Origin of the sequence: Salipiger sp. 1_MG-2023, from assembly GCF_030547555.1 — a bacterium.
GTDB lineage: Bacteria > Pseudomonadota > Alphaproteobacteria > Rhodobacterales > Rhodobacteraceae > Salipiger.
This window is the reverse complement of record NZ_JAUOQN010000038.1, coordinates 1-48,370: the sequence shown is the minus strand read 5'-3', so window position 1 is coordinate 48,370 and position 48,370 is coordinate 1. Positions and strand designations below refer to the sequence as shown.

General features: G+C 62.3%; 44 protein-coding genes and 1 tRNA gene. 25 read left to right on the top strand and 20 right to left on the bottom strand.

Annotation, left to right across the window (positions count from 1 at the left end):
* Positions 1–405 precede the first annotated feature (405 nt).
* From Q4543_RS16645 to Q4543_RS16580, 14 genes are all read left to right on the top strand, one after another.
* Entirely contained in the window at positions 406–1,569 is a 1,164-nt protein-coding gene (locus tag Q4543_RS16645) for a site-specific integrase (RefSeq protein ID WP_303440039.1), read from the top strand.
* Positions 1,570–1,591: 22 nt separating this feature from the next.
* A complete protein-coding gene (locus Q4543_RS16640) occupies positions 1,592–2,458 on the top strand; it encodes a hypothetical protein (protein ID WP_303440036.1) in 867 nt (288 codons plus the stop codon).
* A gap of 76 nt (positions 2,459–2,534) precedes the next feature.
* Positions 2,535–2,705, top strand: a complete 171-nt coding sequence (locus Q4543_RS16635) for an AlpA family transcriptional regulator (protein WP_303440034.1) — start codon at positions 2,535–2,537, stop codon at positions 2,703–2,705.
* Positions 2,706–2,818: 113 nt separating this feature from the next.
* Positions 2,819–3,127 (top strand): hypothetical protein, encoded by a 309-nt coding sequence (locus Q4543_RS16630; RefSeq protein ID WP_303440032.1) that lies wholly within the window; start codon positions 2,819–2,821, stop codon positions 3,125–3,127.
* Positions 3,128–3,418: 291 nt separating this feature from the next.
* Positions 3,419–3,856, top strand: coding sequence for a hypothetical protein (locus Q4543_RS16625; RefSeq protein WP_303440029.1), 438 nt, complete (start codon positions 3,419–3,421; stop codon positions 3,854–3,856).
* Between the two features lie 326 nt (positions 3,857–4,182).
* Positions 4,183–5,616 carry a S1C family serine protease gene (locus Q4543_RS16620; protein ID WP_303440026.1) on the top strand — a complete coding sequence of 478 codons (1,434 nt, stop codon included), beginning with the start codon at positions 4,183–4,185 and terminating at the stop codon, positions 5,614–5,616.
* A gap of 35 nt (positions 5,617–5,651) precedes the next feature.
* Positions 5,652–6,293 carry a hypothetical protein gene (locus Q4543_RS16615; RefSeq protein ID WP_303440023.1) on the top strand — a complete coding sequence of 214 codons (642 nt, stop codon included), beginning with the start codon at positions 5,652–5,654 and terminating at the stop codon, positions 6,291–6,293.
* A 237-nt stretch (positions 6,294–6,530) separates the two neighbouring features.
* The gene (locus Q4543_RS16610; protein ID WP_303440039.1) at positions 6,531–7,694 is read left to right on the top strand and encodes a site-specific integrase; all 1,164 of its coding nucleotides are present in this window, start codon (positions 6,531–6,533) and stop codon (positions 7,692–7,694) included.
* Positions 7,695–7,716: 22 nt separating this feature from the next.
* Positions 7,717–8,583, top strand: a complete 867-nt coding sequence (locus tag Q4543_RS16605; protein ID WP_303440036.1) for a hypothetical protein — start codon at positions 7,717–7,719, stop codon at positions 8,581–8,583.
* A 76-nt stretch (positions 8,584–8,659) separates the two neighbouring features.
* Positions 8,660–8,830 carry an AlpA family transcriptional regulator gene (locus Q4543_RS16600; RefSeq protein WP_303440034.1) on the top strand — a complete coding sequence of 57 codons (171 nt, stop codon included), beginning with the start codon at positions 8,660–8,662 and terminating at the stop codon, positions 8,828–8,830.
* A gap of 113 nt (positions 8,831–8,943) precedes the next feature.
* Positions 8,944–9,252 carry a hypothetical protein gene (locus tag Q4543_RS16595; RefSeq protein WP_303440032.1) on the top strand — a complete coding sequence of 103 codons (309 nt, stop codon included), beginning with the start codon at positions 8,944–8,946 and terminating at the stop codon, positions 9,250–9,252.
* 291 nt (positions 9,253–9,543) lie between these two features.
* Complete coding sequence (locus Q4543_RS16590) at positions 9,544–9,981, top strand: hypothetical protein (protein ID WP_303440029.1); 438 nt, start codon at positions 9,544–9,546, stop codon at positions 9,979–9,981.
* A 326-nt stretch (positions 9,982–10,307) separates the two neighbouring features.
* Positions 10,308–11,741 carry a S1C family serine protease gene (locus tag Q4543_RS16585; RefSeq protein ID WP_303440026.1) on the top strand — a complete coding sequence of 478 codons (1,434 nt, stop codon included), beginning with the start codon at positions 10,308–10,310 and terminating at the stop codon, positions 11,739–11,741.
* Positions 11,742–11,776: 35 nt separating this feature from the next.
* Complete coding sequence (locus tag Q4543_RS16580; RefSeq protein ID WP_303440023.1) at positions 11,777–12,418, top strand: hypothetical protein; 642 nt, start codon at positions 11,777–11,779, stop codon at positions 12,416–12,418.
* Between the two features lie 77 nt (positions 12,419–12,495).
* On the opposite strand, the gene Q4543_RS16575 is transcribed toward Q4543_RS16580, so the two are convergent.
* Positions 12,496–12,570, bottom strand: a tRNA-Phe gene (locus Q4543_RS16575).
* Positions 12,571–12,721: 151 nt separating this feature from the next.
* On the opposite strand from Q4543_RS16575, the gene mnmH reads away from it, so the two are divergent.
* Positions 12,722–13,780: a tRNA 2-selenouridine(34) synthase MnmH gene (mnmH, locus tag Q4543_RS16570; protein WP_303440022.1), complete on the top strand. Its 1,059-nt coding sequence runs from the start codon at positions 12,722–12,724 to the stop codon at positions 13,778–13,780.
* Here mnmH and selD read toward each other — a convergent pair.
* The 10 genes from selD to urtA all read right to left on the bottom strand — a co-directional run bounded on the left by selD (position 13,762) and on the right by urtA (position 27,460).
* Complete coding sequence (selD, locus tag Q4543_RS16565) at positions 13,762–15,912, bottom strand: selenide, water dikinase SelD (RefSeq protein ID WP_303440041.1); 2,151 nt, start codon at positions 15,910–15,912, stop codon at positions 13,762–13,764. The genes mnmH and selD overlap by 19 nt on opposite strands.
* A 139-nt stretch (positions 15,913–16,051) precedes the next feature.
* On the bottom strand, positions 16,052–17,077 hold the full coding sequence (locus tag Q4543_RS16560; RefSeq protein WP_303440020.1) for an ABC transporter ATP-binding protein: 1,026 nt from the start codon (positions 17,075–17,077) through the stop codon (positions 16,052–16,054).
* Positions 17,078–17,081: 4 nt separating this feature from the next.
* Entirely contained in the window at positions 17,082–18,281 is a 1,200-nt protein-coding gene (locus Q4543_RS16555) for a carbohydrate ABC transporter permease (protein WP_303440018.1), read from the bottom strand.
* A gap of 88 nt (positions 18,282–18,369) precedes the next feature.
* Positions 18,370–19,611, bottom strand: a complete 1,242-nt coding sequence (locus Q4543_RS16550) for a carbohydrate ABC transporter permease (RefSeq protein WP_303440016.1) — start codon at positions 19,609–19,611, stop codon at positions 18,370–18,372.
* A 53-nt stretch (positions 19,612–19,664) separates the two neighbouring features.
* A complete protein-coding gene (locus Q4543_RS16545; protein WP_303440013.1) occupies positions 19,665–21,014 on the bottom strand; it encodes an ABC transporter substrate-binding protein in 1,350 nt (449 codons plus the stop codon).
* A 256-nt stretch (positions 21,015–21,270) separates the two neighbouring features.
* Entirely contained in the window at positions 21,271–21,966 is a 696-nt protein-coding gene (gene urtE, locus Q4543_RS16540; protein WP_216003645.1) for an urea ABC transporter ATP-binding subunit UrtE, read from the bottom strand.
* A gap of 15 nt (positions 21,967–21,981) precedes the next feature.
* Positions 21,982–22,722, bottom strand: coding sequence for an urea ABC transporter ATP-binding protein UrtD (gene urtD / locus Q4543_RS16535; RefSeq protein WP_216003646.1), 741 nt, complete (start codon positions 22,720–22,722; stop codon positions 21,982–21,984).
* Positions 22,719–23,963, bottom strand: a complete 1,245-nt coding sequence (gene urtC / locus Q4543_RS16530) for an urea ABC transporter permease subunit UrtC (protein WP_216003647.1) — start codon at positions 23,961–23,963, stop codon at positions 22,719–22,721. The genes urtD and urtC overlap by 4 nt, the downstream gene beginning before the upstream one ends.
* A 184-nt stretch (positions 23,964–24,147) precedes the next feature.
* Positions 24,148–26,091 carry an urea ABC transporter permease subunit UrtB gene (gene urtB / locus Q4543_RS16525; RefSeq protein ID WP_303440007.1) on the bottom strand — a complete coding sequence of 648 codons (1,944 nt, stop codon included), beginning with the start codon at positions 26,089–26,091 and terminating at the stop codon, positions 24,148–24,150.
* A gap of 79 nt (positions 26,092–26,170) precedes the next feature.
* Positions 26,171–27,460, bottom strand: a complete 1,290-nt coding sequence (gene urtA / locus Q4543_RS16520; RefSeq protein ID WP_303440003.1) for an urea ABC transporter substrate-binding protein — start codon at positions 27,458–27,460, stop codon at positions 26,171–26,173.
* A gap of 462 nt (positions 27,461–27,922) precedes the next feature.
* Between urtA and Q4543_RS16515 the strand changes: the two genes are divergently transcribed.
* The 5 genes from Q4543_RS16515 to Q4543_RS16495 all read left to right on the top strand — a co-directional run bounded on the left by Q4543_RS16515 (position 27,923) and on the right by Q4543_RS16495 (position 34,091).
* A complete protein-coding gene (locus Q4543_RS16515; RefSeq protein WP_216003650.1) occupies positions 27,923–29,347 on the top strand; it encodes a circularly permuted type 2 ATP-grasp protein in 1,425 nt (474 codons plus the stop codon).
* Positions 29,348–29,365: 18 nt separating this feature from the next.
* A complete protein-coding gene (locus Q4543_RS16510; protein WP_216003651.1) occupies positions 29,366–30,319 on the top strand; it encodes an alpha-E domain-containing protein in 954 nt (317 codons plus the stop codon).
* Entirely contained in the window at positions 30,316–31,146 is an 831-nt protein-coding gene (locus tag Q4543_RS16505) for a transglutaminase family protein (protein ID WP_303439999.1), read from the top strand. Before Q4543_RS16510 ends, Q4543_RS16505 begins: the two co-directional genes overlap by 4 nt.
* Positions 31,147–31,232: 86 nt before the next feature.
* Positions 31,233–31,955, top strand: a complete 723-nt coding sequence (locus Q4543_RS16500) for a peptidase (RefSeq protein WP_303439996.1) — start codon at positions 31,233–31,235, stop codon at positions 31,953–31,955.
* A gap of 486 nt (positions 31,956–32,441) precedes the next feature.
* Positions 32,442–34,091 carry a thiamine pyrophosphate-dependent enzyme gene (locus Q4543_RS16495; RefSeq protein ID WP_303439993.1) on the top strand — a complete coding sequence of 550 codons (1,650 nt, stop codon included), beginning with the start codon at positions 32,442–32,444 and terminating at the stop codon, positions 34,089–34,091.
* 3 nt (positions 34,092–34,094) lie between these two features.
* On the opposite strand, the gene Q4543_RS16490 is transcribed toward Q4543_RS16495, so the two are convergent.
* Positions 34,095–34,715 carry a TetR/AcrR family transcriptional regulator gene (locus Q4543_RS16490; protein ID WP_303439990.1) on the bottom strand — a complete coding sequence of 207 codons (621 nt, stop codon included), beginning with the start codon at positions 34,713–34,715 and terminating at the stop codon, positions 34,095–34,097.
* Positions 34,716–34,839: 124 nt separating this feature from the next.
* Here Q4543_RS16490 and Q4543_RS16485 point away from each other — a divergent pair, with 124 nt between their 5' ends.
* On the top strand, positions 34,840–36,876 hold the full coding sequence (locus tag Q4543_RS16485) for an NADH:flavin oxidoreductase (protein ID WP_303439987.1): 2,037 nt from the start codon (positions 34,840–34,842) through the stop codon (positions 36,874–36,876).
* Between the two features lies 1 nt (position 36,877).
* Here Q4543_RS16485 and Q4543_RS16480 read toward each other — a convergent pair whose 3' ends face one another.
* From Q4543_RS16480 to Q4543_RS16455, 6 genes are all read right to left on the bottom strand, one after another.
* Positions 36,878–37,243 carry a hypothetical protein gene (locus Q4543_RS16480; protein WP_303439984.1) on the bottom strand — a complete coding sequence of 122 codons (366 nt, stop codon included), beginning with the start codon at positions 37,241–37,243 and terminating at the stop codon, positions 36,878–36,880.
* Between the two features lie 140 nt (positions 37,244–37,383).
* Entirely contained in the window at positions 37,384–38,655 is a 1,272-nt protein-coding gene (locus tag Q4543_RS16475; RefSeq protein ID WP_216003658.1) for a TRAP transporter large permease, read from the bottom strand.
* A 12-nt stretch (positions 38,656–38,667) separates the two neighbouring features.
* Entirely contained in the window at positions 38,668–39,162 is a 495-nt protein-coding gene (locus Q4543_RS16470) for a TRAP transporter small permease (protein WP_303439981.1), read from the bottom strand.
* Between the two features lie 80 nt (positions 39,163–39,242).
* A complete protein-coding gene (locus Q4543_RS16465; protein WP_303439979.1) occupies positions 39,243–40,217 on the bottom strand; it encodes a C4-dicarboxylate TRAP transporter substrate-binding protein in 975 nt (324 codons plus the stop codon).
* A gap of 15 nt (positions 40,218–40,232) precedes the next feature.
* A complete protein-coding gene (locus Q4543_RS16460) occupies positions 40,233–40,970 on the bottom strand; it encodes a FadR/GntR family transcriptional regulator (protein WP_303439977.1) in 738 nt (245 codons plus the stop codon).
* A gap of 105 nt (positions 40,971–41,075) precedes the next feature.
* Complete coding sequence (locus Q4543_RS16455; protein WP_303439974.1) at positions 41,076–41,960, bottom strand: GntR family transcriptional regulator; 885 nt, start codon at positions 41,958–41,960, stop codon at positions 41,076–41,078.
* Between the two features lie 107 nt (positions 41,961–42,067).
* On the opposite strand from Q4543_RS16455, the gene Q4543_RS16450 reads away from it, so the two are divergent.
* Genes Q4543_RS16450 through Q4543_RS16440 form a run of 3 tightly spaced genes read left to right on the top strand, consistent with a single transcriptional unit; the run spans position 42,068 to position 45,655 of the window.
* Positions 42,068–43,063 (top strand): zinc-binding alcohol dehydrogenase family protein, encoded by a 996-nt coding sequence (locus tag Q4543_RS16450; protein ID WP_303439971.1) that lies wholly within the window; start codon positions 42,068–42,070, stop codon positions 43,061–43,063.
* Complete coding sequence (locus Q4543_RS16445) at positions 43,060–44,157, top strand: mannitol dehydrogenase family protein (RefSeq protein WP_303439969.1); 1,098 nt, start codon at positions 43,060–43,062, stop codon at positions 44,155–44,157. Before Q4543_RS16450 ends, Q4543_RS16445 begins: the two co-directional genes overlap by 4 nt.
* A gap of 1 nt (position 44,158) precedes the next feature.
* On the top strand, positions 44,159–45,655 hold the full coding sequence (locus Q4543_RS16440; protein ID WP_303439966.1) for a UxaA family hydrolase: 1,497 nt from the start codon (positions 44,159–44,161) through the stop codon (positions 45,653–45,655).
* 149 nt (positions 45,656–45,804) lie between these two features.
* On the opposite strand, the gene Q4543_RS16435 is transcribed toward Q4543_RS16440, so the two are convergent.
* Positions 45,805–47,091, bottom strand: coding sequence for an NAD(P)/FAD-dependent oxidoreductase (locus tag Q4543_RS16435; RefSeq protein ID WP_303439963.1), 1,287 nt, complete (start codon positions 47,089–47,091; stop codon positions 45,805–45,807).
* 311 nt (positions 47,092–47,402) lie between these two features.
* On the opposite strand from Q4543_RS16435, the gene Q4543_RS16430 reads away from it, so the two are divergent.
* On the top strand, positions 47,403–47,738 hold the full coding sequence (locus Q4543_RS16430; RefSeq protein ID WP_303439960.1) for a hypothetical protein: 336 nt from the start codon (positions 47,403–47,405) through the stop codon (positions 47,736–47,738).
* 102 nt (positions 47,739–47,840) lie between these two features.
* Here the strand turns inward: Q4543_RS16430 and Q4543_RS16425 are convergent.
* On the bottom strand, positions 47,841–48,370 hold a 530-nt coding region (locus Q4543_RS16425), incomplete at its 5' end, for a transposase (RefSeq protein WP_303439958.1).

Sequence of the window (48,370 nt, the reverse complement as noted above, 5' to 3'; positions counted from 1 at the left end):
TCTTCATCGGAATCTCCTCGTTCATCCTGCCGAGAAAATTCTACTTCCGCATCCACTTAAGATCGGGGGGGATTACCATATCAGTGAGCGACATGGTATCCTCGTGACGGTAAGTCTCTTGCTGTCTCTACCGTCAGTTTTACCGCCAAGGGCTGAGACGCAGTGAGACGTGCTGAGACACATGGATACCAAGAAAGTTGATTTTACTCAATTTTCTAGTGCGAAAATGCGCTGTAAGTTAGTTGTGGTGCCCGGGGGCGGCACATAATGGCTGCGCCTTGATGCTCCATCCTGTACCGACTTCCAATAAAATAAAGGGAAATATTGGTGTTTCCCGTCCTGAGGTGTTCCACGACACCCCGCTACATACTATATGTTGAGGGTGGTTAGAAAGGTGGATAGAGAATGCCCCGCCCGCTTAACAAGCTCAGTGCTGCTGCGGTGAAGTCCGCGACCCCCGGCAAGTATTCCGATGGTGGGGGCCTTTGGTTTCACAAACGCGATGACGGCGGCGCGCAATGGTTCCTGCGGATCACGGCGCATGGAAGGCGGCGCGAGATGGGCTTGGGGCGCTATCCTGACGTGACGCTCAAGGATGCCCGTAAGTTGGCCGAGAGATGGCGGGCAGATGCAGTGCGCGGCTTAGACCCGATCAAGGAGCGTGAGCGAAAGCGGCGTGAACAGGCGCGCAATCTGCACTTGCTCAAGGATATCGCGCTGGATGCCTTCGAGAGCCGTAAGGCGGATCTAAAGGGCGACGGCAAGGCGGGGCGCTGGTTCTCGCCTCTGGAACTGCACGTCCTGCCAAAGCTCGGCAAGGTTCCGGTGGCCGATCTGGACCAGACCGATATCCGTGACACGCTTGCCCCGATCTGGCACGTCAAAGCGGATACCGCGCGCAAAGCGATGAACCGTCTCAGCATCTGTATGCGTCATGCGGCGGCGCTCGGGCTAGACGTGGATCTGCAAGCGACCGACAAGGCCCGCGCGCTTCTTGGGAAGCAACGCCACAAAGCGCAAAACATTCCGGCGCTGCCGTGGCAAGATGTGCCCGCCTTCTATCAAAGCCTGACCGATGGCAGCATCACGACGCTTGCGCTGCGGTTCCTGATCCTGACGGCTGTACGTTCCTATCCGGTGCGGTTTCTGAACGTTGACCAGATCGACGGTGATATCTGGACAGTGCCTGCAGAGGCAATGAAAGGCCGTAGGGATGCAACCACGGATTTTAGGGTGCCACTGTCGTCCGAGGCGTTGGCCGTAATCGAGCAGGCCCGCCCGTTCGCGCGTGAGGGCTTTCTTTTTCCGGGCGTTCGCAAAGGTGTCATTTCCGACATGACCATGAGCAAATTCATGGAGCGGCGCGGCATGGCTGAACGCCCGCACGGCTTCCGGTCCAGCTTTCGCGATTGGCTGGCCGAGGCCACGAACGCGCCACATGAAGTGGCCGAAACCTGCCTTGGGCACACGGTCGGCGGCGCGGTCGAACGGGCGTACCGGCGGACGGATTTCCTAGATCAACGAGCGACTTTGATGCAGCGATGGAGTCGCTTTCTGGTCTCAGCCTGACATAAATGCACGGAGACAAGCCTTGCCTTCCTTAACGCTCCTAGATGATACAGGCCAGCCACTTCCATATTCTGGTCTACACTTTCGCAGCCATCTTTATTATCACGACGACGAAGCTGCGAGGGGTCAGTTTTTCGAACTGGAGCGCTCAGAACTGGATCGCTTGTTTGCGAACCCGATGCAATACAAGCCTTCGATAGTCTGGAAAACGCACCACCGTAGCTTGAATGGACGAAAGGGCGAGCTATCCGCCGTCGGGCTTATCGCCGCTATTCTGTTCGAACTTTGGCACTTGAACGCCAGACTGACAACTCGACATGCTGCGGCTGAGGTTGCAAGTTTTCTTTTGCGTGAAACAGAACGATCTAGCCGTGTCGATCCGCGACGAAGAACCGGGAAGCATATCCTCCATGGTGATCATTCTGGGTCAGCCGGACAGCCACAGGGTTGGACGGTTAAGACCTCGGTGGAAGATTTGGAGAAGCTGTGGCGCAAACACTCTGCGGTAGTTCATCTGGCGGCAGCGGAACTCGGCACTGCTTATCTCATTGATCCTGGTGATCACCCTCTCGTAAGGCACCAGAGAGCAGCATGGATGCTTGCCCAATCTGCAGCGTGCTACGAGGATTTCTTGGTAAGCTGGCATCCTGAGCACTTCTCAGAACAAGTCGAAGTATCTTCCGGGCTTTTACCTGCAAATCGGGGGCATTGGGAAAGCGATCCTCTTACTGGTGTACTTGTTCGCGTTGACTATGCCCCTGACACGAACCCAAAACTTCGCGCGGTCATCGCGGCAGGTATTCAGAAGATTGTTCACCTGAATACTGATGGCGACGGTCGCCAACCTTTGAAGAAACGCAAACAGCCAAAATTCCGCAGAAAAAGTTAGGGACTTTTTCGTCCCGAATGGTGTCTCGTTTTGACCAAGCCCATTGTTGCTCCAGTGAACAGCAAGGAGCATCACCATGCGTTATCTTTCTTTCCGTGACCTTCAGGACAAACTCGCCGGACGTGGTCGTACCACGATCTATCGCGACGTTGAAAATGGTCGCCTGCCCAAGCCGGTGAAAATCGGCTCCCGCCTCTACTGGAACGAGGCGGACGTGGATGCCGCGATTGCGGACCTCGCCGGATAAGACCCGGCCCCACCTATGCATTGCGCATGGGCGTGTGGGGCTGGGAATGTTCTTTTCCGGGAACTCCCAATCCATACGCCCAGCGCCTTTCTCGTTCAAGGAAAGGATGCCTGATGGCACCTCAACATATTTGGGGCGCGGCCCCATTTACTGTCACTCTCAGGGACGGCAGCGCCTCCAGCCTTATCGTTAAGGGGCGCGACCGCTGGGCGCTCGAAGCCCTGATCGACGCTGGCGACGTCGGCTGCACGTCGTTCGACAATCCCGCCCCCAGGTGGAGTAGCTACGTCTTCAACCTGCGAGGCATGGGCGTGGATATCGAAACGCTGCCCGAAGCGCATAGCGGGCCGTTCAGCGGCCACCACGGGCGCTACGTTCTGCGCTGCCGGGTGCAGCGCATCGTTCGGGGGGATGCAGCATGAATTCGCATCCCGCCCACCGCCCCGATCCGCGCGACGCATGGGAGCGTCGACTGACCGCCAAACATGGCCTGCCGCCCGCCATTGCGCGCGTCTACGCTGATCTTCGAAACGGGAGACCCGACTGATGGCGAAACGCTATCATATCAGCCACAGGGGCGGCCTCTGGCATGTCTCGGCATTCTCTGCCCCCGAGAGGGGCAGAGAGACCGCACCGCTTGACCTAGGGTGTTGCAGGGACCGTCGCACGGCACTCCGTGTGTGGCTCGCCTGCCTTGCCTTGGAGGGACGTTCATGACCGCCAGCTACAAGGGGAAGAAACGCGGCTTTCCAAAGCACGTCCGCCTTCTGGAAACATTGCAGCAGACCGAGGCTTGGCGTTCACTCAAGCCCGGCCCTCGGGCGCTCTATGTCGAACTGCGGAGGCGCTACAATGGCGCGAACAATGGGCGGATCTTCATGAGCCACCGAGAGGCGGCAGACCTATTGAACGTCCATCGCAACACGGTGCCCGATTATTTCAGCGAACTAGAGCGGCGGCACCTGATCCGAGATATGGGCAAAGGGTACCTCGGGGCGGATGGTCACGGCATCGCAACGCGCTGGGCGCTGTGCGATGAACCGATGGGCGGGAAGGCTCCAGATCTGTCCTATCGGTCTTGGACGGAAAAACAAAACCCCGGCATTAAGGCTGTGCTTACCCGCCACAAAAATTGTGCATCCGGCTCCTAATTTCGCAGGGCGTGTGTAGTATCGCGTCGGAAGATGCACAGAAAATGGGCCATGCAGCGCAGATATGGATGCACGAATAATGTGCCATTCTATAGTATGCCATGCCATCGCGTGTCCCGCTGACAACTTCAAATGAGTGGGACACGGCGAGCAAGGGGTAGGATAGACATGCCCGTCTCCACCGACCTCTGCTCGAACAAGGGGGATTATCTTGCTCAATCGAACTTAAGAGGTGAATTTCCAATTAATTTCGGCAAAATACCACGGCGCGCGTCGCTACCTGCTTGAGCGCGTCGCCCCTTCGAACTCAGTTAGGCATACCGTCCATGATACGACTCCTCAGGCATCTGTTGCTCGCCACACTTGCACTCACGGCACCGGCACGTGTAGCCGCACAGAACTTCGAGACCCTATTCTGGAACTTTGATGCCACATCCCTGACCTGGGAAGATAAGCGGTTTCTCCAAGCCAGTCTTGCCTTCGAGGGGCAGTATGTTGGATTGCTGGATGGCGACTGGGGGCGTTTGAGTCAACAATCAATGAGCCGCTATTCTTCGAAAGAATTTGATGATGCGACTCAGAATTGGCACTTGGCGGCTCTGGCATTTTCGATGTTTGAGAGAATCGAGAATGAGGGCTGGTATGTGCGCTTTTTTGAGCCGCTCGGTCTGTCTTTCCTATATCCGCTTCGTGCGGTCGCCAATGATCCACCGACAGCAGCGTTGGTGAACTGGAGGCACACAAATAGTAGTCTCCGCTATTCTGTGGGACGTCAGACCCTCGCGACGGTCGAGAACCTTCACGAATATTCCATGCGTTGGCACGAATTCTCGGATGCCCCGTACACTGTTCGCAAGGAGAGACTTTTAGTGACTGGGGCGAAGAAACGCGACGGCTCCCAGCTGTACACACGCTCAGATTATATAAACGGCGGGTGGTCGACCATAATGTTATCTGCGAACAGGCAGGACAGCGCGTCATTGCAAGCTGTCGCATCAAGTATCGAACGCGGCGAGGCGGCTGATCTTCGGTTCACTCCTGGTGGGAACCTCGACCGTGTGATCGAGAAAACAGTCCTCTTCCTGACGGATGATGACTCCGAACCAGAGGCGCAGATAAGTAGCGCTGAGCCGTCAACCGGAACTTCAGGCAGTGCCGGGTCCGGTTTCTATGTTTCTAAAGCTGGCCACGTTCTGACGAATGCACACGTGGTGGATGGATGCGCGACTGTTAGAGTAGATGGGTTTGATGCGACTGTATTAGCTTCATCTGACGATTTCGATTTGGCAATTCTAGTTTCGCAACTTCCTTATGAGGCCGAGAAGGCAATCGCCGTTTTCTCTGCTGGCCCTGCCAAGTTAAACTCAGACGTCACCGTGGTAGGGTACCCCTACGCCGGGCTTCTAGGTGGGTTGAATGTCACTCGTGGTTCTGTTTCCTCGCTCAAGGGTCTAGCTGGGGATACGAAAACCGTGCAAATCACGGCTCCGGTTCAAGCAGGAAATTCCGGTGGTCCGCTAATTTCCGCAACCGGCGAGGTGGTCGGCGTAATCGTGTCAAAACTCGACTCTGAACTGTGGTCTGAGTTTACCGGAGACGTACCACAGAATGTTAATTTCGCTATCCGTGGCGAAATTGCTAAATTATTTCTCTCTCAGAACGGGGTAGACCCAGAACTGAGCCTTTCTGACGTGCGGTTAGATCCGGTCAGCATAGCGGAGCGAGCCTCAATGTTTACGGCATACATCGAGTGTGACTGATCGAAACAGAGTTAAGCGAAATCGGGGGCTTGAAGATGGGCGGCATCGGTAGCGGCAGGCACCACCATTTCTCAGCAAAAATCCTGACCTCAGACTTCCGTGCGCTGGACGTTCGGCTCTGGGCGCGAGAGGGCTTGATTTCGCCCGGAAATGCGTTCGGCTGGCAATGGAGCTGTAACGGCGAGCAAGTCGCCTCAATCCGCGTGAAGGTTGAGACCAGTCAATTGCGCCTGATCTATCGGACCAGAACAGACGGCGGTGATTGGTCTGAGATGGATTATTCTGTGCAATTGGATGCAACGCCCTGTCACTTGGGCGGCGAACGGCATTGGTTTCTGTGTCCAGCGCGCGACTGTGGTCGTCGCGTTGCGCTTCTCTATGGCGGCGCTGTGTTTGCCTGCCGAAGCTGCCATCGGCTTGCCTATCCGTCGCAACGTGAGGATGCATCTGACCGCTTGGCGCGGCGGGCAGGAAAAATCCGCGACCGGCTCCAGTGGGAACCGGGCATACTGAACGGCGAAGGCGGCAAACCGAAAGGGATGCACTGGCGAACATATCGAAAGCTTGTGCATCAGCAGCACCAGCTTTCACAGGCATCGGTCGCGGCAATGCTGGCACGGTTCGGGCGTGACCCGGTCACACAGGACATGCTGGCGCGCGAATTGATCGAATGGTGAAAGGTGGGCAAAAAGGTGGATAGATCCACAACCCATCTCAAAAATACCATATATATCAGGTTGTTAGCTTGACTAAATGGTGCCCGGGGGCGGCACATAATGGCTGCGCCTTGATGCTCCATCCTGTACCGACTTCCAATAAAATAAAGGGAAATATTGGTGTTTCCCGTCCTGAGGTGTTCCACGACACCCCGCTACATACTATATGTTGAGGGTGGTTAGAAAGGTGGATAGAGAATGCCCCGCCCGCTTAACAAGCTCAGTGCTGCTGCGGTGAAGTCCGCGACCCCCGGCAAGTATTCCGATGGTGGGGGCCTTTGGTTTCACAAACGCGATGACGGCGGCGCGCAATGGTTCCTGCGGATCACGGCGCATGGAAGGCGGCGCGAGATGGGCTTGGGGCGCTATCCTGACGTGACGCTCAAGGATGCCCGTAAGTTGGCCGAGAGATGGCGGGCAGATGCAGTGCGCGGCTTAGACCCGATCAAGGAGCGTGAGCGAAAGCGGCGTGAACAGGCGCGCAATCTGCACTTGCTCAAGGATATCGCGCTGGATGCCTTCGAGAGCCGTAAGGCGGATCTAAAGGGCGACGGCAAGGCGGGGCGCTGGTTCTCGCCTCTGGAACTGCACGTCCTGCCAAAGCTCGGCAAGGTTCCGGTGGCCGATCTGGACCAGACCGATATCCGTGACACGCTTGCCCCGATCTGGCACGTCAAAGCGGATACCGCGCGCAAAGCGATGAACCGTCTCAGCATCTGTATGCGTCATGCGGCGGCGCTCGGGCTAGACGTGGATCTGCAAGCGACCGACAAGGCCCGCGCGCTTCTTGGGAAGCAACGCCACAAAGCGCAAAACATTCCGGCGCTGCCGTGGCAAGATGTGCCCGCCTTCTATCAAAGCCTGACCGATGGCAGCATCACGACGCTTGCGCTGCGGTTCCTGATCCTGACGGCTGTACGTTCCTATCCGGTGCGGTTTCTGAACGTTGACCAGATCGACGGTGATATCTGGACAGTGCCTGCAGAGGCAATGAAAGGCCGTAGGGATGCAACCACGGATTTTAGGGTGCCACTGTCGTCCGAGGCGTTGGCCGTAATCGAGCAGGCCCGCCCGTTCGCGCGTGAGGGCTTTCTTTTTCCGGGCGTTCGCAAAGGTGTCATTTCCGACATGACCATGAGCAAATTCATGGAGCGGCGCGGCATGGCTGAACGCCCGCACGGCTTCCGGTCCAGCTTTCGCGATTGGCTGGCCGAGGCCACGAACGCGCCACATGAAGTGGCCGAAACCTGCCTTGGGCACACGGTCGGCGGCGCGGTCGAACGGGCGTACCGGCGGACGGATTTCCTAGATCAACGAGCGACTTTGATGCAGCGATGGAGTCGCTTTCTGGTCTCAGCCTGACATAAATGCACGGAGACAAGCCTTGCCTTCCTTAACGCTCCTAGATGATACAGGCCAGCCACTTCCATATTCTGGTCTACACTTTCGCAGCCATCTTTATTATCACGACGACGAAGCTGCGAGGGGTCAGTTTTTCGAACTGGAGCGCTCAGAACTGGATCGCTTGTTTGCGAACCCGATGCAATACAAGCCTTCGATAGTCTGGAAAACGCACCACCGTAGCTTGAATGGACGAAAGGGCGAGCTATCCGCCGTCGGGCTTATCGCCGCTATTCTGTTCGAACTTTGGCACTTGAACGCCAGACTGACAACTCGACATGCTGCGGCTGAGGTTGCAAGTTTTCTTTTGCGTGAAACAGAACGATCTAGCCGTGTCGATCCGCGACGAAGAACCGGGAAGCATATCCTCCATGGTGATCATTCTGGGTCAGCCGGACAGCCACAGGGTTGGACGGTTAAGACCTCGGTGGAAGATTTGGAGAAGCTGTGGCGCAAACACTCTGCGGTAGTTCATCTGGCGGCAGCGGAACTCGGCACTGCTTATCTCATTGATCCTGGTGATCACCCTCTCGTAAGGCACCAGAGAGCAGCATGGATGCTTGCCCAATCTGCAGCGTGCTACGAGGATTTCTTGGTAAGCTGGCATCCTGAGCACTTCTCAGAACAAGTCGAAGTATCTTCCGGGCTTTTACCTGCAAATCGGGGGCATTGGGAAAGCGATCCTCTTACTGGTGTACTTGTTCGCGTTGACTATGCCCCTGACACGAACCCAAAACTTCGCGCGGTCATCGCGGCAGGTATTCAGAAGATTGTTCACCTGAATACTGATGGCGACGGTCGCCAACCTTTGAAGAAACGCAAACAGCCAAAATTCCGCAGAAAAAGTTAGGGACTTTTTCGTCCCGAATGGTGTCTCGTTTTGACCAAGCCCATTGTTGCTCCAGTGAACAGCAAGGAGCATCACCATGCGTTATCTTTCTTTCCGTGACCTTCAGGACAAACTCGCCGGACGTGGTCGTACCACGATCTATCGCGACGTTGAAAATGGTCGCCTGCCCAAGCCGGTGAAAATCGGCTCCCGCCTCTACTGGAACGAGGCGGACGTGGATGCCGCGATTGCGGACCTCGCCGGATAAGACCCGGCCCCACCTATGCATTGCGCATGGGCGTGTGGGGCTGGGAATGTTCTTTTCCGGGAACTCCCAATCCATACGCCCAGCGCCTTTCTCGTTCAAGGAAAGGATGCCTGATGGCACCTCAACATATTTGGGGCGCGGCCCCATTTACTGTCACTCTCAGGGACGGCAGCGCCTCCAGCCTTATCGTTAAGGGGCGCGACCGCTGGGCGCTCGAAGCCCTGATCGACGCTGGCGACGTCGGCTGCACGTCGTTCGACAATCCCGCCCCCAGGTGGAGTAGCTACGTCTTCAACCTGCGAGGCATGGGCGTGGATATCGAAACGCTGCCCGAAGCGCATAGCGGGCCGTTCAGCGGCCACCACGGGCGCTACGTTCTGCGCTGCCGGGTGCAGCGCATCGTTCGGGGGGATGCAGCATGAATTCGCATCCCGCCCACCGCCCCGATCCGCGCGACGCATGGGAGCGTCGACTGACCGCCAAACATGGCCTGCCGCCCGCCATTGCGCGCGTCTACGCTGATCTTCGAAACGGGAGACCCGACTGATGGCGAAACGCTATCATATCAGCCACAGGGGCGGCCTCTGGCATGTCTCGGCATTCTCTGCCCCCGAGAGGGGCAGAGAGACCGCACCGCTTGACCTAGGGTGTTGCAGGGACCGTCGCACGGCACTCCGTGTGTGGCTCGCCTGCCTTGCCTTGGAGGGACGTTCATGACCGCCAGCTACAAGGGGAAGAAACGCGGCTTTCCAAAGCACGTCCGCCTTCTGGAAACATTGCAGCAGACCGAGGCTTGGCGTTCACTCAAGCCCGGCCCTCGGGCGCTCTATGTCGAACTGCGGAGGCGCTACAATGGCGCGAACAATGGGCGGATCTTCATGAGCCACCGAGAGGCGGCAGACCTATTGAACGTCCATCGCAACACGGTGCCCGATTATTTCAGCGAACTAGAGCGGCGGCACCTGATCCGAGATATGGGCAAAGGGTACCTCGGGGCGGATGGTCACGGCATCGCAACGCGCTGGGCGCTGTGCGATGAACCGATGGGCGGGAAGGCTCCAGATCTGTCCTATCGGTCTTGGACGGAAAAACAAAACCCCGGCATTAAGGCTGTGCTTACCCGCCACAAAAATTGTGCATCCGGCTCCTAATTTCGCAGGGCGTGTGTAGTATCGCGTCGGAAGATGCACAGAAAATGGGCCATGCAGCGCAGATATGGATGCACGAATAATGTGCCATTCTATAGTATGCCATGCCATCGCGTGTCCCGCTGACAACTTCAAATGAGTGGGACACGGCGAGCAAGGGGTAGGATAGACATGCCCGTCTCCACCGACCTCTGCTCGAACAAGGGGGATTATCTTGCTCAATCGAACTTAAGAGGTGAATTTCCAATTAATTTCGGCAAAATACCACGGCGCGCGTCGCTACCTGCTTGAGCGCGTCGCCCCTTCGAACTCAGTTAGGCATACCGTCCATGATACGACTCCTCAGGCATCTGTTGCTCGCCACACTTGCACTCACGGCACCGGCACGTGTAGCCGCACAGAACTTCGAGACCCTATTCTGGAACTTTGATGCCACATCCCTGACCTGGGAAGATAAGCGGTTTCTCCAAGCCAGTCTTGCCTTCGAGGGGCAGTATGTTGGATTGCTGGATGGCGACTGGGGGCGTTTGAGTCAACAATCAATGAGCCGCTATTCTTCGAAAGAATTTGATGATGCGACTCAGAATTGGCACTTGGCGGCTCTGGCATTTTCGATGTTTGAGAGAATCGAGAATGAGGGCTGGTATGTGCGCTTTTTTGAGCCGCTCGGTCTGTCTTTCCTATATCCGCTTCGTGCGGTCGCCAATGATCCACCGACAGCAGCGTTGGTGAACTGGAGGCACACAAATAGTAGTCTCCGCTATTCTGTGGGACGTCAGACCCTCGCGACGGTCGAGAACCTTCACGAATATTCCATGCGTTGGCACGAATTCTCGGATGCCCCGTACACTGTTCGCAAGGAGAGACTTTTAGTGACTGGGGCGAAGAAACGCGACGGCTCCCAGCTGTACACACGCTCAGATTATATAAACGGCGGGTGGTCGACCATAATGTTATCTGCGAACAGGCAGGACAGCGCGTCATTGCAAGCTGTCGCATCAAGTATCGAACGCGGCGAGGCGGCTGATCTTCGGTTCACTCCTGGTGGGAACCTCGACCGTGTGATCGAGAAAACAGTCCTCTTCCTGACGGATGATGACTCCGAACCAGAGGCGCAGATAAGTAGCGCTGAGCCGTCAACCGGAACTTCAGGCAGTGCCGGGTCCGGTTTCTATGTTTCTAAAGCTGGCCACGTTCTGACGAATGCACACGTGGTGGATGGATGCGCGACTGTTAGAGTAGATGGGTTTGATGCGACTGTATTAGCTTCATCTGACGATTTCGATTTGGCAATTCTAGTTTCGCAACTTCCTTATGAGGCCGAGAAGGCAATCGCCGTTTTCTCTGCTGGCCCTGCCAAGTTAAACTCAGACGTCACCGTGGTAGGGTACCCCTACGCCGGGCTTCTAGGTGGGTTGAATGTCACTCGTGGTTCTGTTTCCTCGCTCAAGGGTCTAGCTGGGGATACGAAAACCGTGCAAATCACGGCTCCGGTTCAAGCAGGAAATTCCGGTGGTCCGCTAATTTCCGCAACCGGCGAGGTGGTCGGCGTAATCGTGTCAAAACTCGACTCTGAACTGTGGTCTGAGTTTACCGGAGACGTACCACAGAATGTTAATTTCGCTATCCGTGGCGAAATTGCTAAATTATTTCTCTCTCAGAACGGGGTAGACCCAGAACTGAGCCTTTCTGACGTGCGGTTAGATCCGGTCAGCATAGCGGAGCGAGCCTCAATGTTTACGGCATACATCGAGTGTGACTGATCGAAACAGAGTTAAGCGAAATCGGGGGCTTGAAGATGGGCGGCATCGGTAGCGGCAGGCACCACCATTTCTCAGCAAAAATCCTGACCTCAGACTTCCGTGCGCTGGACGTTCGGCTCTGGGCGCGAGAGGGCTTGATTTCGCCCGGAAATGCGTTCGGCTGGCAATGGAGCTGTAACGGCGAGCAAGTCGCCTCAATCCGCGTGAAGGTTGAGACCAGTCAATTGCGCCTGATCTATCGGACCAGAACAGACGGCGGTGATTGGTCTGAGATGGATTATTCTGTGCAATTGGATGCAACGCCCTGTCACTTGGGCGGCGAACGGCATTGGTTTCTGTGTCCAGCGCGCGACTGTGGTCGTCGCGTTGCGCTTCTCTATGGCGGCGCTGTGTTTGCCTGCCGAAGCTGCCATCGGCTTGCCTATCCGTCGCAACGTGAGGATGCATCTGACCGCTTGGCGCGGCGGGCAGGAAAAATCCGCGACCGGCTCCAGTGGGAACCGGGCATACTGAACGGCGAAGGCGGCAAACCGAAAGGGATGCACTGGCGAACATATCGAAAGCTTGTGCATCAGCAGCACCAGCTTTCACAGGCATCGGTCGCGGCAATGCTGGCACGGTTCGGGCGTGACCCGGTCACACAGGACATGCTGGCGCGCGAATTGATCGAATGGTGAAAGGTGGGCAAAAAGGTGGATAGATCCACAACCCATCTCAAAAATACCATATATATCAGGTTGTTAGCTTGACTAAATGGTGCCCGGGGGCGGAATCGAACCACCGACACGAGGATTTTCAATCCACTGCTCTACCCCTGAGCTACCCGGGCACTTGGGGAGGGGCGCGGCCCCTCGGGTGTTGGCGGAAATAGCCGAGGCTCAGCGCGGTGTCCAGAGGCTTTTGTAAGAAAAATCAACTTCGTTGGCTCTGCCAAGGATGGCGCTTCCACAGGGCTGCGCTGTGGGGTAGGTCATGCGCCCATGGCTCTCTTGTTTTCATCCCCCTCCGAGATGTTGTCGCATGGCTTCGACACCGTCATCGACGTGCGCAGCCCGGCCGAATTTGCCGAGGATCACGTGCCCGGTGCGATCAACCTGCCGGTCCTCGACAATGAAGAGCGAGCCCGCGTCGGCACGATCTACAAGCAGCAAAGCCCGTTTCTGGCCCGCAAGATCGGCGCGGCGCTGGTGTTCCGCAACGCGTCGGCACATATCGAAGGGCCGTTGGCGCATCACGATGGCGGCTGGCGGCCGCTGATATATTGTTGGCGCGGCGGGCAGCGGTCTGGCTCGTTCACCTGGATGCTGCAGCAGATCGGCTGGCGGGCCGAGGTCGTCGAGGGGGGCTACCGCTCGTGGCGGCGGCTGGTGACCAGGGCACTGTATGACGAGTCGCTGCCGTTCCGGTTCCTGCAACTGGGCGGCTACACCGGCACCGCCAAGACCGCACTGCTGCCGCGCCTTGCGGCGCGGGGCGTTCAGGTGATTGACCTCGAGGGGCTGGCGCGGCATCGGGGATCGCTTCTGGGGGGCATGCCGGGCGGGCAGCCCGCGCAGAAGGGGTTCGAGACGCAACTGGTGCAGCAGCTCGATGCGCTTGATCCGGCGCGGCCCGTGCTGGTCGAGGCGGAAAGCAGCAAGATCGGTCAGCTGCTGATTCCGCCATCGATCTGGGAGGGCATGAAGACGGCCCAATGGATCGAGGTCGGCGCGCCGCTGGAGGCGCGGGCCGCCTATCTGGATGCGGCCTATGATGACATCCTGTCGGATGGCGCGCGGCTGAAGGCGCAACTGACGCCGCTGCGCTATCATCGCGGTCATGCGCTGATCGACAGCTGGGAGGCGATGATCGACGCCGGTGAGCGGCTGGCGCTGTGCCGGTCTCTGGCGGCGGATCACTATGATCCGGCATATGAGAAATCCATGTCGGCCATGACGCCGGACGTGCTTGAGCGATTCGAGACGCCAGCGCTGGACGATGCGGCGCTCGAGGCGCTTGCGGATCGGATCGCGGCGCGGATTCAGACGATCTCAATGTGACCGGGCCATGTGCCGGATATGTGGCCAATGACGGCGGCGTCATAGCCAAGCGCGCGCAGCTGCGCGACCTTTGCTGCTCCGTCCGGTAGCGCGGCCAGCAGGCCGCCGGCGGTTTGCGGATCGAACAGAAGATCTTCGCGGGGCGTTTTGGGCGCGACGCCGGGCACCGCGGCGAGGTTCTTTGGAAACAGCGTCGAGCGGATGCCCTGAGCGGCAAGCGCCTCGGCTCCCGGCAGCAGGGGGATCGCATCGAGGGTCAGCTCCGCCCCGACCTTCGAGGCCGTCAGCATACCGTGCAGATGCCCGGCAAGACCAAAGCCGGTGACATCGGTCATGGCGTGGGCCTCGCGCAGCAGCGCGGCGGCGTCGCCTTGCGGGCGCGACATGCTGGAAAGCGCCGCTGCCACGTGATCGCCGCTGGCGCGGCCCTGCATTTCGGCGGCCATTATGACGCCTGACCCGATGGGTTTGGTCAGGATCAAATCGTCGCCCGCGCGTGCGCCGGACAGGGTGATGGGATCGCTTTCGCACAGGCCGGTGAGGGCGAAGCCGATGGTCAGCTCGTCGCCCATGGCGCTATGGCCGCCGACGATCTCGGCCCCGGCGCCGCGCAGGATCTCGGCCGATGCGTCGAGGATTTCCGACAGGGTCCGGCTCGCCAGCGCTTCGGACATGCGCGGCAGGGTGATGCTGGCGGTGGCGGCCTGCGGGGCGGCGCCCATGGCCCAGATGTCGCCAAGCGCATGCACGGCGGCGATGCGGGCCATCAGCACCGGATCGGCGATAAAGGCGCGCAGATGGTCGGTGGTCATCACCTGCCGTGTTCCGCCGGTCAGCAGCAGCGCGGCATCGTCGCCGGGCAGCGGCACGACATCGGCGCGGATCGGGGCGGGCAGGCGGGCAAGGGCGGCGCCAAGCGCTTCGCGTCCGACCTTGGCACCGCAGCCGCCGCACATCGGCTTGTCGCCAAGCGCCTCGATGGTGCCTGCGGCGCGAGGTGAGGGCAGGGACGGCGGCGCCATCTGCGGCAGGTCGGTGAACTTGCGCATGAAGGCCCGGTCGATGCGGTCTTTCCAGCGCCACAACAGCGTGCCTTGGGGGGCGAGGCCAAAGCGATCCGCGAGGGCGGATTTGCGCCCGAGGGAGATGAGCTTCAGGTAGTCTTTCTGCGGGCGATAGGGGCGAAGGTTGTCAGTCTCGGCGAGGCGGCGGCGCAGGTTATCATGCAAAAGCGGCGCTTCGCGCACCGCGAAGACGCCGGCCTTGGGGCGCGGCGCATGGGCCAGATGGGCGCAATCTCCGGCGGCAAAGATGTCGGGGTCCGAGCTTTGCAGCGTTGGAGAGACGGTGACGAAGCCGTCATGGGTATCAAGGCCGGTCTGCGCCAGCCACGCGGCGGGCAGGGCGCCTGCCGCGCCGGTGATGAATTGTGCTTTAAGAACCTCGCCAGAGGCGAGGTGCACGCCGCCGTCTGTGATCTTCGTGATGGCGGTGTGCTCATGCAGGGTGACGCCCTGCGCCCTGAGGGCCTGTCGCATCTTTGCCGCGGCAGCTGGGCGCAGTGCACTCAGCGCCTCGGAGCGATCGATCAGGTGGACCACGGCGTCGCGGCCCTTTGCGCGCAGGGCATGGGCCATGGCGGCGGCGAGTTCTGCACCGGCGACGCCGCCCCCGATGACCGCAACCGCGGCAAAGGGGCCATCGCGAAAGGTGGCCCAGCGGGCGGCGAACGGGCCAAGCGGTTTGGCCGGGGTGGCGTGATCTGCAAAGCCCGGCAGGTCTGGCATGGCGGAGGTGATGCCGATGTCGATCGAGGCAACGTCGTAGCCGATGGGCGGGCGGCCCGGCACGTGTATTTCTCGAGTCGTACGGTCGATGCCGACGGCACGGCCAAGGATCACCCGCGCCCCGGCGAAACGCGCCAGTTTCACCATATCGATGTCGAGCTCATCGCGGGTGTAGTGCCCGGCGACGAACCCGGGGAGCATTCCGGAATAGGGCGCTGTCGGACCCGGGTTGATGACGGTGACGCGGGCTCCGGGCAGGGGGGACATGCCCCACATGCGCAGCACAAGCGCGTGCGCGTGGCCGCCGCCGATCAGCACGAGATCCTTGGTGAGGGGAAGGTGCATCATCGGGCGGCTCCTGTCACGGCGGGGACACGCGGCCCTTAGCACGGCGCGCGCCGGTTGCCCATGCGTGGGACTGCGGCGTTGCAAGGGGGGCGCTGCCCCCCTCACCCCCCGGGATATTTGAGGCCAGAAGAAGGGGCTAGCGCAGCGCCAGTCCGGCCTCGTCGAAGAGATGGGTTTTGCCGTCCTCGAAGGCGAGGCTGACGGACTGGCCGGGCGCAAGCGAGGTCTCGCCGTGGCCACGGATGGTGAGCTTTCCGGCGCTGCCGCAATCAGCGATCACGTAGGTATCGGCGCCGAGGTATTCGAGCACATCGACCGTGCCGTCGATCTGGCCGCTGCCGGGCGCGCCGAGGGTGATGTGTTCGGGACGGATGCCGAAATGGGCGGCGTTTGGGGGCAGGGGTGTCGGCAGACGCAGTTCGGGCGTATTTGCCGGGAAGACGTTCATCTTGGGCGAGCCGATGAATTGCGCGACGAAGAGGTTTCCGGGATTTTCGTAGAGCTCACGCGGGCTGCCAACCTGACTGACGCGCCCGGCCTCGAGCACGACGATGCGGTCGGCGAGGGTCATCGCCTCGACCTGATCGTGGGTGACGTAGATCATCGTCGATTTCAGCGACTGGTGCAGCTTGGCGATCTCGTAGCGCATTTCCACGCGCAGGGCGGCGTCGAGGTTGGACAGCGGCTCATCGAACAGGAACGCCGTCGGGTCGCGCACGATGGAGCGTCCGATCGCGACCCGCTGGCGCTGGCCGCCCGACAGATCCTTGGGGCGGCGATCCAGCAGCGGTTCCAGCTTCAGCACGCGGGCGGCCTCGTCGACCTTGGCGTCCATGTCTGTCTTGGGCACACCGGCGGCCTTCAACGAGAAGCCCATGTTTTCGCGCACTGACATATGCGGATAAAGCGCATAGCTCTGGAACACCATGGCGAGGCCTCGGCGGGCGGGCGGCTCGGCGGTGGCGTCCTTGTCCGCGATGATGATCTGCCCGCGCGAGGTTTCCTCGAGCCCGGCAATCATCCGCAGCAGGGTGGATTTACCGCAGCCCGAAGGGCCGACGAAGATGATGAACTCGCCTTCCTCGATGCTCAGATCGACGCCCTTGATTACCTGTGCCTCTCCGTACCATTTTTCGACGGATTTCAGTTCAATGCTTGCCATTTTCTTATCCTTTGACCGATCCGGCGGTCAGTCCCTTTGTCATGAACCGCTCGAGCCCGAGGAAGAGCAGCATGATCGGCACGGTCGCGATCACCGAGCCCGCCATCAGATGCTGACGCGGAATCTCGGACGAATTGAGCGAGGCAATGCCCCGCGTGAGGGTGAATTTCGACGGATCGTCGAGCAGCATGAACGCCAGCAGGAACTCGTTCCAGGCGATCATGAAGACATACAAAGACACCGAAGCCAGTGCCGGCAGCGACAGCGGCAAGGTGATCTTCCAGATGACGGCGAGGCGGCTCAGCCCGTCCATCAGGCCGGCCTCTTCGACTTCGGAGGGCAGTCCGCGGAAATAGCCCTGAAGCATGTACAAGGCCACCGGGATCGTCGTCACCGGATAGATCATCACGATTCCGAAGATGGTGTTGCGCAGGCCCGTCATCGAAAACGCGATGTAGATCGGCAGCGCCAGAACGATCATTGGAACCATGTAGATCAGCAGGATCGAGCGCGAGAACATCGCCTGACCGCGAAACCGCAGCCGCGCGACCGCGTAGGCACCGGGGATGGCGAAAGCCAGCGTGATCAGCACCGTCAGCACCGAGATGTAGAAGCTGGTCCACAGGTAACTGCCGAAATTATACTGCGTCATCAATTCGTAATAGCTGTCGAACAGGTGCCAGCCGCGCGACAGGTCAAGCGAGAAATCCAGCGGGTTTGCCATCAGCGCGGACTGGTTCTTCAGGCTGGTCATCACCATGACATAAAAGGGAATGACCACGATGGCCGTGAAGAAGATGTAGCCGAAGCCGGTCAGAAAACGGATCACCGCCTCTTCGAATTCGTGGCGGGTCAGCGCACCCATGCGCAATTCCCCGGTCATCTTGCCCAGCCCGAGAGCGGTAAAGGCCGCCACCGCCCCGTGGCCGATTGCCAGCGCGATGATGCCCACCGCGTCCGACGCCATCGGTCCAAGGCCGAGCACCCCAAGCAGCGCGACCGCCAAGGCTGCGGCCGAAAAGACCGTCAGCCCAAAAAGCGCCGCCACACCCAGCACCGCCCCCCAGGGCAGCGCCAGCCACGTCGGGCGGAACGGCGCGCCGGTGGCAAAGCTCATGGCGACCGCCACCGTCACTGCGATCACAAAGCACCACAGCGCGCCCAGAACCGGCGCGGTGACATATCCGAAACGTACCGCCTTCATCGTGCGCCCCTTAGTTTCTTCTGGCTAAAAATATCCCGGGGGAGTCGCCGAATGGCGACGGGGGCGGAGCCCCCGACAGGTGCAATGTTCACAAGCCTTCCTCCCGGCTGATCAACTTGAAGAAGAACACCGAGAACAGCAGCAGGCAGCAGAAGATCACCACCGCCACAGCCGCCCCCGCGCCGATGTTCGACAGCGCAAAGGCCTGTTCATAGACGTTTACCGTCAGCACGCGTGTGCCCGCGTTGCCCCCCGTCAGCAGGAAGATGTCGTCGAACTTGTTGAAAGTCCAGATGAAGCGCAGCAGGAACAGCACCGACAGGATACCCAGCAGCTGCGGCAGCGACAGGTAGCGGAATTTCTGGAATGGCGAAGCGCCGTCCATGTCGGCTGCCTCGTACATGTCGGTGTCGATCGACTGCATTCGCGCAAGGATGAACAGGAAGGACAGCGGGAAATAGCGCCAGATTTCGAACAGCGTCACCATGATTAGCGCCAGCGGGCGCTCACCGAAGAAGTTGATCGCCTCGCTGCTGACGCCCATCTGCAGCAACAGCGCATTGGCCGAGCCCGAGAACGGATCGAATAGCAGGATCCATGCAAAGGCCACCGCGATCACCGGGGCGACATAGGGGAACAGGTACAGCCCACGCAGAATGCCTTGCCCCCGGAAGGATTTGTTCAGCAGCATCGCCGCGAACAGTCCCATGATCAGCGCGCCCAGCGTGCCAAAGACCGTGTAGAACAGCGTGATGCCGAAGACGGCCCAGAACTCTCCGCCATCGAAGATCTGGGTGAAATTCTCCAGCGTGAAATCGAAATTGGTCAGGATATTGGACGCGTTGCCGCTCAGAACCGGGTCAGACGCTTCGGCGCCCGGACTTGACAGGTAGGCGGCCGTGGCGGTCACCGGAATGCGGATCTCGTCGCGGGTGCCGCCCTCCCAGTCGCCAAAATCGCAGCTCAGGCGGGCGTCAGCGATGGCGCAGCGCGGATCGAGCGCGCCGGGCAGCAGCCCGTCTGGCCACGCATCGCTGAGCACGACATCGGTGATCGTCTGATCCTGCGAGGAATTGCGCAGCCGGTAGCGCAGCACGGCCTCATCGCCTTCGGCTTCAAGATCGCCGCGGATATCCTCGCGCACGATCGGGGTTGGCGGGCGCAGATCGGCAAGGCCCACCGGCTTTACGCTGATCCAGAAAACCGCCAGCAGCGGCAAGAGCACCACCAGCGACACGGCGATCAGCGTTGGCGCCAGCAGGCCCCAGGCCAGCCGCGCCTCGCGGCGGCCAAGTGGGCCGGCGCCGGTTGGAGGGGTGAGGTCGGTCATCGGTCGTCTCCGCAGGAATAGCCCCCGCCCGGCATGGGGCGGGGGCGGGGGGCTTACTGGATCTTGGCCAGCTCGTCGTTCATCTTGGCAACCGCCGCGGGGGCGTCGATCTGGCCGTCGATGTATTCACGCACAACGCGATTGATGGCCTGCGAGTTGATCATCTTGGACGCCAGCGCCAACTGGCCGTCTTCGACCCCCCAGCGCTGTGCGGTATCAAGGCCGCTGACGATTTCGTCGATCATCTCTTGCGGATACAGATCGCCCAGCGGGGCCTTGCGATCGACACCCACCGGCAGCTCTGCCCATTTCCCGACAAAGAACTCGGGGTCGTCCGCCGTGCCGCGCCGCACCGGGAACTTGCCTTCGGGGGCGATGGACAGCGTGTCGACATAGCCCTGATCCAAGGAATACTTCACGAAGTCGATGGCCTCGTCGGTCGAGGCATCGCCGGTGATGCCGAACATGTTGATCAGCGCCCAGGCCGCGCCATCGGGGTTCGACGGGCCGGCAAAGGTGGTCACGATGCCGGTCTTGGAGGCCAGCTCGGCCGAGGTCGGATCGTCGGTGATGGTGGGCGGGGCGCTGTCGCGCAGCCCTGCGAGTTCGTCAAGGATGAACGGCGACCAGATGATCATCGCCGCGTTGCCCGAGAAATACAGCGTGCGCGACTGGTCCCAGTACAGATCGCCCGGAGGCGAGGCCGCCGCGATGCTCTTGTAGAAATCCAGCACTTCGGTGGTCTTTGCCTCGTCCAGCGGCGCAAAGCCGTCCGGACCGACCGGCGAGACGCCATTGGCAAGGAAGACATGTTCCAGAACCTGGCTCATGAAATCCTCGTCGACCTTGGTGGCGGCGACAAAGCCGTACATCTCGGGCGGGTTGTGCAGCTTTTCCAGCGCCGCCTCGACATTGGCATAGGATGTGGGTGCGGACAGGCCCGCCGCGTCGAACAGATCCTTGCGATAGAGGATCATCTGCGTCCAGCCATCGGCCGGCACGGCGGCATAGCCGCTGTCCATCGCGGCGATCTTCAGCGCGCCGGGGGCGAAGGTGTCGGCGCCCAGATCCTCGATCGCGTCGGCGGCCGCATCGGGATCGAGGATGCCCGCCTGTGCCCAGGGCAGTGCGTAGCTGTTGGGGAAATAGATCACGTCGGGCAGATCACCCGCCGCATAGGCTGCGGTGGCACGGGTGCCCAGTTCGGATTCGGTGACGGGCACCACTTCGACCTCGTTGCCGGTCGCCTCTTCAAAGGCATCGGCCATGGCCTGCTGTTTGGCAAGGCGCTCGGGCTGCTCTTCGGTGGTCCAGAAGCGGATGGTTTCGGCGCTGGCGGCACCTGCGGTGAGCGCAAGCGCCATCGCAGCGCTGCCAAGCAGTGGCAATCTGATGGATGTCATGGGGTCCTCCTGTCGAATGTCACGTCACAAAACTGGTCAGGTCGGATGCAAAGCATCCGGCTTGGTTGTGGAATTGAGAGAAAGGGCCGGTCCCGCAAAAAAAGCCCGCTCCATAAGGGGCGGGGCGGCCGGCGCGATCGGTTCTGTCTGCCTTGGTCGCATGCAAACGGTTTTCCATTGCGGGAGGATTGGCGCTAAAAGCGCTTTGAGCAAGGGGAAAATGCCTGTTAGCGCAATAATTTAGCCCGACGTTACGTCAGATTGAGACCTTTGCCAGCAGTGCGTCGCGGTCGATCTCTCCGGCGCGGCCCGCCATCGACACGGCGCCGCGCTGCACCGCGACAAAGCTGTCGGCCAGTTCCCACATGAAATCGAAGTATTGCTCGACCAGAATAATCGCCATGTCGCCCTGCGCGCGCAGCTGCGAGATCACCCGCCCGATCTGCTGGATGATGTTGGGCTGGATGCCCTCGGTCGGCTCGTCCAGAAGCAGCACGCGGGGCCGCGAGATCAGCGCCCGCGCAATGGCAAGCTGCTGCTGCTGGCCCCCCGACAGATCGCCGCCTCGGCGATGCAGGAAATCCTTTAGGATCGGGAACAGCTCGAAGATGTGCTCGGGCACCTTGTGTTCGCTGCGGGGCAGGCAGGCAAAGCCGGTCTCGAGGTTTTCCTGCACGGTCATCAGCGGGAACACCTCGCGCCCTTGCGGCACATAGGCGATGCCCGCGCGCCCGGCCTGATAGGCGCTGAGATGCTTGAGCGGCTGCCCGTCCAGCGTGATGGTGCCCCCCGAATAGGGGTGCCGCCCGGCGATCGCCTTGAGCAGCGAGGTCTTGCCCACGCCGTTGGTTCCGGTGACGGCGGTGACTTTGCCCGGCTCGGCGGTCAGCGAAATGCCGTGCAAGATCTGGCTTTGCCCGTAGTGCAGGGTCAGGTTGTCGACGCTCAGCATGGTTCCCTCCGGGGCCTAGCGGCCAAGATAGACTTCGATGACCTCGGGGTTCGAGGTCACGTGATCGAGCGAACCTTCGGCCAGCACCGAGCCTTCGCAAAGAACGGTGACGCGGCAATCGAGGCGGCGGATGAATTCCATGTCATGCTCGACAACAACGACGGCGTGTTTCTGTGCGGCCCGCTTGAGCAGGTCGGTGGTGTGTTCGCGCTCGGCCGGGGTCATGCCAGCGGCGGGTTCATCCACCAGCAGAAGGCGCGGGTCCTGCGCCAGCAACATGCCGATTTCCAGCCATTGCTTCTGGCCGTGGCTCAGCTCTCCGGCAATGCGGGGCAGCGAGTCCGTCAGGCCGATGATCTCGGCGAGCTCATCGATCCGCTCGGCCCCGGCCCGCGTCTTGCGATAGAGCAGCACATCGAAGGGCCCGCGCTTGTTCTTGAGCGCCATGGCGAGGTTTTCCCGAACGGTCTGCGCTTCGAACACGGTCGGCTTCTGGAATTTGCGGCCCACCCCGGCCATGGCGATTTCCGACTCGGACATCTTGAGCAGCGAGATGGATTTCTCGCCATAGATCACCGTGCCGCTGTCGGGCCGGGTCTTGCCGGTGATGATGTCCATGAAGGTGGTCTTGCCCGCACCGTTGGGGCCGATGATGGCGCGCATCTCTGGCTCGCCGATGCGGAAGGACAGGTTGTTGATCGCCTTGAACCCGTCGAAGCTGACTGAGACCCCGGACATCTCGAGAAGCGTCTTCATTTTTCCTCCTCCCCTTCGACGGTGCGGCGCGCGCCGACGTCAGGCCCGACCGCTGGGCTGGAACTGATCGCAACCGGGTGCCGCTTCGAGACCAGATCGAACAGCCCGCCGATGCCCTTGGGTGCCAGCAGCGTGACCGCGACAAAGCTCAGGCCCAGCAGCACCAGCCACCAGTCGGTCCACTGGATGGTGTAGACCCCAAGCGGGATGTTCGGCGCGCCGCCCCCGGTGAACCAGCTCGACAGCAGTGAGACGACCGCCGCGCCAAGCGCCGCGCCATAGAGCCGTCCGCGCCCGCCGATGGCGACCCAGACCGCAAGGTAGATCGACGCGATGGGGGCGATTTCGTTGGGGTTGATGATGCCAGCCTGCGGGTAATACAGCGCGCCTGCGATGGCCGCGACAACCCCGGTCAGGGTGAAGATGAACAGCTTGTAGCTTTCCACATGGTAGCCAAGAAACCGCACACGGCCTTCGTTGTCGCGGATGCCGCGGATGACAGAGCCCATCTTGCCCGAGACAACCCAGGCAAACAGCACGTATCCGGCCCCCAGCGCCACCGCCGAAGCCCAGAAGAAGATGATCGACAGCGTGCTTTGCGGCAAATCATCGAGGCCGGGCAGGTTCTGAAGCCCCGACAGGCCGTTGTTGCCCCGCAGGCCGGCCTCGTTCTGGAAGAGGTAGAGCGACAGCGCCAGAGTCATCGCCTGCGTCAGGATCGACAGGTAAACGCCGGTGACCCGGCTGCGGAATGCCAGCCAGCCAAACACCAGCGCCAGCAGGCCGGGCACCAGCACCACCATCGCCAGTTGCAGTGGCAGGCTGTGCGCAAAGACCCAGATCGCCGGAAAGTCCGAACTGCCGACGACGCCAAAGATCTGCGTGCCGACCGACTCGTGGATTTCCTGCGGCGTGGGCGGCAGGGCCGCGGCGCGCAGGCTTTCGGTCACGATGATCTCGGTCCGGGCGTACATCAGCCACATGCCGATCATATATCCGCCAAGCCCGAAGAAGGCCATGTGCCCAAGGCTGAGGATACCCGTGTAGCCCCAGACCACATCCATCGCGACGGCAACGAGCATGAGGCACAGCGTCTTGCCGAGTGTCTTGACGAAGCTGGTCGAGATCATGCCATTGCCCATGGCGTCAGACATCACGGTAACGACAAGGGCAAAGATCGTCAGCGACAGCAGAAACCAGAAGACAGAGCGGTTCTGGCTGAAGAAGGTCTGCGGTTTCATGCGTAATCCCCTGTGTCGAGGTGGAAGGGGGGCCAGCCCCCCGCCTTCGGCTCCCCCCGGGATATTTGGGGCCAGAAGAAGCTAGGGCGCGGCGCCTGTGGCTTCTTCTGGCGAAAAATATCCCCGCCGGAGGCAGGCCGATCATTGCGGGCGGGCGCGGTATTCGGGGTAGGGCTGTGCATGCTCAGTCTCCTGCCGCGCGGCCTTTGAGGGCGACGATGCCCTTGGGGCGGAACTGGATGAAGAGGATGATGAAGAGGATCATATAGGTCTGCGCCGCCAGCGTGTTGGACGGGTTGAAATACTCGATGCCCTTCTGGAGACCGCCAATCAGGGTGGCGCCCGCGAGCGTTCCCCAGACATTGCCGACGCCGCCGACGACCACGGTCATGAAGCTTTGCACGATATAATCGGCGCCCATTTCCGAAGTAACCTTGGCGTAGAGCCCGATAGCGACGCCGGCGATGCCCGCGATGCCAGAGCCGATACCGAAGGTCAGCATGTTGATCTTGTCGGGGTTGATGCCCATCGAGGCTGCCATGCCGGGATTTTGCGTCACGGCCCGGACCTCGAGCCCGATGCGGGTCTTGTTCAGCACGAACAGGATCAGCCCGAGGAAGATCAGCGCCAGAACGAAAATGGCAATGCGGATGTTGGCGATGCTGACCACGTCATTCAGCACCCATGCCCCGTCAAGCCATGACGGTGAAGTCAGTGGGCGGGCCTGAGTGCCGAAGATGTTCTTGGCCAGCTGTTGCAGCGCGATCGAGATGCCGAAGGTGGCAAGCAACGTTTCCAGGGGCCGGTGGTAGAGCCAGCGGATCACCAGGCGCTCCATCGCGACACCGGCGGCGAAGGTTACCGCGAAGGCCAGCGGCAGCGCCACGATCAGCGAGATCGTGTAGTCGGGGATGATCTGCTGCACCACGTAGCCGGTATAGGCGCCCATCATGATGAATTCGCCGTGGGCCATGTTGATGACCCCCATCACGCCAAAGGTGATGGCAAGACCGATGGCTGCTAGGAAGTAGATCGAGGCCAGCGACAGCGCGTCCAGAGTCAGGTCGAACATCTGGTTCAGGAAGACGCGGTTTTCGACCTCGTCCAGCGCCTCGCGGGCGGCGTCGGTGATGGCGGCATCCTGTTCGGTATAGGCGTCGAAGAAGACATGGGCGCTGACAGCGTCAGCCATGCTGGCCTCGGTGACCAGCGGCGGAACGGTGCCAGCCGTTGCAAGCGCCTCATAGGCGCGCAGGCGGTCGGCCTCGGTGTTAAGCGCGCCAACGGGCACGCCGCCGACCGTGCCATCGGTGATGTTCTCGGTCAGCGCTGCCTTGATCTGCTCACGGGTTTGCGGCGCGGCGGCAAGACCGGACTCGACAAGGCGGGCGTAGGCTTCGGCGCTGGTGATATCCTTGCCCACGCGCAGTTGGCGGGCGATGTTGGCATCCTGCGGCAGCGTTTCGGCGACGCCGGAGGTCGTGGTCAGCACCTGATTCAACACCGCGCGGATTTCGACCGACAGGGCGCCCGACAGCGCCTCGAGCGCCGCGACCCGTTCTTCGGTCGTGTCGCCGTAGCGGGCGGCGAGCATGCCCGCCAGCTGTTCCTTGCGTGCCTTCAGGGCTGGATCGGGTTCGGTTGCGATCGAGGCGCGCAGCGGTTCGAGTTGGTCTTCCTCGGGGGCGCGGGCAATGGCGTCCAGCGCGGCGGTGCGCGCGGCGATATCCGGCGCGGACAGCTGGAACTGCACCAGCGCCGTCGAGATCACCCGGCGCACACCGCCATTCGGGCGGATCGCCGAAAGCGTCGCACCATCGAGTTGCGTCGGGGCGCCGGTGTCGATGTCGACAGGGGGCTCTCCGTCGTAATAGAACAACCCGCTTGCACTGTCCTGCACCACCTCGCGATCCGACCAGCGGGTCAGAAAATCCGGCACTTGCGGTAGGTTCGAGGCCACCAGCGCGTCGATCAGCGTGGCGACGCTGGTCCGGCTTGGGCGTGCCACCTCGGCGGCATGTGTCTGAAGAACCGCCTGCAACGGGCCGGTCTGTTGCGCCTGCGCCCGGTGGGCGGGCAGGGCAAGGCAGAACGCCAGCGTGAGGGCGAGAAAGAGCGCGCGCGGCATCGGCAAGCCTTCCCGGAAATTTCGGAGGGGTCGTCAGGAAAACGGCGGGCACCGACAATGGCGCCCGCCGCAGACCGGATCAGTAGTTCGACTTCTGCTGGACACAGGTCGAGGTGCCGGTGTTGTACATGCCGCAGTCGAGCTCTTTCCAGTCGGAGGTGAGCACGGCCGAGTCCGGCAGGTAATCGGTCCAGGCATCGCCGGGAACCGGCTCGGTCTGCGAGATGATGTCGAACTGGCCGTCGGCGCGGATTTCGCCGATCAGCACCGGCTTGGACAGGTGGTGGTTGGTGCCCATGACGGCCATGCCGCCGGTCAGGTTCGGGAATTCCAGCCCCCACATGTTTTCGCGCACGGCGTCGACATCGGTGGTGCCAGCGGCTTCGACCGCCTGCACCCACATGTTGAAGCCGATGTAATGGGCTTCCATCGGGTCGTTGGTGACGCGGCTGTCATCGCCGATGAATGCGTGCCATTCCTTGATGAACTCGGCGTTCGCCGGGGTGTCGGCGGTCATGAAGTAGTTCCATGCGGCGAGGTGGCCGACGAGGTTCGACGTATCAAGCCCCGACAGTTCCTCTTCGCCGACCGAGAAGGCGACGACGGGGATGTCATCTGCCGAAACGTCCGCTGCCGCCAGTTCCTTGTAGAAGCCGATGTTGGCATCGCCGTTGATGGTCGAGATCACGCCGACCTGCTTGCCGTCTTCGCCAAGCGCCACGACGTCGGAGACGATGGTCGACCAGTCGGATTGACCAAAGGGGGTGTAGTTGACGAAGATATCTTCGGGCGCGATGCCCTTGGACGTCAGGTAGGATTCCAGGATGTTGTTCGTGGTGCGCGGATAAACGTAATCGGTGCCGAGCAGCGCGAATTTCTCGACGCCCAGTTCTTCGAGGAAATAATCGACGGCCGGGATCGCCTGCTGGTTCGGCGCGGCGCCGGTGTAGAAGACGTTCTTCGAGCTTTCCTCGCCCTCGTACTGGACGGGGTAGAAATACAGCGCGTTCAGCTCTTCGAGCACCGGCAGCACGGCCTTGCGGCTCGACGAGGTCCACGAGCCGAAGGTCACGTCGACTTCGTCGTTGGAGATCAGCTCGCGCGCCTTTTCGGCGAACAGCGGCCAGTCGGATGCCGGGTCCTTGACCACGGCTTCAAGCTGGCATCCCAGCAGCCCGCCTGCGGCGTTCTGCTTTTCGATGAGCATCAGCATGGTGTCTTTCAGAGTGGTTTCCGAAATCGCCATGGTGCCGGAAAGCGAATGCAGCACGCCAACCTTGATCGGGCAATCGACCTCTTGCGCCTGAACGGCACCGGCGGCGACCAGCGCGGCGGCGGCGACACCTGAAAACTTCAGCATCTTGATCATCAATTCAAATCCCTTTTGCGCGACCCTCGGCAAGCCACATCCGATCCGCCGGAAGCGGATGATGGTCGTTGGCCCGGCCTGTTCGTCGCATTTCTTATTTTTATCGCGCCGCTCCTCTGGCGCCGCGACGTCCCCGTTTGCACCCCTCATGGGCGGTGCGAAACCCTCATAGCCGAGGGGCGGCGCGGCCCCACTTGAAATGGTGCCGGTCTCGCGGCGACGCGCGCGCAAGGTTATTTTCTGAGCGAAAATCGTGAAAATTGCTTTGAAAAAGTGCACACTTTAGATCACTGACTGGTGAAGTCTTCGACGAAAGGCCCTTTTTGCAGGACAGGATTCGACAATGGGTCACATCGCTCATTTTTTGGGCGACGCCATTGCCGCTGAAATGATTTTTCGGATGGGGGCTTTCCTCTCCCCGGCGAAACGTGGAATTTGAGGCTGGAGAATGAAGGGAAGACAATGAGCGCCAATCAAGCCCAGATCTTCAACGAGATGATGAATGGCGGCGATGTTCGCGCCGCCTATGCCAATCTCGAGAAGTGGTACCGTTCGATGCCGCCCGAATTACGCAACCTCAGGCAATCGGAGGCAGAGGCGCTGTTCCGCAGGATCGGCATCACCTTTGCCGTCTACGGCGAGGGGGAGGACCCCGAGAGGCTGATCCCCTTTGACATGTTCCCGCGGGTCATGACTGCCGAGGAGTGGCGCAAGCTCGACAAGGGTATCCGGCAACGGGCCGCGGCGCTGAACGCGTTTCTGTGCGACGTCTACGGTCGGCGCGAGATCATCCGGGCGGGCAGGATCCCCGAGCATCTGGTCACCAACAACGAGGCCTATGAAAAGGCCGCCATTGGCTTCATGCCGCCGCGCGGCGTGTTCAGCCATATCGTCGGCGTCGATCTGGTGCGCACCGGGCCAGACCAGTTCTACGTGCTCGAAGACAATTGCCGCACACCGTCGGGCGTCAGCTACATGTTGCAGAACCGCGAGATCATGATGCGCATGTATCCGCAGCTGTTCATGGAAAACCGCATTGCGCCGGTCGATGGCTATGCCAATGCGCTGAAATCGACCCTCGCCTCGGTCGCGCCGAAGAAATGCATGTCCGAGCCGAACATCGTCATCCTGACGCCGGGCCAGTTCAATTCGGCCTATTACGAGCACAGCTTTCTGGCCGACCTCATGGGGGTCGAACTGGTCGAGGGGCAGGATCTGTTCGTCGAAGGCGATTTCGTCTGGATGAAGACCACCGAAGGCCCGAAAAAGGTCGATGTGATCTATCGGCGGATCGATGACAGTTTCCTTGATCCGCTGTGTTTCCGCCCGGATTCGATGCTGGGCGTGCCGGGGCTGATGAATGTCTACCGCTCGGGCGGGGTGACGATCTGTTCCGCGCCGGGGGCTGGCGTGGCCGATGACAAGGCCATCTATACCTATGTCCCCGAGATGATCCGCTTTTACCTTGGCGAAGAGCCAGTGCTGGAAAACGTGCCGACCTGGCAATGCGCCAAGACCGACGATTGCAAATACGTGCTGGAAAACCTGCACGAGTTGGTGGTCAAGGAGGTGCATGGCTCTGGCGGCTACGGCATGCTGGTCGGCCCCAAGGCGGACAAGTCGAGCATCGAGGCCTTTGCCCACAAGATCCGGTCGAACCCGGAAAACTACATTGCCCAGCCGACGCTGGCCCTGTCGGCGGTGCCGACCTTTGTCGAGGAGGGGATTGCGCCGCGCCACGTCGATCTGCGACCCTATTGCCTTGTCGGCGAGAAGATCGAGCTGGTGCCGGGCGGGCTGACCCGCGTGGCCCTGACCGAAGGCTCGCTGGTGGTGAACTCGTCGCAGGGCGGAGGTGTCAAGGACACCTGGGTTCTGGCGGAATAAGGGCGGAAGGAAAACAACATGCTGAGCCGCACCGCAGATCACCTGTACTGGCTGGCGCGCTACATGGAGCGCGCCGAAACCACCGCCCGCCTGCTGGAAGTCGGCGCGCGCACCGCGCTATTGCCCGCGCCCTCGGGCGGCTATCGCAACGAATGGGAGGCCGTGCTGCAATCGAAAGGCACGCTGGACCAATTCAAGGAAAAATACGGCGAAACCAACCAGCGAAACATCGAAACTTGGCTGTTCTTCGATGCCGAGAACCCGTCGTCGGTGCTGTCCTGCATCAACGCCGCGCGTGAAAACGCGCGGGTGGTGCGCACCGCGCTGACCGTGCCGGTCTGGGACGCCATCAACACCGGGTATCAAGAGCTCCGGCAGCTTCAGCGCGTCGAACGCAGCAAGCTGATGACATCCGAGTTGACCGAATGGACGCTGCGCACCTGCCATCTGGTGAGCGGATGCCAGTCGGCGACGCAGCTGCGCAACGACGGCTATGCCTTCATGGGCATCGGCACCTCGCTTGAGCGGGCCGACAACACCGCCCGGCTGATCGATGTGAAATACTACGTGCTGCTGCCGTCGCTAAGCTATGTCGGCTCGGGGCTGGACCAGACGCAATGGGCGTTGCTGCTGCAATCCATGACGGCGCAGCGGGCGTTCAACTGGTCCTATTCGGGCGAGATTACCGCGCAGAAGATCGCGCATCTGCTGATCCTCAACCGCAAGTTCCCGCGCTCGCTGATGTCTTGCGTGAAATGGACCTGCGATCACCTCGACGATATCGCGCAGAACTACAGCACCGGAACGCAGGCGCAGGAGATGGCGCATCAGCTGCTCGAGGATCTGTCGCGCGCCACCGTCGACGATATCTTTGACGAGGGGCTGCACGAGTTCCTCGCGCGATTCCTCGCGCGCAATGCCGGGCTCGCGAATACCGTGCAGGACGTGTACCTGAGGGGGATTCCGGCGTGAAACTGACCGTTCGCCATACCACACGATATCGCTTTACAGAGCCGGTGCGGGGGGTTGTCCAGTCGCTGCGGCTTTGGCCCTGCGATTGCGCCTCGCAAAAGGTGCTGCGCTGGAACGTCGTGACCGAAGGTGCCCTGCGCGGCGCCGAATTCACCGACGGGGCAGGTGATCGCACCGCGCTGGCAAGCTGGCGCGGCCCGATCGACGCGCTGAGCGTCGAGGTAAGCGGCGAGGTCGAGACCTCCGATCTGTCCGGTGTGCTGCGCGCTCACCGGGAAAAGGGGTCCGCCTCGCTGTACCTGCGCGCCACGCGCCATATCAAGGCCGACAATGACCTGCGCGAGCTGTCGGCAGTGGCGCTTGCGGGTATGAACACCGCGAGCGATCTCAGCCGTGCCCATGCGCTGGCGGGGGCCATCGCCGATGCCATCGAATACGTGCCCGGCGAAACCCGGGCCCACACCACCGCCGCCGAGGCGCTGGCCGGTGGCAAGGGGGTTTGTCAGGATCACACCCACGCGCTGATCTCGGTGGCGCATGTGGCGGGGATTCCTGCCCGCTATGTCATGGGCTATCTGCAATCGAGCGAGGCGGGCAGCCCGCACGAGGCCAGCCACGCATGGGCCGAGCTGTTCGTTTCCGATCTTGGCTGGGTCGGATTCGATGCCGCAAATCGCTGTTGCCCGGATGAACGCTACATCCGCCTTGGCTCGGGATACGATGCGCAGGATGCTGCGCCGATCCGCGGGTTGGTGCAGGGAAGCAGCCCGGACGAGCATCTTGAAGTCGAGGTAGAGGTCACTGCCGAGCAGCAGCAGCAGCAATAGCGCATTCTTGTGATACGCATCGGCATTGCCCGATGCGTATCGGCTCTTTATAGCCTGTCCGGTGCTGGTCGTTCAGGGGAGTCGCGATGACCTATTGCGTAGGATTGCTGCTGGACGCAGGCATTGTTCTGCTGTCCGATACCCGTACCAATGCGGGTCTTGATAACATTGCGACCTATCGCAAGATGTTCCTGTTCGAGACTCCGGGCGAACGCGCCATCTGCATCATGACCGCTGGCTCGCTGTCGATCACCCAGACCACCATGGCGCGGCTCAACGATGCCATCGAGGATCCCGACAACGACCAGTCGATCCTGCGGGTGCCGACGATGCTGAAGGTGGCCGAGGTCGTGGGCACCATGCTGTCCGACGTGACCTCGGAGGTTTCGGCCAAGATGGAGCGGATGAGCCAGACCGCTTCGGCATCGATGATCGTGGCCGGGCAGCGCAAAGGCGGCCCGATGCGGATGTTCCTGATCTATCCCGAAGGCAATTTCATCGAAGCCACGCCCGACACGCCGTATCTGCAGATCGGCGAGCACAAATATGGCAAGCCGATCCTTGACCGGGTGATCGAACCGTCAACGTCCATCCTCGATGCGGAAAAAGCGGTTCTGCTATCGATGGATTCGACGCTGCGATCAAACCTGAGCGTCGGGATGCCGCTCGATTTTGCCATCATCGAGGCTGATAGCTTCAAGATCGGCGTGCGGCGTCGGATCGAGGCCGATGACGAAGGGTTCGCGCGGATGAGCCACGCCTGGTCAGACGCGCTGCGCAATGCGTTCCAGCAGATCGATCCGATCTGACAAGGGGCGTTGTGGGCGCCCGGCCTGAGCACGCTGGAATCCGCAATGCCAACGCAGAGGCTCGACCTTGTGCCCGATAGGCGAGGCCAGCAAGACGGGGTCATATCCCGCATCCTTGTGGCTGGATTGCTCGGAAGAACGCCTCTGTCCTGCAACCGTTTTGCCCCCGGCTGGTGTGAGCAAACGCCATCGGCACGTGCCATCCCGCCGGGACGATGCTGGAACGCGGTATCGTTGCACAGGGGGCGATGCGTTCGGCAGGTGGTCGACAGCTTCGAACCCGAATATTTCGGACGCGCGTTCGAGAGCGCTGCGGAAGGTGACATTCGCCTCAAGCAGCGCCGCGAATAGCGCAAGTCCCTGCTGGGGTCGCGGAAGGACGATGTGCGGAGGAGAGCAATCCGGTCTAGGCTCCCGGACACCCGCAGCGGGTTGCAGTGCACGCCCGAAGGTCTCAGAACTGAGGCAACGCAAAAGGAGCCTGACATGACACGCAACGGTGGACAGATGGTGGTGAGCTGCCTCGAGGCGCTGGGCGCGCGCCGTGCCTTTGGGGTGCCGGGCGAAAGCTATCTGGCGGTGCTCGACGCGCTGCATGACAGCGAGATTGCCTTTGTGAATTGCCGCCACGAAGGAGGGGCGGCGTTCATGGCCGCCGCCCATGGCAAGCTGACCGGACAGCCGGGGATCTGCATGGTGACACGCGGGCCGGGGGCCACCAACGCGGCGATCGGCGTGCATACGGCGGCGCAGGACAGCGCGCCGATGCTGCTGCTGGTCGGGCAGATCGGCACCGACATGCGCGAGCGCGAAGCCTTTCAGGAGCTGAATTACCGCGCCGTTTTCGGGACCATGGCAAAATGGGTCACCGAGATCGACGAGATCGCGCGCATCCCCGAACTGCTGTCGCGCGCCTGGACTGTTGCAACCAGCGGCCGCCCCGGTCCGGTGGTCATTGTGCTGCCCGAGAACATGCTGATGGAGACCACCGACGCGGCCCCCATCGCCGGGCCGATCCGCGTTCATCCTCCGGAACCCGCGGCGCAGGCGCTGAGCGATGCGAGGGCGCTATTGTCCGGCGCACAGCGGCCATTGATCCTCCTTGGCGGCGCACCTTGGGAACGCGCGGCCAGCGCCGCCCTGCAACAGTTTGCCGAGGCATCGGGCATCCCGGTGATCTCATCCTTCCGCTATCAGGACCAGTACGACAACCTCTCGCCGACCTTCTGCGGCGACGCGGGGGTGGGGATGGCTGCGGGGGTCAAAAGCCTGCTGCGCGAGGCCGACGTGATTTTGGCGCTGGGCACGCGTTTCGGTGAAAACATGACCGATGGCTACAGCCTGCTACAGGTGCCGCAGCCAGCACAGAAGATCATCCATGTGCATGTGTCCGATGCGGAAATCGGCAAGGTCTATCGCCCGGAGATCGGCGTTCATGCTTGCCCGCAGCGGTTTTCCCTCGCGCTTGGCGCGGGTCTTCAGGGCCCTTGGAAGGATTGGCTGGAAACCGCCCGCGCCGCCTATCTCGATGTCATCGACAAGGCACCGCAGCAGCCGGGGCCTGTCGATATGGTGGCCGTCACTGCGCATTTGCGCGAACGCCTGAAAGACGCCGATCTGGTGCTGACCAACGGGGCGGGGAACTTTACCGTCTGGTCCTCGCGCTTTTTCCGGTTCCGGCCGGGAATGCGTTTGCTTGCGCCGCAATCGGGGTCGATGGGCTATGGCTTGCCAGCGGCGGTCGCCGCCAAGCTCGAGCGTCCGCAAAGCACCGTCATCTGCTTTGCCGGGGATGGCGATGTGCAGATGACGATGATGGAACTGGCCACCGCGCGGCAGGCCGGCGCGGCCATCATCGTGATTGTTGTCAACAACGGCACCTACGGCACGATCCGCGCCCATCAAGAGCGCGAGTTTCCGGCGCGGGTCAGCGCGACCGACCTGTTGAATCCGGATTTCGCGGCCATCGCAACGGCTTGCGGCATGCATGGCGAAAGGGTGTCGAGCACGGAACAGTTTGCAGACGCCTTCGAGCGGGCGCTGGCCGCGCCGCATGGTGCGCTGCTGGAACTGACCGTTTCGAAAGAGGCGCTGACGCCTTACCGCACGCTGACCCAGATCCGCGAGCGCAGCTGATCCCTAGCGAAAATGCGCTTCGAAACGCGCGATATGATGCGGTTCGGCGTGCACACCGGCGTAAATCGCCACGTAATCGGGCACCCGTGACAGGCGGATGTCTGTCGTTTCGCTGACCCCAAGCGAAATATACCCCATCTGTGCAAGATAGACCGTGCGGGCGCGCACGTCGGCCGTGGCCGCAGGCACTCCAAAGCGCTCGAACATCGCGCAGATCGCCGCAAGCCGCGCGTCATCCGCCGACCGCACCCGCGCGGCGATCCGGTCATCGCCATGCGCCCATCCGCGCATCGCGAAGTCAAAGCGGGGCGGGAAGAGCGCCTCGTCGAGGAACGGCGTGAGCAGGTTCAGCACCGCTTCGGGCAAGGTCTCGGCATAGGACTCGCAGGCGGCCAGAAGCACGCCGGTTGTCTGGGTTTCCCACAGCTCCAGCAGGGCATCCAGCAGCGCCTGCCGGTCAGCGAAAAACCAGTAGAAACTGGTCCGTGACAGGCCAAGCCCGCGTGCGAGCGGCTGTATCCGAACCGCGTCGATCCCGCGCTCGACAAAGGCTTGCCGCGCGGCTTCAAGCCACAATTCGCGCGATCCGCGCCATCCGGTCTTGTCCTGATCTGTCTTGTCCATGCCCACAGGTTAGACCTGCCGCGCCTCGGCTTCAACGAATAATAGACAGATGTGAACTGAAACTTGACATAGGTGAACACTCCTCGCAACCCTGATCCCGATAGCCGCCAAGGAGAGCGCCCCGATGTCCGCCGACCCGCTTTTTCAGCCCTACAAGCTCAAGCATCTCGAGCTGAAGAACCGCCTCATGCTCAGCTCGCACGAACCGGCCTATGCCGAAGATGGCATGCCCAAGGAACGCTACCGGGCCTATCATGCAGAGCGGGCGCGCGGCGGCGTGGCGCTCACCATGACGGCGGGCTCGGCAAGCGTGTCGCGTGACAGCCCCCCGGCGTTCAACAATATCCTTGCGTGGAAGGACGAGGTGGTCGGCTGGATGAAGGCGCTGACCGACGAATGCCACGACCATGGCTGCGCGGTGATGATCCAGCTGACGCATCTGGGGCGGCGCACGCGCTGGGATCGGGGCGACTGGCTGCCCTCGGTTTCGGCGGGGCCGGACCGCGAGGTGGCGCACCGTGCCTTTCCCAAGGTTGCCGAAGACTGGGACATCGCGCGGCTGATCCGCGATTATGCCGATGCGGCGGAGCGGATGCAGGCGGCCGGGCTCGACGGTATCGAGCTGGAGGCTTACGGCCACCTGATGGACCAGTTCTGGACGCCGCTGGTCAACCGGATGGAGCCGCCCTGGGGCGGTGATCTGGGCAACCGGATGCGCTTTGCGCTCGAAGTGCTGGGCGCCATCCGCGCGCGTGTCGGCCCGGATTTCATCGTTGGCATCCGCTATTCGGCGGATGAATGCGAGGCGGGCGGGGTGAGCGCCGAAGAGGGCCGCGAGATCACCCGGCGATTGCATGACAGCGGGCTGGTCGATTTCCTCAACGTCATTCGCGGGCGGATCGACACCGACGCCGCGCTGACCGACGTGATCCCGGTGCAGGGCATGCGCAGCGCGCCGCATCTTGATTTCGCCGGGCAGGTGCGGGCGGCGACCGGGCTGCCAACCTTTCACGCGGCCAAGATTCAGGACGTGGCGACGGCGCGGCATGCGGTGGCGTCGGGTCTGCTGGATATGGTGGGGATGACGCGGGCGCATATTGCCGATCCGCATATCGTCGCCAAGATCCGGCGCGGCGAAGAGGATCGCATCCGGCCCTGCGTTGGCGCGAACTACTGCCTCGACCGGATCTACATGGGCGGATCGGCGCTGTGCCTGCACAACCCATCGACCGGGCGCGAGTTGGAACTGCCGCATGCGGTTGCGCGCTCTGATGCGCCGCGCCGGGTGGTGGTGATCGGCGCGGGGCCGGGGGGGCTTGAGGCGGCGCGGGTGGCGAGCTTGCGTGGACATGAGGTGATCGTGCATGAGGCCGCGCCGGGCGCGGGCGGGCAGGTGCGGCTGACGGCGCAGACCGCGCGCCGCGCCGAGATGATGTCGCTGATCGACTGGCGGCTGGCGGAATGCGATCGCGGCGGCGTGCAGTTTCACTACAACAGTTATGCCGAGGCTGCGACCGTGCTGGCGCATGACCCGGACGTGGTGATCGTCGCGACCGGCGGGATGGCGGCAGAGGAGGGGCTGCGCGCGGGCAACGAGCTTTGCGTCACCGCGTGGGATATCCTGTCAGGAGACGCGCAGCCCGGAAGCTCGGTGCTGATCTGGGATGACGCGGGCGATTTCGCCGCGTTGCAGGCCGCCGAGAAGATCGCCGCCACCGGCGCGTCGGTCGAGATCGTCACCCGCGACCGCAACATCGCGAGCGAGGTGATGTCGATGTCGCTCACCCCGTCGCTGCGCGAGCTGCAACGGCGCGACGTGCGCTTTACGCCGACATGGCGGCTGGATGCGGTGCGGCGCGATGGCAATGCGCTGATCGCCACTTTGGGAAGCGATTTCGGCGACATGAGCTGCGAGCGGCGGGTGACGCAGGTGGTGACCAATCTTGGCACGCGGCCCTTGGATGATCTGTATTTCGAGTTGAAACCGGGATCGGCGAATCTTGGAGAGGTGGATTACGAGGCGCTTGTCGCACTGGCGCCGCAGACGGTGGTGCGCAATCCCGAGGGGCGCTACAAGCTGTTCCGCATCGGCGACGCGGTCTCGTCGCGCAATACCCATGCGGCGATCCTCGATGCGTTGAGGCTGGTGCGCGTGCTTTGAGCTAACCGGCGCGGCGCAGGGGTTCATGGTCGGGCAGGAACGATGCGTTGCCATCCAGTGTCTGAACAACGCTTCGCCGCTTGCTGCGCCCGAGCTCTTGCGGCGGGGGCAGGGCCAGCACGTAGAACACGCCCAGTGCCGCGCAAAGCGCTGCGGTCAGCCCGGTCAGGATGCAGATGCCCAGCAGGTCGAGCCGTGCGGCGATGCCGCCGGGCAGCAGCGCCGCCGCCCCGATGGCCATGGGCACAGGCACAAGCGGCGCGGCAAGGGCGATCATCAGCGCCTGCCTCGTGCGCTGGTCGGGCGGGCGCAGGCCATGAGCTGTCAGCCACTGTGCACCCTGTGCCGGAACGCAACGCAATCGCATGGTGTCTTCTCCCGCATCATGACGGGAGCAGCATCGACCGACATGCTTAAAGTGAGGTTAAAATCCAGCCCGCCCAGCAAAACGCCGCGCCCCTTTCGGGACGCGGCGCAGTTCAGGACGCGGCGCAGGTGCCTAAGGTGTCAGACCAGCGCCAGCGAGATGAATGGCACGAAGGTCACCAGCATCAGCGCGATGAAGACCGCCAGAATGAAGGGCCAGCCGCGGCGCATGAACTCGCCAAACGGCGTGTCCGTCAGGTTGCAGGTGAGCAGCATCACCGTGCCCACCGGCGGCGTCAGCGTGCCAAGCGCCAGATTGAGAATCATGATGATGCCGAAATGCACCGGGTCGATGCCGAGCTGCAGCACAACGGGCTTGAGCAGCGGCACAAGGATGATCAGCAGCGCGTTGCCTTCGATGAACATGCCGAAGACCAGCAGGATCACGTTGACGATCAGCAGGAACAGCCACGGGTTCTGCGTCAGCGACATGATCCAGTCGGCCAGCGCCACCCCGGCCTGTTCCAGCGAAAAGATCCACGCCAGCGCCGAAGACATCATGATCACCAGCAGCACGGCAGAGGTCTGCCGGGCGGTCTGGCCAAAGGCGCTGGTCAGATCCGAGAATTTCATCTCGCGGTAGACGAACAGCCCGATGATCACCGTGGCGACGGTGGCGATGGCCCCGGCCTCGGTCGGGGTGAAAATCGCAAGGCGAATGCCGCCGATGATCACAACGATCAGCAGGAAGGCCGGCCAGGCCGCCGCCAGCGTGCTGCCGGTTTCCTTTGCCGTGGGCCGCGTGGTGCGCGACGGCTTGTGGCCTTCCTTTTTGGCAACCAGATACACCGCCCCGATCAGCAGCGCCGCGCAGAGCAGCCCCGGAAGGATCCCCGCCACGAACATCGATCCGATCGACACATCGGCCACGAGGCCATAGATGATCAGCGCGATGCCCGGTGGCAGGATCGGCGTGATCAGCGCCGAGGCGGCGGTGATCGCCGCGGCAGTGCCCCGGTTATAGCCAGCCTTGATCATATCGGGCACCAGCATCCGGCACATCATTGCCGCATCAGCAAGGTTGGACGCCGACAGCCCGCCCATCAGCGTCGAAAGCATGACGTTGGTATGGCCCAGCCCACCGGGCAGCCGCCCGACGATCAGGTCGGCAACCCGCAGCAGCCGCGAGGCGATGCCGGTGGTGCCCAGCAACGTGCCGAGCAGGATGAAGAACGGGATGGCCAGCAGCGACGGGTTTTGCGTTGGTGCGATCAGCCGCTGCACGGCGATCTGGATCGGCATCTGCGCAAAAATGGTGAAATAGGCGAGGATCGCCGCGAACATCGCGAGATAGATCCGCATGTTCAGTGCGAACAGCACGAACATGAAGGGGATGATGAGGAACCATTCCATGGGTGTCTTGCCTTAGATCTTGTCGCTGGAATCAGAGGCGATCAGCCCCGTGGACGGGTCTGCGCGCAGCAAGCGCCAGACCCGCACCAGTATCACCAGAGCCAGCGCGATGGCGCCCACGGTGACGGCGATGTCAATCCAGAACCAGCTGATCCGCAGGATCTGCGTTTTCTTCAGGGCGGCCTTGTCGGCCAGCTGATAACCAAGCCAGGCCATGTAGCCGAGCAAGCCCACCGAGACGAGCCCCACCCCAGCCTCAATCCAGCGGTTCACGCTGTCGGGCAGCAGCATGGTGCCGACGTCGATCCGCAGATGGCTATCCTCGATCTCGCAGCCGATGGCGCCAAGGAAGACGATCCAGATCATCAGGAATCCCGACATCTCCTCGACCCACTGGAACGGGGTGCCAAGGACGTAGCGCGCCACCACGGCTGCGGCGGTGATGCCGATCAGGGCCAGCACCAGAAGGCCGGCGAGCCAGGAGACGATATTGAAGGAAAGCTTCATGGCCGACCTATCTTGCAGGGGGGGGGATGGGTGTCCGCGCGGCGTGGGGATGGCTGTGCCGCGCGGACGGTTTCAGGCGTTTACTCTGCGAGCTGCGCCTGAATCTGGTCGTACAGGCCGTCGGACCATTCGGGGAACATGCCGTAGACCGCCATCGCCTTTTCCTTGAACGGCGCGGTGTCGGGGTAGGTTACGGTGACGCCCGCGGCCTTCATCTCCTCGAGGATCTTTTCATCCTGCGCGGCAGCGACTTCCTGACTGTAGATGCCAGCCTGATGGCCGGTCTCGTGCAGCATCTCGATCACTTCGGGGTCGAGCGTGTCGAAATAGGCCTGACCGCCAAGCCACAGCGAGGTGTTCTGCAGATAAGAGATCATCGACAGTTCCTTGGCCTGCTCGTGCAGCTTCTGGCCGTAGAGAACCGGCAGCGGGTTTTCCACGCCGTCGATCACGCCCTGCGTCAGCGCCGGGTAGACATCGCCCAGCGGCATCGGGGTGGGGGTGCCGCCCATCGCCTCGATGGCGCGGATCTGCATGATGTTGTTGGGCGTGCGGATCTTCATGCCCTGCAGATCTTCGGGGGTTTCGACCTTTTTCGTCGCAAGCAGCTGGCGCGTGCCATACAGGTAGTTCTTGATGACGATGTGGATGCCCTGCTCTTGCAGCGCGGCCTCTTTTTCCTTGAACCAGTCGGATTCGTAGATCTTGAACAGGCTCTCGGCGTCATCGGTCAGGAACGGCCCGAACAGGATGCCAAGGTCGGGGTCGTAATCGGTCAGGAAGCCGACATCGGCGATGGTGATGACATTGACGCCCAGCATCGCCTGCTCGATCACGTCCTTCTTCGCGCCCAGCTGCGAGGAGGGGTAGAGCTCCAGCACCACGTCGCCGTCCGAGGCTTCGGCGACAAGATCTTTCCAGTGGTTCATCACCATGTCGGCGGGCTCGCCGGGGTTGTTCTCATAGGCGATGCGCACGGTGGTCTCGGCCATCGCGGGCATGGCAAGCAGCATCGCGGTGGTGGCGCCCAGCAGGGATTTTGTCAGATGTTTCATGGTTCTCCTCCGGTTTTATTGTCGTGTCGTGGATATTCGTGCCTGCACCGGCCAGATCGAAATCGGCTCGGGGCGGCAATCGCGCGATGCCAGCCAGCTGGCCAGCACCTCGCCCGAATGCTGAAAATGGCCTGACAGGGCGGCGCTGAGCGCGCTGTCATCGCGGGCGACAAGCGCGGCGATGATCCGGTCATGGTCGGCCATGGATTTGTCGGTGTCCTGCTTTTGTGTCTTGCCGACCTCGAGGTAGTAGCGCAGCGGGGTCGCCAGCACGTCGTACATGCGCTTGAGCACCTCGTTGTTCGCCGCCAGCACCAGCCCGTAGTGGAAATCGTAGTCCGCCTGCGCGGCTTCGGCGGCGGTCAGCGCGGTGCCGATGCGATCATTGGCGGCGCGGATCGCGGCGATCTGGCTGTCGGTGGCGTGGCAGACCATCAGCGGGGCCGCGCCGGTCTCGTTGATGCGGCGAAAGTTCAGCACATCGGTAAAGCTGCGCGCCGAGGTGTCGAAGAACTGCGTCAGCTCTTGGAACATCACGCCGAAATCGGGTTTGCGCACACGGGCGCCGCGCTTGGTGCGTTCGATCAGCGACAGCGCTTCCAGATGGATGGTCGCTTCGCGAATGGTGTTGCGGGAGACGTCGAACCGCTCTGCCAGCTCGCGCTCGTTGGGCAGCAGATCGCCGGGGCGGAGCCCGTCGGCAATCTCGCGGCGCAGCGTATCGCGAATGTCCTCCACGGTTGATCGTGCCACCGGCTCCTCCTCAAGCGTCGTGACTTTGGTTGGACCATAGGGCCAAGTCAGATGGGGCGTCAAGCGGGGTTTGTGCGGTTATCGCCAACATCGCCGTGTCGGGCGTCACGTCATCGAGGCGAGAAGGGTCTTGCGTGCGGTTGTGAGATGGTCGTCGAAAAAGCCACGGGCAGCGTTGCTGTCGCCTTGCAGGATGGCCTGAATCACCGACAGATGTTCGCGGATCGCCGCCCGGTTCCGGGTGATCTCGTCGCGCTTGTTCCACTGGTAGTGATAATGCACGATGATCGAGATCCGATGCGAGAATTCGTCGAAGAAGCGGTTGTTCGCGGCTTGGCAGACAATGCGATGGAACCGGGCGTCAAGGGCGGGAAACTCGGACATCGCCGAATCGTCGCGCGCCAGAAGCGCGATGTGCAGCCGTTCCATCTCGCGGATCTCGGGCAGCGACGGGTGGGCGGAATCAGCGGTCAGGCAGGCCAGCGCGGCGCGTTCGATCAGTTCGCGCATGTCACACATCTCGACCGCATAGTCGCGGGTAAAGCCAAGAAACGTCCAGTGTTTGTTCGGGTTCTTCTCGATCAGCCCACTGGTCCTGAAATTCAGCAGCAGGTCGCGCACGGTGGCGGTGGGCACCTTGATCTGCCGGGCGAGGTCGGTTTCGTTGATGCGCGCGCCGGGGGCCAGGTCCGTGCGCAGGATCCATTCCAGAAACCGCGCTTCGGCGCGTTCCTGCGCGGGGGCGGTTTCCTCGGGGGCAAAGCGATCCTCGGGGCAGGGGGCGCGCAGCAATGTCTTGTCGCGCCCCTCCCACGCGATCACGCCGGCCCCGGCAAGATGCGCCAGAACCCCGCGCGCCGTGGTGCGACTGATCGACAGGCGCGCCGCCAGATCCGCCTCGGAGCCAAGCGCGTCGCCGGGCGTGCGGGTGCCAAGATGGTCCAGTGCGGCATTCACCGCCGCCTTGAGGGTCCGGTTCTCGCGCGACATGACTCGGCTCCTGTTCATTGGATCTTGCGAGGTATGGTATTTTATTTATAAAAGACCGTAAAGGTGGCGCGACTCCGTCTGCGCCCGGTGCCTATGGAGGATCCCCGATGACCGAGATGACCGCTCTTCTGTGCGACGAGCCCGGAACCCTGACCGTGGTGCGCCGCCCTCGGCCGCAAGACAAGCCGGGCCATCTGCGCCTTGCAATTCAGGCCATTGGCATCTGCGGCACCGATTATCACATCTATGGCGGCAACCAGCCGTTTCTTCAGTACCCCCGCGTGATGGGCCACGAGCTGAGCGCGCGCGCCATGGCCGACAGCGCAGATGGCCGCATCAAGGCCGGCGATCTGGTGGTGGTGAACCCCTATCTGACCTGCGGAACCTGTCGCGCCTGCGAGATCGGCAAGCCCAATTGCTGCGAGAACATCGCCGTGCTGGGCGTGCACACCGATGGCGGCATGTGCGAGGAAATCGTCGTGCCCGAGGCGAACCTGATCCCTGCCGGTGATCTGTCGCCCAAGGCCGCCGCGATGGTCGAATTCCTTGCCATCGGCGCGCATGGCGTGCGGCGCAGCGGCGTTTCGGGCGGCACGGCGCTGATCGTCGGCGCGGGCCCGATCGGCGTGGGCGCGGCGCTGTTCGCTGCCATCGCCGGGGCCAGCGTCACCCTGCGCGATACCTCGCCCGACCGGCTGCGGCTGGCGCAAGGCATCGTGCCGTCGGCGCAGATCGAACTGGTGTCCGAGGCGAGCGACACCGTTTACGACACGCTGTTTGACGCGACTGGCAACATCGGCGCGATGAACGCCGGGCTGAACTATCTCGCCCATGGCGGCAATTACGTGCTGCTGTCGGTGGTGAAGGGTGATCTAAACTTTGCCGACCCCGAATTCCACAAGCGCGAAACCACGCTGTTCGCCTCGCGCAACGCGCTGGACGTCGATTTCCAGCACGTGATGGATTGTATGGCCAAGGGGCTGGTCCCTGTCGACAAGATCGCCACCCACAGCACCAGCATCGACGGCGCGGTCAGTGACCTGCCGAAATGGGCGGCCGATCGGGGCACCGTGGTCAAGGCGATCATCGAGGTGGCCGCATGATCACCCCCATCGTGCAATTCGGAACCTCGCGGTTCCTTCAAGCCCACGCCGATCTGTTCTTCTGCGAAGGCAGGCCGGCGCGGGCGATCACCGTGGTGCAAAGCTCGGGCGACAGTGCCCGCGCCGCGCGGCTTGGGGCGCTGGCTGCGCCCGAGGGCTTCCCGGTGCGGGTGCGCGGCATGATGGACGGCGCGGTGCTCGACGAGGAGCGCCGGGTGACCAGCGTCAAGCGCACCCTGTCGACCGCGCTTGACTGGGCAGAGCTGTCCCGCGTCATTACGGAAGAAGCCGAGATTATCCTGTCGAACACCTCTGACTCCGGCTTCGACGCGCAGCCTGCCGACACCGAGGCGCGCCCGAGTCAGGCGATGAGTTACCCGGCCAAGCTGTTCCATCTGCTTTCCGCGCGCTTTGCGGCGGGCAAAGCGCCGTTGACGATCTATCCGATGGAACTGATCCCCGAGAACGGCACCATCCTGCGCGCCCGCGTGCTGGAGATCGCCGCGCAGCAAGGCGCCGACGCGACGCTGATCGACTGGCTGAGCGCTTGCCTCTGGGTCAACAGCCTCGTGGATCGCATCGTCTCGGAACCCATTGATCCGGTGGGCGCGGTGGCCGAGCCCTACGCGCTTTGGGCCATCGAGGCGCAAGAGGGGCTGGTTGCCCCGGTGGATCACCCGTCGGTGCAAATGGTCCCGGATCTGGAACAGATCGAGCGGTTGAAACTGCATATCCTCAACCTTGGGCACACGGCCATGGCGGCCTTCTGGATGGCGGGCGATGCCGATCCCGATGCCATCGTGCGCGAACTGCTTGCGGGCGAGGTTGGCGGCAAGGTCAAGGCCGTGATGGAAACCGAGGTGCTGCCCGGCTTTGCCCTGCGCGGCCTTGGGGACGAGGCGCGCGCCTATATGAGCGTGACGCTGGAACGCTTCGCCAATCCGTTCCTCGATCACCGCATCGCGGATATCGCGCAGAACCACGCGCAAAAGCTGGAGCGTCGCATCGGCGCCTTCCTGGCTTGGGTGCGCGAGGTGGACCCTGCCTTTGCCGCGCCGACGCTTGATGCGCTTTGCGCCAGAGAGGATGCCTGACATGGCTGCGCCGACGATCATGATTCTCGATCCCGCCGACACTGTTGCGGTGGTGCTGTCCGACATGGCAGCGGGCGAGACCCGCGAGGGCATCACCGCGGGCGCCGACATTCCGCGCGGCCACAAGGTTGCGCGCGTTGACATCGCGCAAGGGGCGCCGATCCTGAAATACGGGCAGCTGATGGCCGTGGCTTCTGCGCTGATCAAGGCGGGCGATCACGTGCATTCGCATAATTGCGCGCTGCCCGAGGGCGGCCATGCCCATAGCGCGATCGCCGCGCGGCTGCCCGAAGCCCCGTCGCGCCGGACCTTCATGGGCTATGCCCGCCCTGATGGGCGCGTGGGTACCCGCAATTTCATTGGCATCATGGCGTCGGTCAACTGTTCAAGCACCGTCTGCGACGCCATCGCCGCCGAGGCCAACCGCCTGCTGCTGCCCAAATACCCCGGCATCGACGGGTTCGCCCCCATCGTGCACGATCAGGGCTGCGGCATGTCCAACAAGGGCGAAGGCTTCGATGCGCTGGTACGCACGCTGAAAGGCTATCGCGATCACCCCAATTTTGGCGGTGTGCTGATCGTTGGTCTGGGCTGTGAGGTCAACCAGTTGACGCTGTACCAGCCCACCGACTGGACGCGCGAGCGCTTTCATACCTTCAACATTCAAGAGGTCGGCGGCTCGCGTTCGGCGGTGCGGCGGGCGGTCGAGCTGCTGGAGCCCATCGCGGCGGCGGCCTCGGGGGATGTGCGGACCGAACAGCCGGTGTCGAAACTGACGCTGGGCATGCAATGCGGCGGCTCTGACGGGTTTTCCGGCATCACCGCCAACCCGGCGCTTGGGGTGGCCTCGGATATGCTGGTCGCTGCGGGCGGCACCTCGATCCTGTCGGAAACGCCCGAGATTTTCGGGGCAGAGCATCTGCTGATCGCCCGCGCCGCGCCCGAAACCGGCGCAAAGATCGAGGCAATGATCGACTGGTGGCGCGACTATGCCGCAAAGAACGGCGCCTCGCTTGATAACAACCCCAGCCCGGGGAACAAGAAGGGCGGCCTGACCACCATCCTTGAAAAATCGCTGGGCGCGGTGGCCAAGGGCGGCATGGCGCCGCTGTCCGGCGCCTATGCCTATAGCGAAAAGATCGACACCAACGGGTTCGTTTACATGGACAGCCCCGGCTATGATCCGGTTGCGGCGACGGGGCAGGTGGCGGCGGGGGCGAACCTGATCGCCTTTACCACCGGGCGCGGCTCGTGCTTCGGGGCCAAGCCGGCGCCGTCGATCAAGCTGGCATCGAACAGCGATCTTGCGCGTTCCATGCCCGAGGATATCGACATCGATTGCGGTGTGGTGGTCGAAGAGGGCACCTCGTTGAGCGAGATGGGGCAACATATCTACGATCTGCTGCTCGACACCGCGTCGGGGCAAAAGACCGCCTCCGAGGAATTCGGCTACGGCGACAACGAATTCGTGCCGTGGAAGATCGGCGCGGTGCTCTGAGCGCCAGGCCAGAAGATACAGATCGGGGCGGTGCCGAAAGGCGCCGCCTTTTGGTTTTGCAGCAGCGGGGGTTTCACTCCACGCCCGGTGATCTGGTGGTGCAGATGCGGTCAGGCGCGGGCGTGCCGCGCGCCTGACGTTCAGCGGGCTTATTCCATGCTAGGGGCTTTTGGTACCGCCAGCCCCTGCTTGCCCTGCGTGATCAATCGCGCAGAACTTTGCCCGGTCGTATGCGACCAGAACCAGCTCCAGACCACGGCGACGCGGTTGCGAGTGCCGATCAGGAAGTAGATGTGGGCAAGGCCCCAGACCCACCACGCCAGCGTGCCCTTCAGCTTGATTCGGCCGAAATCGGCCACCGCAGCCTTGCGGCCGATGGTGGCAAGACTGCCTTTATGCCGATAGCGGAACGGCCCCGGCGCCGACTTTCCACAGATCCGATGCGCCAGAAGCCGGGCGACGTATTCGCCCTGCTGTTTGGCGGCAGGCGCAACCCCCGGCACCGGCTTGCCGTCGACGTTGGTGACCGCCGCCGTGTCGCCGATGACAAAGATCTCGGGATGCCCGGCGACCGTCAGGTCTGATCCGACGGGCACACGGCCCGCGCGGTCGCCTTCGACGTCGAGCCATTGCGCCGCGCGGCTGGCCTTGACCCCGGCGGCCCAGATCGAGGTGCGGGCGGGGATGCGTGCGTCTCCGATGGTGATGGCGTCTTCGTCGCAGGCGGTCACGGCGGTGCCGCACAGCACCTCGACCCCCAGCTTTTCCAGCGCCTGTTTGGTGTAGGCCGACAGGTCTTCGGGGAATGCAGCAAGCACGCGTGGCCCGGCCTCGACCAGCATGACCCGGGCTTCGCGGGTGTCGATGTGGCGGAATTCGCGCGGCAGGATGCGCTGCGCCAGCTCGGCGATGATGCCGACCAGCTCGACCCCGGTCGGCCCGGCGCCAACCACGGCAAAGGTCAGCAGCGCGGCGCGCTCTTGCGGGTCGGTGCTGCGCTCGGCGGCCTCGAAGGCCGACAGCATGCGGCGGCGGATTGCGGTTGCGTCCTCAAGGGTTTTGAGCCCCGGTGCGGCGGTCTCCCAATCGTCATGGCCGAAATAGGAATGGCGCGCGCCGGTGGCGAGCACCAGCGTATCGTAATGAATGGAGCCGCCGTCCTCAAAGCGCAGGGTCTGCGTTGCGGCATCGACGCCGGTCACTTCGGCCATCAGCGTTTCGACTTCGGGGCGGTCACGCAGCAGATGGCGCAGCGGCCATGCGATTTCCGAGGTGGGCAGGATCGAGGTGGCGACCTGATAGAGCAGCGGCTGGAAAAGATGGTGGTTGCGGCTGTCGACCAGTGTGATGCGCAGGTTGTCACCCTTCAGGTCGCGTACGCAGGCAAGCCCGCCAAAACCGCCACCAACCACCACGACGTGATGCTTCTTGTCCATGTTGCCCCAATGCTCCGATACTGCTGCCACCTCCCCTGACGCTGGGCTAGGGCAGAGCCGCGCGAAAGGCCAGAGGGGTTCGCCGCATGGCAGCATTGCTCAGCAAAACGTGAGCGTCGCATTGAGCTTTTCTCATAATCATGCGGTAATTCAATGCGCTGGATGCCGTTGTATGCAGCGCAAGATATCGGGATAACCTGACGCTCAGGTGAATTGTATCCTGCTGCCACTTGAGGCATTCTGTCCGAAAGCTCCTGCATGAGGAGGGCGCAAAGCCCCGTACGGAGCATTCGAGCGGAAGGAAGACACCCATGAGAGCTTTGAGCTGCGTTCTGGCGCTGAGCGTGGTCGCCGGTTGTGGAGGCGGCCAGCGCGAGACGCCGTCTGTGCGTTACGCTGTCGGGCCGATCAGCAACGCCTGCAATGCCAGCGAGCGGCGGGCAAGCAATCCGAGCCTGTGCGGCTGCATTCAGGCTGCGGCGAATGTCGAGCTGTCGAGCTCTGATCAGAGCCGCGCGGTGGCTTTTTACAGGGACCCGCACAGCGCGCAGGAGGTTCGCCAATCGGACCGCAAGCGCGACGAAGACTTCTGGAAACGCTATTCGGCCTATGTCGATCGGTCCGAACGGATGTGCAAAGGGCTTTAACAGGCCGCTGAAAAACTCCTGCTGTAAGGAACGTTTTCCCTTGAGCTGGCGTTCGATGCAGCTCGGTTCGCGAGGAGGCAGTCCGATTAGCCGCTTTCCGGCTCAGGCGGCGAGCAGTTTAGGCAGTCTCGCGAGGTTGCACGCCGCCATCGCAAGCGTGAAGCGGGCCCGCACGCGCTCGATGCCGCGATACAGGGTCTGCGCCATGCCACCGACGGTTTTGACCCAGCCGAATGGTTCCTCGATTTTCTTCCGGCGCCACTGTGACTTGGCGTAGCCGGGGTGCCGGGTGGTTCTGCCGTCGATGGCGGAGTGTCGGGACTTCTGGGCGACGTGCGGCGTGACCACCATCTGGCGCAGCTCGGCGACGAAGTCCGCGCTATCGTAACTGCGGTCTGCGGCTAGGGTCAGGCGCCGTGTCGATCCGGGTGAGTGGCGATGGAGCATGTCGATGGCGGCACGGCGCTCGGCGTACCCGTCAGCTTGCGTCAGTTCCGCCTGCACGATCAGGCCGGAACGGTTCTCCATCAGGCTATGCCCCATGAAGCACAGCACGGCCCCGGCGCCAGGCGACTTCTTGAACAGCCGGGCCTCTGGATCGGTCATCGAAGCGTGGGTCGCATTCGACCGCC

Coding starts and splice junctions, on each gene's coding strand:
- Q4543_RS16645 (WP_303440039.1), top strand. CDS start 406: ATGCCCCGCCCGCTTAACAAGCTCAGTGCTGCTGCGGTGAAGTCCGCG.
- Q4543_RS16635 (WP_303440034.1), top strand. CDS start 2,535: ATGCGTTATCTTTCTTTCCGTGACCTTCAGGACAAACTCGCCGGACGT.
- Q4543_RS16630 (WP_303440032.1), top strand. CDS start 2,819: ATGGCACCTCAACATATTTGGGGCGCGGCCCCATTTACTGTCACTCTC.
- Q4543_RS16625 (WP_303440029.1), top strand. CDS start 3,419: ATGACCGCCAGCTACAAGGGGAAGAAACGCGGCTTTCCAAAGCACGTC.
- Q4543_RS16620 (WP_303440026.1), top strand. CDS start 4,183: ATGATACGACTCCTCAGGCATCTGTTGCTCGCCACACTTGCACTCACG.
- Q4543_RS16615 (WP_303440023.1), top strand. CDS start 5,652: ATGGGCGGCATCGGTAGCGGCAGGCACCACCATTTCTCAGCAAAAATC.
- Q4543_RS16610 (WP_303440039.1), top strand. CDS start 6,531: ATGCCCCGCCCGCTTAACAAGCTCAGTGCTGCTGCGGTGAAGTCCGCG.
- Q4543_RS16600 (WP_303440034.1), top strand. CDS start 8,660: ATGCGTTATCTTTCTTTCCGTGACCTTCAGGACAAACTCGCCGGACGT.
- Q4543_RS16595 (WP_303440032.1), top strand. CDS start 8,944: ATGGCACCTCAACATATTTGGGGCGCGGCCCCATTTACTGTCACTCTC.
- Q4543_RS16590 (WP_303440029.1), top strand. CDS start 9,544: ATGACCGCCAGCTACAAGGGGAAGAAACGCGGCTTTCCAAAGCACGTC.
- Q4543_RS16585 (WP_303440026.1), top strand. CDS start 10,308: ATGATACGACTCCTCAGGCATCTGTTGCTCGCCACACTTGCACTCACG.
- Q4543_RS16580 (WP_303440023.1), top strand. CDS start 11,777: ATGGGCGGCATCGGTAGCGGCAGGCACCACCATTTCTCAGCAAAAATC.
- mnmH (WP_303440022.1), top strand. CDS start 12,722: ATGGCTCTCTTGTTTTCATCCCCCTCCGAGATGTTGTCGCATGGCTTC.
- selD (WP_303440041.1), bottom strand. CDS start 15,912: ATGCACCTTCCCCTCACCAAGGATCTCGTGCTGATCGGCGGCGGCCAC.
- Q4543_RS16560 (WP_303440020.1), bottom strand. CDS start 17,077: ATGGCAAGCATTGAACTGAAATCCGTCGAAAAATGGTACGGAGAGGCA.
- Q4543_RS16555 (WP_303440018.1), bottom strand. CDS start 18,281: ATGAAGGCGGTACGTTTCGGATATGTCACCGCGCCGGTTCTGGGCGCG.
- Q4543_RS16550 (WP_303440016.1), bottom strand. CDS start 19,611: ATGACCGACCTCACCCCTCCAACCGGCGCCGGCCCACTTGGCCGCCGC.
- Q4543_RS16545 (WP_303440013.1), bottom strand. CDS start 21,014: ATGACATCCATCAGATTGCCACTGCTTGGCAGCGCTGCGATGGCGCTT.
- urtE (WP_216003645.1), bottom strand. CDS start 21,966: ATGCTGAGCGTCGACAACCTGACCCTGCACTACGGGCAAAGCCAGATC.
- urtD (WP_216003646.1), bottom strand. CDS start 22,722: ATGAAGACGCTTCTCGAGATGTCCGGGGTCTCAGTCAGCTTCGACGGG.
- urtC (WP_216003647.1), bottom strand. CDS start 23,963: ATGAAACCGCAGACCTTCTTCAGCCAGAACCGCTCTGTCTTCTGGTTT.
- urtB (WP_303440007.1), bottom strand. CDS start 26,091: ATGCCGCGCGCGCTCTTTCTCGCCCTCACGCTGGCGTTCTGCCTTGCC.
- urtA (WP_303440003.1), bottom strand. CDS start 27,460: ATGATCAAGATGCTGAAGTTTTCAGGTGTCGCCGCCGCCGCGCTGGTC.
- Q4543_RS16515 (WP_216003650.1), top strand. CDS start 27,923: ATGAGCGCCAATCAAGCCCAGATCTTCAACGAGATGATGAATGGCGGC.
- Q4543_RS16510 (WP_216003651.1), top strand. CDS start 29,366: ATGCTGAGCCGCACCGCAGATCACCTGTACTGGCTGGCGCGCTACATG.
- Q4543_RS16500 (WP_303439996.1), top strand. CDS start 31,233: ATGACCTATTGCGTAGGATTGCTGCTGGACGCAGGCATTGTTCTGCTG.
- Q4543_RS16495 (WP_303439993.1), top strand. CDS start 32,442: ATGACACGCAACGGTGGACAGATGGTGGTGAGCTGCCTCGAGGCGCTG.
- Q4543_RS16490 (WP_303439990.1), bottom strand. CDS start 34,715: ATGGACAAGACAGATCAGGACAAGACCGGATGGCGCGGATCGCGCGAA.
- Q4543_RS16485 (WP_303439987.1), top strand. CDS start 34,840: ATGTCCGCCGACCCGCTTTTTCAGCCCTACAAGCTCAAGCATCTCGAG.
- Q4543_RS16480 (WP_303439984.1), bottom strand. CDS start 37,243: ATGCGATTGCGTTGCGTTCCGGCACAGGGTGCACAGTGGCTGACAGCT.
- Q4543_RS16475 (WP_216003658.1), bottom strand. CDS start 38,655: ATGGAATGGTTCCTCATCATCCCCTTCATGTTCGTGCTGTTCGCACTG.
- Q4543_RS16470 (WP_303439981.1), bottom strand. CDS start 39,162: ATGAAGCTTTCCTTCAATATCGTCTCCTGGCTCGCCGGCCTTCTGGTG.
- Q4543_RS16465 (WP_303439979.1), bottom strand. CDS start 40,217: ATGAAACATCTGACAAAATCCCTGCTGGGCGCCACCACCGCGATGCTG.
- Q4543_RS16455 (WP_303439974.1), bottom strand. CDS start 41,960: ATGTCGCGCGAGAACCGGACCCTCAAGGCGGCGGTGAATGCCGCACTG.
- Q4543_RS16450 (WP_303439971.1), top strand. CDS start 42,068: ATGACCGAGATGACCGCTCTTCTGTGCGACGAGCCCGGAACCCTGACC.
- Q4543_RS16445 (WP_303439969.1), top strand. CDS start 43,060: ATGATCACCCCCATCGTGCAATTCGGAACCTCGCGGTTCCTTCAAGCC.
- Q4543_RS16440 (WP_303439966.1), top strand. CDS start 44,159: ATGGCTGCGCCGACGATCATGATTCTCGATCCCGCCGACACTGTTGCG.
- Q4543_RS16435 (WP_303439963.1), bottom strand. CDS start 47,091: ATGGACAAGAAGCATCACGTCGTGGTGGTTGGTGGCGGTTTTGGCGGG.
- Q4543_RS16430 (WP_303439960.1), top strand. CDS start 47,403: ATGAGAGCTTTGAGCTGCGTTCTGGCGCTGAGCGTGGTCGCCGGTTGT.